Consider the following 55,306-nt stretch of genomic DNA (forward strand, 5'->3'; position numbering starts at 1 on the left):
TCGCCGCGGCCGGTCCAGGTGACCTTCTGCACATACAGATTCCGGCCCATCACCGTGCCGCCGTCCACGCCCGGGTCCTCGACCAGCGCGTAGTGGTAACGCATCACGTTGTCATGGGTGTCGCGGACCTCCCGCAAACCCCACTCCGCGATATCGCCCGCGTCGTCGGCCAGCGTCGCGCCCGCGCCGCCATACAAGAAATGTGTGCCGGACTTGTCCACCACCTCCCACGAATAGGTCTTCGGGTCCGTGCCGTGCCGCACAATCCGCGCGAAACCACCCTCCACCCGGGTGTGGAACACCCGCTCCCCAACCCGCGGCACCGCCGGGCCACGATTCGCCACCGGCGTCAACTCCTGACCGTTCAACAAATACGACTCGGTCTCGGTCGCGGCGTCATACCGCGGCACACCCCAGCGCGTATCCACACTGATCACCGGCCAGCCAACACCCCAGCCCACACCCGTCCAACCATCCCCACCCGACGACGAATACGCCACCCCCACCGACGGCTGCAACCCACCCCGGCCCCCAGGCACCACGACCGGATAACTCACCCCGGCATCACCCGACGACGAACCACCCCCACCCGACGCCACACCCACCCCAGCGGTCGGCGTACCCGCCGTCACACCCTTCAACTGATTCGGATCAAACGACACACCACCCGGACCTTCCGGCGCAGACACCGAACCACCACCAGATGCAGCTGCCGCAGTCGCCAACCGCGGCACACCTGCCGCGCGCTGCACTACACGCCCCGACAAGCCCACCGACGCCGCCCCCGCACGCGCCGGCACTCCCACCAAGACCGCCAACACCACACCCAGCACGAGAAGACGCAAACGCAACAACCGCCTGAACCAATCAACCCCAGAACGCGAAGACACCCGAGCCTCGCCAAACCCGAACAAACCGAAACCACGCATCACGCTGCCTCCGCCAAACAGAAGAAGATAGGGACAACACCACACGGCGGGCACACCGCGTGGGCACATCGACACGGCCCGACACACCGGGCCACGCACTACCTTCAGCTACGGCCCCGCAACCGACCTGAACACAAACTGAAACCACCCGCAGGCAGGGGCAGAGCAAGTGCGCCGCCGATCCATCGGATGGCAGGCCGGGACGTGATGCAACGCGAACACCCTCGAGTTGCACCGGCTGGTGGGCCGGGACAGTGCAGGCTGGACGGGTGAGGCGCGGGTCCTCGGGTGAGCCTTTGGGTCACGTGGCCGAAGGGCGGATCCCCTGGAACGAGCAGTTGATGGGCGGCCCCGCGTGTTTGCTTTGGGTTATCGGGACGGTAACCGGGCGGCGTATTATCCGCCCGTGACGTTGCGACGCGGGGAGTTGGCGACGGCCGCGCGGACGTTGGTGGACGTGCTCGAGGACACGGCCACCCGGTACGCCGACGAGCCGGCGCTCGACGACGGCAGTGTCAGCCTGAGCTATCGCGAACTGCTGGTGCAGACCACCAAGTTCGCAGGCCGGCTGACCGCCGCGGGGATCGGTCCGGGCGACAAGGTCGGGATCCGGATCTCGTCCGGTCACAACGACCTGTACATCGCGATTCTCGGCACCCTGCAGGCCGGTGCCGCGTACGTGCCGGTCGACGCCGACGACCCGGACGAGCGCGCCGAACTGGTCTTCGGCGAGGCCGACGTCGCGGCCACGGTCGGCGACGACCTCGAGCTCACCCTGACCCGTCCGCAGCCCGAGCCGATCGACCCCGAGGCGGCCAACGGCGCCTTCGACTACCCGTACTCCGCACGGATGGATGCGTCGAGTACGACCGACCCCAAGGGCACCGGCCCGGAGCCGACCGACGACGCGTGGGTGATCTTCACCTCGGGCTCGACCGGCGTACCGAAGGGTGTCGCGGTCACGCACCGTTCGGCGGCCGCGTTCGTGGACGCCGAGGCCCGGCTCTTCCTGCAGAACGAGCCGATCGGACCGGACGACCGGGTGCTCGCCGGACTGTCCGTCGCGTTCGACGCGTCCTGCGAGGAGATGTGGCTGGCCTGGCGGCACGGTGCCTGTCTCGTCCCGGCGCCCCGCAGTCTGGTCCGCACCGGTATGGACCTCGGCCCCTGGTTGGTTGCCCAAGGCATCACTATTGTCTCGACCGTGCCGACGCTGGCCGCGCTGTGGCCGGCCGACGCGCTGGACCAGGTCCGGCTGCTGATCTTCGGCGGCGAAGCCTGCCCGCCCGAACTCGCCGAGCGGCTCGCGGTCGAAGGCCGCGAGGTCTGGAACACGTACGGCCCGACCGAGGCCACCGTGGTCGCGTGTGCCGCACAGCTGACCGGCGAGGGCCCGGTCCGGATCGGCCTCCCGCTGGACGGCTGGGACCTCGCCGTAGTAGATGCCGCAGGCAACGAAGTCGCCGACGGCGAGATCGGTGAGCTGATCATCGGCGGCGTCGGCCTGGCGCGGTACCTGGATCCGGTGAAGGACGCGGAGAAGTTCGCGCCGATGCCGACGCTCGGCTGGGAACGCGCGTACCGCAGCGGCGACCTGGTGCGCTCCGACCCGCTCGGCCTGCTGTTCCAGGGCCGCGCCGACGAGCAGGTCAAGCTCGGTGGCCGGCGGATCGAGCTCGGCGAGGTGGATGCCGCGTTGCAGGCGCTGCCGGGTGTCAGCGGCGCCGCGGCCGCCGTCCGGAACAGCGCCGCGGGAAACCAGCTCCTCGTCGGGTACGTCGTACCGGACGACCCCGAGGCGTTCGACAACGCGAAGGCGACCGAGCGGCTACGGGAGGCCCTGCCCGCCGCGCTCGTACCGTTGCTCGCGATCGTGGACACGCTGCCGACCCGGACGTCCGGCAAGGTCGACCGGAACGCGCTGCCGTGGCCGCTGCCCGGGATGGACAGCGACGGCCCGGCCGCGGAGCTCAGCGGTACGGCGGGCTGGCTGTCCGAGCGCTGGACGCGGGTCCTCGGCGCGAAGGTCACCAGCGCCGACAACGACTTCTTCCTGCACGGCGGCGGCAGCCTGGCCGCGGCGCAGCTGGTATCGGCACTGCGGGAGAAGTACCCCGAGGTCACGGTCGGCGACATCTACGAGTACCCGCGGCTCGGCGCGCTGGCCGAGCGGCTCGACGACTTCAAGCCCGCGGAGCAGGAACCCGTCGAGTTGCGCGAGATCCGGCCGACGCCGCGAGGCACGCAACTGCTCCAGACCGCGTTGACGCTGATCCTGCAGACGGTCGTCGGCGTCCGCTGGCTGGTCTACCTGTTCACGCTGAACAACCTGCTCGCGGCACTGATCGAGCCGCTGCCATGGGCGCGGACCGTGTCCTGGTGGTGGATCCTGGCCGGCTGGCTGATCCTGATCAGCCCGGCGGGCCGGATGAGCATTGCTGTCGTCGGCGCTCGCATCCTCTTGAGAGGCCTCAAACCCGGTACGTATCCGCGCGGCGGCAACGTGCACGTCCGGCTGTGGGCGGCCGAGAACCTCGCCGACGCCGCCGGTGCCGCGAACCTCGCGGGCGCGCCGTGGATCACGTACTACGCCCGAGCGCTCGGTGCGAAGATCGGCCGCGGCGTCGACCTGCACACCCTGCCGCCGATCACCGGCATGCTGACGATGGGCCGCGGCGCCTCGATCGAGCCCGAGGTCGACCTGGCCGGCTACTGGACCGACGGCGACCAGCTGCACGTCGGCCGGGTGTCGGTCGCCGCCGACGCGGTGGTCGGCTCCCGCAGTACCTTGCTTCCCGGTGCCGACATCGGCCGGAGCGCCGAAATCATGGCCGGTTCGGCCGTGTCCGGCAAGGTCCCCGACAACGAGCGCTGGTCGGGTTCGCCCGCGGCCCGGATCGGCCGCGCGCGGCACCCGTGGCCGGATCACCGTCCGAACCGCGCGCCGTGGTGGGTCGCGGCGTACGGCGCCCAGTCCGCGCTGATGTCGCTGATCCCGGTCGCCGGCGCGGCGGCCGCGTTCGCCGTCCTCGGCCATGCCCTGCGCGGCACCGACACCCTGGGCGACGCGGCACTGCATGCGCTCGGCGCGGTCCCCCTGATGACGCTGGTCGGTTTCGCGACGATCGCGGTGCTCACGCTGATCGGCGTCCGGCTGCTCGGCATCGGCATCAAGCCCGGTCACTACCCGGTCCGCAGCCGGATCGGCTGGCAGGTCTGGGCCACCGAGCGGCTGCTGGACTCAGCCCGCACTCTGCTCTTCCCGCTGTACGCGAGCCTGCTGACGCCGTGGTGGCTGCGCGCGCTCGGCGCCAAGATCGGCCGCGACGTCGAGGCGTCGACGGTGTTGCTGCTGCCGAAGATGACCACGGTCGGTGAGGGCGCGTTCCTCGCCGACGACACGATGATCGCCTCGTACGAACTCGGCGGCGGCTGGCTGCACGTGGCCGGCGCCAAGGTCGGCAAGCGTGCCTTCCTCGGCAACTCGGGTATGACGGCGCCCGGCCGCAGTGTTCCGAAGAACGGCCTGGTCGCGGTGCTGTCCGCGGCGCCGAAGAAGTCCAAGGCCGGTACGTCCTGGCTCGGCTCGCCTCCGGTGAAGCTCCGGCGCCAGGCCGTTTCGGGCGACCAGAGCCGTACGTACAACCCGCCGTACAAGCTGAAGGTCGCTCGCGCGCTGGTCGAGCTGTGCCGGTTCGTGCCGATGATGTGCACGGTGCTGATCGCGCTCGGCGTGCTGTTCGGGCTGCAGGCGCTGGACATCTGGCTCGGCCCGTGGCTCGCGGTCCTGCTGTCCGGTGCGGTGATCCTGGCCGCCGGCGCGGTCGCGGGCGGAATGGCGACCGTCGCGAAGTGGCTGATCGTCGGCCGGACCCGCGCGGTCGAGTACCCGCTGTGGAGCTCGTTCGTATGGCGCAACGAGGTCGTCGACAGCTTCGTCGAACTCGTCGCCGCGCCGTGGTTCGCGAACGCCGCCGCCGGTACGCCGGTGCTGAACCTCTGGTTGCGGTCACTCGGAGCGAAGATCGGCAAGGGCGTCTGGTGCGAGACGTACTGGTTGCCGGAGGCGGATCTGATCACCCTGGGCGACGGCGCCACGGTGAATCGCGGTTGTGTGCTGCAGACGCACCTTTTTCATGATCGAGTTCTCTCCATGAACACAGTCACCTTCGGGCCCGGGGCAACACTCGGGCCGCATGGCATCGTCCTTCCGGCCGCCGGTCTAGGAGCAGGCGCTACCATCGGCCCGGTGTCTCTCGTCATGCGTGGTGAAGGTGTTCCAGCCGGTACGCGCTGGGCGGGGAACCCGATCGCTCCTTGGCAGGGCTGATGGTTGACCCTTATGTCCCGAGCCATGGAAGCACCGATTACAAGGTCGAGTCGTACGAGCTCGACCTCGACTACCGGGTCAACAGCAACCGGCTGACCGGCAAGGCGACCATCACCGCGTTCGCGACGCAGGCGCTGTCCCGGTTCAGCCTCGACCTGTCCGGGCTGCGCGTGTCGAAGGTCGCGGTGAACGGCCGCCGCCCGCAGCGGTACGCGCACCGGGCCGGCAAGCTGCACATCACGCCGCCGACGGTGATCCCGGACGGCGCCGAGTTCACCGTCGACGTCCAGTACAACGGCAACCCGAAACCCGAGGACAGCCCGTGGGGCGAGCTCGGCTGGGAAGAGCTGACCGAGGGCGTGATCGTCGCCAGCCAGCCGAGCGGCGCGGCGACCTGGTTCCCGTGCAACGACCACCCCGGCGACAAGGCGCACTACCGGATCTCGATCACCACCGACTCGCCGTACCAGGTGGTCGCGAACGGACGGCTCGTGTCGCGGCGGGTCAAGGCCAGCCGTACGACCTGGGTGTTCGACCAGGCCGCGCCGATGGCGACGTACCTCGCGACCGTGCAGATCGGGCGGTACGACGAGGTGGACCTGGCGGCCGCTCCGGTCACGATCCGGGGTGTGTTGCCGGGTGGGCAGATCCGCGAGTTCCGGTACGACTTCGGGCGGCAGCAGGACATGATGAAGCTGTTCTGCCGGCAGTTCGGGCCGTACCCGTTCGGCGGGTACACGGTCGTCGTGACCGACGACCCGCTGGAGATCCCGCTGGAGGCGCAGGGCATCTCGGTGTTCGGCAGCAACCACGTCGACGGGCGGCGCGGCGCGGAGCGGCTGGTCGCGCACGAGCTCGCGCATCAGTGGTTCGGGAACAGCCTGACCCCGTCTTCGTGGCAACACATTTGGCTCAACGAGGGCTTTGCCTGTTACGCCGAGTGGCTGTGGTCGGAGGAGTCGCGCGGGCTGACCGCCGATCAGCAGGTCGCGAAGGCCCATACCCGACTGAAAGGCCTGCCGCAGGACCTGATGCTGTCGGATCCGGGTCCGGAGCTGATGTTCGACGACCGGCTCTACAAGCGCGGCGCGATCACCTTGCACGTACTGCGCAAGCACCTGGGCGACGAGGCGTTCTTCGAGCTGCTCCGGACGTGGACGAAGGAGCACCGCCACGGGTCGGTGACCACGGCGGAGTTCATCGCGCTGGCCATGCGGTTCAGCCCGGACGAGGAGGCGCTGCGGCACCTGTTCGCGGGTTGGCTGGACTCGTACGAACTACCGCCACTGCCACGACGGCATCGATAAAGGTGGGCTGATGAAGTACGTGCCGCTGGAGTTCTTCGGTGGGGTGTCGTTGATCATCCTGGTCAGCGTCATCGCCGGGCGGCACCTGCGGCGGCCCGGTTCGCCGCACGGACCGACCTGGCGGTACATCCTGCTGGGGCTGATGCTCTTCGTCACCGCCGGCGCGTTGAACGCGCTGCCCCCGCACAACGTGGTCCTGGCGGCGCTGGTGATGATCATGGGCGTGGCGTTCTTCGCCATCGGCGTCGCGACGATGGGCGGTGGCAACTTCAGCTTCTACGGCGCCGCGGCCTGCGGGATGGCCGCCGTACCGTTCCTGATGCTGCCGACGCCGATCGGGCTGCACCTCGTCGGCAAGACGATCAACTGCCGGGTCCGCGGCTGGGACGGGTTCTCGGTCACGGACTTCACCGCGGACTGCCCGGACGGCCACAGCTACGACTTCCACAAGCACGGTCTGCACGACTTCCCAGGCGGGAACGTAGAGGTCGTCGTCGACCCGCACGGAATCCTGCAACCCCAGTACGTCGGCGAGGAGAGCCTCACAAAAGATCTCGTCGGCGGCGGCCTCGCTCTGTTCGGTGCGGCAGCCATCGTCGGCGCCGCGGCGTACAACCGGAAGCGCCTGCACGGTGAAGTCCCCCATGTCGTCAAACCGCCCTACTCTTCAGGTCCCTAGGCAGCGCGCCTCATTCCCAGGCTTCAGGGTCATTCCAGGCCGATGGCCTAGGTTCCGCACCGAACCCGGAAGACAGACTCGTGATCAGGCAGGAAATATGTTCAAAGGTGCGGCACTACGGCGGTTCACACGCAGAGGCGTGATCGGAGGCGCGATCGTCACGGCATGCCTTGCGGGGCTGGCAGTTGCGCCGGCTCAGGCGATCACAGACATGAGCGTGACTCTGCGAATGAGCACCACGACCGACGCCTACGGCAACCCGCGCGTCGCCGCGATCTACACCGCCGACCTTCCGACCGACAGCGGTTGGGGGTACCTCTACAACGGCGGATCAATCACCGTGAATTGCTACGGCGACGATGGCTCCACAAGGTCGTTGTTGTTCAGCACCGTTCACACCATGAATACCGCACAGAACCTTTGGGCGGACGACGCCAACATCCATCTCTCGGGCTTTAAGGACGCGCCGAAGGGCGGGCTCTTCAACGAGGATCTGGATGGCACCGACGAGATCTACTGCACCTTGACGTGGCGCGACGGTGACGGCGGCACGATCTCGCGAAAGACGCTTGAACGCACTGGGGACTTCTAGGCCGACCGCGCCACCTCGGCTGCTGCCTTGACGAAGCGTTCGGTGAGTGGCGTACGGGTGGCCCACGCGGCGCCGGTCCACCAGGTCGCCGCGCGGCCGGGGAGTGGGACGAGGCGGATCTCCGGCGGTGCGATCCGTTCGGCGGTCTGCGGTACGACGGCCGGCCCGGCGCCCGCGGCCGTCAGCGCGAGTACGGTCTGCAGATCCCCGGCTTCCTGAAGTACTTGCGGATGGCAACCAAGCTCGGCGTACAGGCTGTTGATCTGCGCGGTCAGCCCCGGCCCACGCGCCGGCGTCAACCGCACCAGCGGCCGGGCGTCGATCCAGCTGACGAGATCGCGCGGCAGCGTCTGATCGGCCGGTACGGCGAGGGTCAGCCGGTCGCGCCGCAGCCGGAGATGCTCCAGCCCGGCCGGCGCCGGCAACCGGACGAACCCGATCTGCAGACTCCCCGCCAGCAGCCGCTCGCACTGGACCGCCGACGGCAGGTCCTCCAGCGAGATCGTCACTCCCGGCCACCGGGACCGGAAGAGCGCCACCGCCCGCGGCGCCAACTCGATCCCGGACAGGCCGAACCCGATCGCGAGCGATCCCTCGGCACCGGACGCGACCTGCGCGGCCCGCCGTTCGAACGCCTCCGACCGCTCCAGCAACTCCAGAGCGTCAGCAAGCAACAGCTCACCCGCCGGGGTCAGCCGGGCGCCGTGCCGGCCGCGGGTGAACAGCACCGCACCGACCCGGCGCTCGAGAACCTGGATCTGTTTGGTCAGCGCCGGCTGGCTGGTCGACAGCTCCGCCGCCGCGGCACCGAAGTTCCGCAGCCTGGCCACTGTGACGAACGCCCGGAGCAGACGGAGATCCATAACAACAGGATATGGAATCTGGACAAACAGTCATTGGACGTCATGGATGCTCGGGCGTTTCGATGGGGGTATGACGTCCTTTCGCGCAGCGGTTGTCCAGTTCGAACCGGTTCCCGACGACACCTCGGCCAATCTCGCCGCGGTCGAGCGGCTGGCTCGAGACGCGGCTCGTGGTGGCGCGAGGTTGGTCGTGTTCCCGGAGATGTGCCTGCTCGGGTACTGGCATCTGCGGCGGCAGACCGCGACGCGACTGCATGAGTTGGCCGAGCCTGCCGACGGCCCGCTGGTCAGCCGGGTCGTTGCGCTGGCCGCCGAGCTCGGCGTGGGACTCGGGGTCGGGTTCCTGGAAGTTGCCGACGGCGTGTTGTTCAACGCGTACGCCGTGTGCCTGCCGGACGGGCGGGTCCACGTACACCGGAAGCTGCATGCCTTCGAACACGAGGCGATCGCGAGCGGATCGGCTCACACGGTCTTCGACACGCCGTGGGGGTTCCGGGCCGGGGTGCTGATCTGCTGGGACAACAACCTGGTCGAGAACGTCCGGATCACGGCGTTGCTCGGTGCAACGGTACTGATCGCACCGCATCAGACCGGCGGGACGAACTCCCGCAGCCCGTACGGGATGAAGCCGATCCCGCTGTCCGTTTGGGAGCACCGCCGGACCGACCCGGCCGCCGTCGAGGCCGCCTTCAACGGTCCCAGTGGCCGCGAGTGGCTGCTCCGCTGGCTGCCGTCGCGGGCCCATGACAACGGATTGTTCGTGCTGTTCAGCAACGGAGTCGGCCGGGATGACGACGAGGTCCGCACCGGCAACAGCATGATCCTCGACCCGTACGGCCGGATCGTCTCGGAAACCCCCGTCGCGGCCGAGGCAGTCGTGCTCGGCGAGCTGGATCTGTCTCTCGTCCCGCTCTCCACCGGGCGCCGGTGGCTCCGGGGACGGCGGCCCGAGCTCTACAACCTGCTGACCGAGCGAACAGGCAACGAGCTGAACCCGCGAGAGGCTCGCTTCTCGACGGAGCCCGTCAGTAGATGAGGGCTGTGGCTAGGGCTGTGATGCCTTCGGAGCGGCCGGGGAAGCCTAGGCCGTCGGTGGTTGCGGCGCTGACCGATACGTCGGCGTCGCAGGCGGCCGACAGCACCTTTTCGGCCTCTTCGCGGCGGGTGCCGATCCGCGGGCGGTTGCAGACGACCTGCACCGCGACGTTGCCGATCTCGAACCCGGCGGCGCGCACCCGACGGGCCGCTTCCGCCACCAGCACGACACCCGCGGCGCCCGCCCACTCGGGCTCGGACGTCCCGAAGTTCGACCCGAGGTCACCCAGCTTCGCGGCAGTGAGCAACGCCGTACAGATCGCGTGCGCCGCAGCGTCACCGTCCGAGTGCCCCGACAACCCAGCCGGCTCGTCCGGCCAGTGCAGACCGGCCAGCCACATCGGGCGGCCTTCCTCCAGCGGGTGTACGTCGATCCCGTTGCCGACGCGTGGGAGTTTCACGACGTCCGCCTCTCCGCGAGCAGTGCCTCGGCCAGCAGCAGGTCCAGCGGCCGCGTCACCTTGAACGCGTCCGGAGACCCCTCGACCGTCCGTACTGTCACACCAAGACGCTCGCACATCATCGCGTCATCGGTCACGCCGGCATCCGCGCCCGCGGCATGCGCGCGCCGCAGCACCTCGGGATCGAACCCCTGCGGCGTCTGTACGGCGACCAGCGTCGACCGGTCGGGCGTGTCGACCACCTCGCCCCCGGGTCCGACCACCTTGATCGTGTCCGTCACCGGCACCACCGGCACGACGGCGTCGGCGCCGGACCGCACCGCCGCGACCACCCGCTCGATCACGTCGACCGGTACGAACGCGCGTGCGGCGTCGTGGACGAGGATGCAGTCGATGCCGTCCACGGGCAGCACGTCCAAGGCCGCCCGTACCGAATCCGGCCGCTCGGCGCCGCCCGCGACCACGATCAGCCGGGCGTCACCGACGTACGGCTCGAGCTCCTTGCCGACGGCATCCTCCGCGCCCGCCGGTACGGCGACCACGAAGCAGACGAGGTCGGCGGCGGTCGCTGCCTTCAGGCCACGCACCGCGTGGACCAGCAGCGAATCGCCACCGACCTCTCGAAATGCCTTCGGTGTCTCTCCACCAAGCCGCAGCCCCAGCCCGGCCGCGGGAATCACGACCGCGCTACTCATCGGAACTGTGTTAGGAGGCGAGGACCTCGTCGAGGATGGCTTCCGCCTTGTCCTCGTTGGTGTGCTCGGCCAGCGCCAGCTCGGAGACGAGGATCTGGCGAGCCTTCGCCAGCATCCGCTTCTCACCGGCGGACAGACCGCGGTCACGTTCGCGGCGCCACAGGTCGCGGACGACCTCTGCCACCTTCAGCACGTCACCGGAGTGCAGCTTCTCCAGGTTCGCCTTGTAACGACGCGACCAGTTGGTCGGCTCCTCCGTGTGCGGTGCACGCAGCACGTCGAAGACGCGCTCCAGGCCGGCCTGATCCACGACGTCACGCACGCCGACGAGATCGAGGTTGCACGCGGGGACCCGGACGACCAGGTCGTTCTGAGCGACGATCCTCAAGACCAGATAGGTCTTGTCCTCACCTTTGATCTGACGGGTCTCGATGTCCTCGATGACGGCCGCTCCGTGATTGGGGTAAACAACCGTCTCGCCGACTGTGAAAGTCATGTGTGAAGTGCCCCTTTCCAAGATCCATACTACCACGTGGCGCATGGTCCGGTTCGGGCGTTTGCGCTGGTCAGGGGCCACTTCCCGCCTTGACAAACGATCTGCGGCGTGCCTCGTGCGCGCGTATACCGTTGCCTCCCGCACCACCTGGCCACTCCATTATGGGCATCCCGGCATCAAGGGTCGCGGATGCGAGGGCTACGCTTTGGGGCGCCGGAGGCCGCTGCCTGACGGCACCGCAGTTGTCGCAACCAGGTCGCAACCAGCTTGCACGAGAGGGATTCCAGTGCCGATCAGCTTGTCCTCGCGGATCGCCCGGCGCACCGCGCTGGCGGGTGCCGCCGCCACTCTCAGTATCGCGCTGGCGGCATGCAGCGCGAGCTTCTCCGCGCCGACCCTGCAGCCGTACCAGGCCGCCGAGGGGACGAACGTGGAGAGCGGTCAGCTCAAGCTCCGCAACTTCCTGGTGCTCGCCGACGCGGACGGCAAGGGTGAGCTGCACGGCGTGATCGTGAACGACAGCGACACCGCGGACACCCTGGTCAAGATCGCCCAGGCCGACGCCAGCACGTCCGACGGCCAGGCCGGCAGCGACCAGCCGCAGCCGGGCCAGGTCCAGTTCACCGGGCTGACCGACCCGATCGACCTGGCGCCGCACACCGCCCTGCTACTGCCGGGCTCCAGCACCGGCGGCGCCGAGGCCGCGACCCCGTCGCCCAGCTCGTCCGCGGGACCGACCGAGACGCCGTCGGCCCCGACTCCGGGCGCCGAGGACGGCGGCCCGGCGATCACCGTGACCGGCGCGAAGCCCGGTCAGATGGTCAACGTCACGGTCACCTTCGGCACCGCGGCCCCGGTCTCGGCGTACGTCCCGGTCCTCACCGACGACCACTACTCGCCGACCCCGGTCCCGGCGCAGTAGTCAGTTCTTGCTGGCGGAGGCTGCCTTCGACAGGCCCGGGAGGACCTTGTCCAGCACCCACGGGACGCTCAGTACGCTGACCGCGCTCATGCCGGAGATCACCTGCTGGTCCTGCAGCGGGTACGCGCCTCCGCTCTTGACCGCCTTCAGCGACGAGTAGACCGGGTCGGCCAGGAACTTCTGCGTCCCGATGCCGTCGACGTACGCGATCAGTACGTCGGCGTCGACGTCCGCGACCTTCTCCTTGCTGACCGCCAGCGAGAAGTCCTTCTTCGTGTTGGTCTTCTCCAGCGCCTCGACCCCCGGCGAGTTCTTGAAGCCCATCTCGTTCAGGATCTGCACGCGCGGGTCGCCCGGCATGTAGACGTAGTTCTCGGCGCCGAACGAGCCGACCGTGATGGTCTTGCCCTTGAACTCGGGGTGTTCGGCAGCGACCTGCTTGATCTTGTCCTGGATGCCGGTGATCAGCTTCTCCGCGTCGGCCTTCTTGCCGAGCGCCTCGCCGACCAGCAGCGTCTGGTCCTGCCAGGTCGTCTGCCACGGCGCCCCCGGGTACGCCACGGTCGGCGCGATGTCGCTCAGGGTCTTGTACGTCGCCGCGTCGAACCCTTCGTACGGCGCCAGGATCACGTCCGGCTTCAGCGCCGCGATCTTCTCGAACGGGTACTTGTCCCCGGTGTCGAGCAGGGTCGTCTTGGACTTGTCGAACTTGTCGGCGTCCCACGCGGTGACGCCGTCGGCGGTCGGGCCGTACGTGACCTTCGGCATCCCGACCGGGGTCTCGCCGAGCGCGTAGACCACGTCCTGGGCGTTCCAGCCGAGCGTGACGATCCGCTCCGGCTTCTTGGTGATGGTCGTCTCGCCGAACGTGTTCTTCAGCGTGACCGGGAACCCGGACGAGGCGGTACCGGCCGATGTGTCGGCTGTCTTGTCGTCGCCGCTGCCGCACGCGGCCAGCGAGGTCGTGGCGAGCAGCACAGTGGTGACTGCGCTGACGACCTTGGTACGGGACCAGGACATGAGTAACTCTCCTTAGCTGTGCCTCAACTAAGGAGAGCCTAAGCTAACCTCGCAGGCTGTCGCGACCCGCGAGGGTGTGACTCAGGACTCGAACTTGTACCCCAGGCCACGCACGGTGACCAGGTGCTGCGGGTTCGACGGGTCCTTCTCGAGCTTCGAGCGCAGCCGCTTGACGTGCACGTCCAGGGTCTTGGTGTCGCCCACGTAGTCGGCGCCCCAGATCCGGTCGATCAGCTGCCCGCGGGTGAGCACCCGCCCGGTGTTCCGCAGCAGCATCTCGAGCAGCTCGAACTCCTTCAGCGGCAGCCGGATCTCGGTACCGCCGACCGTCACCACGTGCCGCTCGACGTCCATCCGTACCGGCCCTGCCTCGAGGGTGTCCGGCAGCAGCTCGACGTCCTGGCCACGACGCAGTACGGCGCGCACGCGGGCGAGCAGCTCGCGCGGGCTGTACGGCTTGGTGACGTAGTCGTCCGCGCCCAGCTCGAGCCCGACGACCTTGTCGACCTCGGTGTCCTTGGCGCTGACGATGATCACCGGGACGTTGCCCCGGCTGCGCAGCGCCCGGCAGACCTCGGTGCCGGACAGGCCCGGCAGCATCAGGTCGAGCAGGACGATGTCCGCACCGGCGCGGTCGTACTCGTCCAGCGCGTCCGGTCCGGTCTCCGCGACGGCGACCTCGAACCCCTCCTTGCGCAGCACGTACGACAGCGCGTCGCTGTAGCTCTCTTCGTCTTCGACGACCAGCACTCGGGTCACGAAGCTGTCTCCTTTGCGATCTGACCTGACGGGGTAGGCGTCAGGGGAACGGCCGCCTCCTCCTGGCTGGGGGAGTCGGTCTGGCCCGGCGCGGGTTCGAACCGCAGCGGGAGTCTCACGGTGAAGGTGGAGCCCTGGCCCTCGACGCTCCAGACCCGTACGTCGCCACCGTGGATGGAGGCGATGTGCTTGACGATCGAGAGGCCGAGACCGGTACCGCCGGTCTCCCGGCTGCGGGCCCGGTCGACCCGGTAGAAGCGTTCGAAGATCCGCTCCAGGTCGCTGCTCGGGATGCCCACGCCCTGGTCGGACACGGTCACCTCGACCAGGTCGCCGATCGGGTGCGCGGCGACCGCGACCCGGGTGCCGTCCGGGCTGTAGTTGATCGCGTTCTCGACCAGGTTGCCGATCGCCATCGCGAGCTGGTCCTCGCTGCCCAGCACCTCGAGCTCGGGTTCGGTCTTCACCACGATCTTGATGTCGCGGTCCTCGGCGTCGATCCGGCAGCGGTCCACCGCGGTCTCGATGATCGAGTTGATGTCCACCGGGCCCGGGTTCTCCAGCGGGTCGTCGCCCTGCAGCCGGGACAGCTCGATGATCTCCTTGACCAGCCGGCTCAGCCGGGACGCCTCGATCCGCATCCGGTCCGAGAACCGCTGCACGGCCTCCGGGTCGTCGGACGCCTCCGAGACCGCGTCGGCGAGCAGGATCAGCGCGCCGACCGGGGTCTTCAGCTCGTGGCTGACGTTGACGGTGAAGTCCCGCCGGATCGCTTCCAGACGGCGCTCCCGGGTCCGGTCCTCGACCAGTACCAGGACGAGCTGGCTGCCCAGCGGCGCCACCCGCGCACTGACGTACTGCGTGGCGCCGAGCCGGCCGCGGACGATCTCCAGGTCCTGCTGGCGGATCTCCCCGTCCCGGCGGACCTGGCGGACCATGTGCAGGATGTCGTCCACCACGAGCCTCTCGCCGCGGACGATGCCGAGCACGTGCGCCGGAGCGCTGGCCTGCAGGACCTGGTCCTCCGGGCCCATCACGACCGCACTCGAACGCAGTACGGACAGCACGGTGGCGACACCGGACGGTACGGCGGGCTCCGGGGACTCCGGGATCTTGCGCTGGGCCCGCTCCGACAGCATCATCGCACCGAGCGAAAGCAGGGCCAGGGCCGCGCCGATGACGCCGCCCAGCACCGCAGCCAGCGTGGGGTCCACGGCAACGATGCTACGCGGGCAACCAGCAGGGAAAGACCGAATGAGCACCGGATGACCGGGACACGACTCAACTGTTCATCAGGCGTTCACCACTCGTCGCCGTCCGGCAACCTCGACGGCATACGGTCACCGGTGGGCGGGTACCGTGCGGGTGCCCCACCGTGGCACCGGACACCACAGATCGGATTCGAACACCATGCGTGACAGTTACCACGAGCAGCTCGACGACATCCTCGCCGAGCTGGAGCGGATGACGCGGACGGTGTCCACCGCCGTACGGCGGTCCACCTCGGCCCTGCTGGAGGCCGACATCCGCAAGGCCGAAGAGGTCATCGCGGCCGACATCCAGCTCGACGCCGCCGGTGAGGGCGTCGAGGAGAAGGTCTTCGAGCTGATGGCCCGCCAGTCGCCGGTCGCCAACGAGCTGCGGATGCTGGTCGCCGCGCTGCGGATGGTCGCCGACCTGGAGCGGATGGGCGACCTGGCCGCGCACGTCTCGAAGATCGCCCGGATGCGCTACCCGGCGCCCGCGATCCCGAACGAACTGCACGACGTCATCGAGGCGATGGGCGCCGTGGCCGGCAAGATGGTCGACGCGGCCGGCGACGTGATCTCGACCCGCGACGTCGAGGCGGCCGGCAAGCTCGAGGCCACCGACGACGAGATGGACAAGCTCCGCTCCAACCAGTTCCGGCTGATGATGGACGCCGACTGGCCGCACGGCGTCGAGGTCGCCGTCGACATGGCTCTCCTCAGCCGCTACTACGAACGCATCTCCGACCACGCGGTCGCAATGGCCCGCCGAGTCGTCTACCTCGTCACCGGCGAACTCCCCGTAGCCATCGGCGGCACCGCCGCCGGCTCCGGCGCCGGCGCCTCCACCCCCAACCCCAACGGCAACTGACCTTCCCGCAAAGGAGCCCCCGGCAAGTAGTTGCCGGGGGCTCCTTTCTGTTTCGGCTACCGGGACACGCCGCGAAAAGGACGCGCCTTCGGCGCGCCTGTATTTTCTTGCCGGCTTCGCCGGCGCACGTTGCCCGCCGACGTGGAGCCGTGGGATTGATCGAGGCGCGGGGGTCCCGGTTGCGGCGTGGCTCGGCAGCGAGGTTCCTGTCTGCTAGTCTGATGTAGTACGTAATACATTGCGGGATACGAAATACGTTGGGAATCATGGCGACAATCACCCTCCGGGTCGACGACCCGGTGCGCGAGCAGCTCCAGGCCATGGCCGAGGGGAGAGGGGTCAGTGTCAGTGACCTCGTGCGGTCACTGATCGACGGGCTGTTCGATCGGGACGATCGGGCAGAGCCGCGTCGCACCGTCGTACCCGAGAGCATGACCGCGGTCGACCGCAAGCAGCTCGCGCTGCTGCACAAGATCCTCGCACGGCTCGTCGAGGAGAAGATCGATGACGATCGGCTTGGCGACGACGGAAACACTTCTTACCAGCTCGATCGTGCCCAGGCGCTCGAGGAGGGCTGGACCACGGAGTATGACCTGGAGTTCTACGTCATGCAGCCGGAGCTGTCCCGCCGCGAATGCGGGCTGGTGATGGATCTCCTGGACATGTTCCGGATCCTGAAGGTCAGCGTCGCAAAGGTCGCGGCCGAGTTGTCCGAAGACGAACTCCTGATGCTGGAGTTCGACGGCTTCGACGGGAACGACAACGTCGAGGGGCGGCTCCTCGACTACGCCCGGTGGCTCGTGTCCGACAAGGAACGGTGGCAGGAGCAGGCCGAAGTCTTCTCGCGGGAAAACGACGCAGGCAACTCCCACTCGCCCCGGCTCAGGGCGTACCGGCGGATGCTCGAGGCCTACGAGCCGATCTGGAACAGCGTCGTTCACCGCCGAGGGCGGCGTACAGACTATCTGCTCACCGTCGACGAACTTCGGCAGATCGCCGCCGCTGCAATCCATCCCAGCAACCGGACCGGAAGGTAGCCAGCATGCGCGTCGGGGTCTACATCGACGGGTTCAATCTCTACTACGGTGGCAAGTTCCTCGTCGGCGGCGGTGGCCTGCCCGGGTGGCGCTGGCTCGACCTTCGCGGGCTGGCGGCCAACGTCATCGCCGCCAACTCGGGCTGGGCGCCGGCCACCTCGCTGCGCGTCGTCTACTGCACCGCCAGGATCCGGGCCGACGCGAACAACCCGAGCGCGGCCGGCCCCCGCGAGCAAGACATCTACCTCCGAGCCCTGGCCGCGTCGGGATCTGCCGACGAGATCGCGTACGGCACCTACGTCAGCCGCGTCACGACCGCACCGCTGGCCACCGCGGGTCGCCGCGGGAGGCCCGTGCTCGCCCGTCCTGGTTGGCCCGTGATGATCAAGGACGGCACGTGCTCCACGGACATCCCCGATGCAACCTTCATGGTCTCGGTGGCCCGCAGAGAGGAGAAGGGCAGCGACGTCAACGTCGCCGCGCACCTGCTCCTGGACGTCCTCCAGCAGAACGTCGACGCCGCCGTCGTCATCAGCAACGACAGCGATCTGGAGTTCCCCATCCGTCAAGCTCGCGATCGCGTGCCGGTCGGCACGGTCAACCCGACGAAGAACTACACCGCCGGCGCACTCAACGGCGCGCCGAGTGAGGGTGTCGGCGGACACTGGTGGTACCAGCTGACGCCCGCCGACCTCTTCGGCTCCCAACTGCCCGCCACGATAGGGAGGCTCGAGAAGCCCGCTCCGTGGTGACCACACACGGCCGCAGCTTCATAGCGACCCGGGCAAAGGTAAACCCGTCCCACGAAGGAGACGGGCGGTATAGGAAGAGTCTAGACAGGCCGAAGCCGCGCTAGCAAACCAACACACTTCCATTTCTGTGTCCCGAGGGGAGTACGGCGGCGGCCAGTTCTGCCTCACGCGCCCCGGCGAAGCCGGCAAGACCAGCCCGCCGAGGGCGTGATCTTCTCACCCGAAACCAGCGGTTCGCCGGGACCTGGCCCGGCAGTACCTGACGCGCACCCGGCGAAGCCGGCAACAAGACAGCCGCGCCGAAGGCGTGTCCTTTCGGCGCGGGTTCGGGGCTGGATCAGCGGCCCTGGTTTTTGACGGCTTCGATGGATTCTTTGGCGGCGGTGGGGTCTAGGTATTCGCCGCCGGGGGTGAGTGGCTTGAAGTTGTCGTCGAGTTCGTAGTAGAGGGGGATGCCGGTCGGGATGTTCAGGCCGACGACCGTCTTCTCGTCGAGGTTGTCGAGGTGTTTGACGAGGGCGCGGAGGCTGTTGCCGTGGGCCGTCACCAGTACGGTCTTCTGAGCGCGGAGGTCGGGGACGATCGCGTCGTACCAGTACGGGAGCATCCGCTCGACGACGTCCTTGAGGCACTCGGTCGCGGGCAGCAGCTCGGGCGGCAGGCCGGCGTAGCGCGGGTCGCCTGCCTGGTCGTACTCGGAGCCGCGTTCGATCGCCGGCGGCGGGGTGTCGTACGAGCGGCGGAACAGCATGAACTGCTCCTCGCCGAGCTCTTCCAGGGTCTGCTTCTTGTCCTTGCCCTGCAGGCCGCCGTAGTGGCGTTCGTTCAGCCGCCAGGAGCGCCGTACGTCGATCCACTGGCGGTCGGCGACCTCGAGGGCGATGTTCGCGGTCCGGATCGCGCGGCGCAGCACCGAGGTGTGCAGTACGTCGGGCAGCAGGTCACGGTCGCGGAGCAGCTCCCCACCGCGCTGCGCCTCCTCGACGCCCTGCGCGTTCAGGTCGACGTCGACCCAGCCGGTGAAGAGGTTCTTGGCGTTCCAGTCGCTGTGGCCGTGGCGGAGCAGGATCAGGCGATAGGTCATACCCGAAGACTACCGAGGCTCCAGCCAGCCCTTGAAAGCGTCCAGGTTTCGAGTCGACTCACCCCGCGAAACCCGCCAGTCGTACTCGCGCCGGATCGACGTGGCGAACCCGAGTTCGAGGATCGTGTTGAACGACGAGTCGGCGTACTCCAGCACCGCCCCGAGCAGCCGGTCCACCTCACTGGGCGTGATCGCGTGCAGCGGTACGCGTCCGTCCAGGTGGATGTCGCCGAGATGGTCGACGGCGAACGCGACGCCGTACATCTTCAGGTTCCGCTCCAGCAGCCACCGGTAGACGGCGGCGTGGTTCTCGTCCGGATGCCGCGCCACGAACGCGTGTACGTGGACCGCCTGCGGCCCGACCGACAGCTGCACGGTCGTCTTGAGCTTCCGCTCCCCGGGCAGATCAGCCGCGAAAACTCCCGGCTGGTCCTCGGTGAACGACAGCTCGTTCTCGGTCAGTACCTGGCGGATCACGTCCGCCGCAGAAACTCTCACCCGGCTACCTCCGCGGCGATCTCGGCCGCCATCGTCTGCGCGGCGGTCCGGTACGCCGCCAGCGTCCTGCGCGCGGTCAGTTCCCAGCCGAACCCCTGGGCGTGCGAGACCGCCGCGTGGCTCATGCTCTCGCGGACGGCCGGATCCGTCGCGATCCGCGCCAGCGCGTCGGCGAAGTCGTCCACGCCGTGCCCGTGGACGAGGTACCCGGTCCGCCCGTCGACCACCGCCGTACTCAGGCCACCCACCGCCGCCGCGACCACCGGCGTACCGCATGCCTGGGCTTCCAGCGCGACCAGCCCGAAGGACTCGGAGTACGACGGTACGCACACGACCGACGCCGCCCGGTACCAGGTGGCCAGCCGCGCGCGCTCCATCGGCTTCACGAACCGGGTCACGTCCTCGATCCCCAGCGCCCGCGCCAGCTCCGCATGCGACTCCGGGTGCTCCATCCCGTTCCCGGACGGCCCGCCGATGATCGCCACGACCAGCCGCGAACGCAGCCCTGGGTCGCGCGAAATCATCCGCGCCGCCGCCCGGATCAGCAGATCGGGAGCCTTCAGCGGCTGCAGCCGCCCGACGAACGCCAGTACGACGGCATCCGCCGGCAACCCGACGGCCTGCCGCGCCGCGGCCTGCGAACCGGGGTGGAACAGGTCCAGGTCCACACCCGGGTTGACCACACCCACCTTCGCCGGCTGAGCGCCGTACAACGAGATCAGCTCGCGCGCCTCGTCGTCGGTGTTCGCGAGCAGCCGGTCCGCGGCCTCGACGACCTGCTCCTCGCCGAGCAACCGCGCGGGCGGTTCGGGTACGTCGTCCTCGGCCAGGCTGGCGTTCTTCACCTTGGCCATCGTGTGCATGGTGTGAACCAGTGGGACCGCCCAACGATCGCGGGCGAGCAGGCCGACCTGGCCGGACAACCAGTAGTGCGAGTGGATCACGTCGTACCAGCCGGGCTCGTGGATCGCCTCGGCGCGCAACACCGCGCGGGCGAACGTACACAGCTGGGCGGGCAGCTCGTTCTTGGTCAGACCCTCGTACGGGCCGGCGGCAACGTTGCGGACCGTCACACCGGGCTCCAGCTCGACCCGGGCGGGCAGCGCCGACGCGGTCGCGCGGGTGAACACGTCGACCTCGATCCCCAGCCCGGCGAGCTGTTTCGACAGCTCCACGACGTACACGTTCATGCCGCCGGCGTCCCCGGTGCCCGGCTGGTCGAGCGGCGATGTGTGCAGGCTGATCATCGCGACCCGCCGGATCTGCGAGAGCGGGGTTTCGGTCACCTGGTCAGGGTATCTCCGGGGCCTCCGCCGGGAATCGGGAGTTCTCCCTAGCCGGGGCCTGCCAGCTCGCGAGCAGCCGCAGGTTCTGCTCGGACGCCGAGCCTGGCTCCACGGTGTACGTGACGAGCAACTGGTCGGCGTCTCCGGGCAACTGGAGGGTCTCGTAGTCCACGGCGATGTCCCCGACCACCGGGTGGTGCAGCAGCTTCGCGCCGAACGTCTTGTCCTTCACGTCGTGCCGGGCCCAGTACTCGCGGAACTCCGGGCTGTGGATCGACAACTCCCCCACCAGCTCGGTCAGCTCCGGGTCGTCCGGGTAGCGGCCGGCGTACAACCGCAGGTAGTCGACGCTCTCCGCCGCGACCGCCTCCCAGTCCGGGTAGAAGTCGCGCATCGCCGGGTCGAGGAACACCATCCGCGGTACGTTCCGCTGCTGCTGACCGAACCCGTTGAGCGCCGCGGCCAGCTCGTTCCAGGCCAGCACGTCCATCCGGTAGCCGAGGACGAACGCCGGTACGTCCGTCATCGAGTCGAGCAGCCGTTGGACGCCGGGCCGGACCCGTTGGGTCGTACGGCGGCGCTTCCGGCGTACAGGTTTCGCCAGTACGGCCAGGTGTTTGCGCTCGTCGTCGGTGAGCTTGAGGACGTCGGCGACCGCGTCGAGGATCTCCTGCGAGACATTGTCGGTACGGCCCTGCTCGAGGCGTACATAGTAGTCGGCGCTGACACCCGCGGCCTGGGCGAGCTCCTCGCGGCGCAGGCCGGGGACGCGGCGGCGCCCGCCGTACACCTTGATACCGAGCTCCTCGGGTTGTACCCGCGCCCGGCGCGACTTGAGGAACTCGCTCAGCTCCGCACGACGATCCATGCCCTCCAGTATCCAGACCGGCCGGATCGCCAACCTGGTCCTGCCAGGACCAGGCTCAGCAGACACCTGGGTAAGCCGTCGCGACCACCTCAGGATCGGTGCCATGACCAACTTGAGCATTCGCAACGCAGTAGTCACCGGCGCCGCCAGCGGGATCGGCGCCGCGATCGCGACCCAACTGGCCGCGGCCGGCGCCTCGGTCGGGCTGGTCGCCCGGCGGCAGGACCGCCTCGACGACCTGGCCGGCAAGCTCGGCGACCGTACGTTCGGTGTCGGCATCGACGTCACGCGGCAGCAGTCCGTGGACGCCGGTGTGGCGAAGATCCACGAGCGGCTCGAGACCGTCGACCTGGTGGTGAACGCGGCCGGCGTGATGCTGGCGGCGCCGATCGCCGACGGACGGCTGGACGACTGGACCCGGATGATCGACACCAACGTGACCGGCGTACTGCGGCTGATCCACGCGTTCACGCCCGACCTGATCAAGGCGGCCGGCGAGGGACGGACTGCCGACCTGGTGAACATCTCCTCCATCGGCGCGCACGCGATCTTCCCCGGGTACGCCGTGTACGGCGCGACGAAGGCCGCGCTCACCCAGTTGTCGGCGGCGCTCCGCGCAGACCTGTCGCCGTACGACGTCCGCGTCACGAACGTCGAGCCTGGACTGACCGACACCGAACTCGCCGGCCACCTGGACGACGCCGGGCAGCAGTTGATCGCGTCGATGAACGAGCAGATCGGCCCGTTGCACGCCGACGACATCGCCGACGTGGTCACGTTCGCGGTCAGCCGCCGGCGGGAGCTGAACCTTCGTCAGATCATTGCGCTGCCGACCCGGCAAGCCTGACGCCGGCGAGATACACGTTCGTTGGGTTGGCCAACACCGTGATGTCCGCGGTCGGATCCCCCGGTACGACGAGCAGGTCCGCGTCCGCGCCGGGACGGATCCGGCCCTTCGGCACCCGCAGCGCGTCCGCGGCCGCCGACGTACCCGCGATCAACGCCGCGGTCGCGGGGATCCCGGCCTCGACGTACTCGGCGAGCGTCGCGGGCAGCAGCCCGTGCGGTTTCGCCGGGCCGATCCCACCGTCCGAACCGGCGACGATCCGGACGCCGCCGTCGTACAGCCGGCGTACCGCTTGCTGGAGCGCGGCCTCGGTCAGCCCCGCCTTCGCGACCATCTTCAGGATGTGCGGCGGTACGACGATCGAACGGTCCGAGCCGAGCGTCCCGCACACGACAACACCTACGAGCCGTGCGACCAGCTCGTCGTCGATGACCACGCCGTCCGGGGTCAGGCACGTGCAGTGCTCGATCCCGTCGACGCCGGCGTCGATCGCCTGACGTACGGCAGACGCCGCGTGTGCGTGCGCCGTGATCGGAAGACCGACTGCGTGTGCCTCGTCCGTCGCCGCGGCTAGTTCCGCCGGGCTGAACTGCGGGCTCATCGTGTCGGAGCCCGCGGTCATCGCCCCGCCGCTGGCCATGATCTTGATGACATCGGCGCCGTTCGCGGCCCGTTCCCGGACCGCGGCGCGGATCTCGTCGATGCCGGAAACCTCGCCGCCGAAGCCGCGACAGTGGCCGCCGACGCTGGTGAGCGGCGCGCCTGAGGCGACCACCGTCGGAAGCCCGGAGGGAGCCTGCGGGCGCCACTTCAGGACGGCGTCGTACGGGTCGCCGAGATCCCGGACCGTGGTGACGCCCGCGGCGAGATGCACCCGGAGCGACTGCTCGATCGTCGCTGCCAACGCACGCCGGGTGGCCGCGAGCCCGGCGGTCTGCGCAGCAATCCGCAAGTTCGCCAGCCGGTCCAGGGCGCCGGGCCCGGCATCGGCCGTGAGATGAACATGACCATCCACCAGCCCAGGAAGAATCGTGCACCCCACGAACTCCCGCACCTCCACCCCCACCGGCACCCCACCAACTGTCGGCACCCCACCACCCGCTGGCCGCCCACCACCCGCCGACGCATCCCCGCCCGCCCCACCGGCCGGCAGCCCACCACCCGCTGGCCGCCCACCACCCGCCGACGCATCCCGGTCCACCCCACCCGCCGGCAGCCCACCACCCGCCGACGCGTCCCGGCCCGCCCCGCCCGCCGGCAGCCCACTGCCCCCGGACGCGTCCCCGCCCGCCGCACCCTCCCGCACCAGAGCGACGATCTTGCCGTTGTCCACCAGTACCAGGTTCTCGTCGACGATCCGTTCACCGTCGAAGATTCGCTCCGCCCGCAACGCGATCATGTCCCGCAGTCTCCCCCAAGGTGGGTCTAACTCCACCCCGGTTGGCGGATTCGCACCACTGCGGTCACGCCCGTCCGCCGAAACCATTGAGCCATGCGTACAGCCCTCGAAGCAGTCAAGTCCTGGCATCGCCCGTTGATGCTGATGGTGCTCGTCATGGCCGGCCTGGTCCTGACCTCCGGCGTCGGCCAACTGGTCGACCACCGCGAGATCCTCAACGAGTCCGTCTGGCTCAAGCCGTTCAAGTTCGGCATCTCGTTCGTCCTGTACGGCGGGACGCTCGCCTGGCTGCTTTCCAAGCTCCGCAAGGCGAAACGCTTCGGCTGGTGGACCGGGACCGTCTTCGCGATCACCGGGCTGGTCGACGTCGGCTTCATCGCCGTACAGGCCGCACGCGGTACGTTCAGCCACTTCAACGCGAACACCGACACGTTCAACCAGGTCGGGCAGCAGGTGTTCATGTCCGGCGTACTCGGGCTGTTCGGCGCGAGCCTCGTGGTCGCGATCATGCTGCTGTTCCAGAAGGTCGGCGACGCACCGCTGAACCGCGCGATCCGGGTCGGCCTCGGGCTCGCAGTGGCCGGGATGGCGATCGCGTTCTACCTGGTCGGGGCGAACGGGCACCGTACGGAGGTCACCGACGCGTACGGCCATCCGGTGACGCTGGCCGGCAGCCACGGGATCGGCGTCGAGGCGGGCGGTCCGGGGATGCCGTTGACGCACTGGAGCACCGTCGGCGGCGACCTGCGGATCCCGCACTTCGTCGGCCTGCACGCGATCCACTTCCTGCTGCTCGTCCTGCTCGCGCTGCACCTCCTCGGCCGCCGGACGACCTGGCTGCGGCCGGAGCGGGTACGGGCGCGGCTCGTCGGCTTGGCTGCGTTCGCGTACGCCGGTGTGATGACGACCGTTGCGGTGCAAGCGTTCCGTGGCCAGTCGCTGATCCACCCGGACGGACAAACCCTCGGAATGTTCGGTGGGTTCATGGCCGTGAGCCTGGTCGCACTGGCCGCGGTCGTCGCGGCCGCCCGACGGCCGGTGAGACGGCCCGTCGAGCCGGCGAAGGCGTTTGAGAAGCTTGGGGTATGACTCGTCCTCTTGCGGTGGTGACCGGTGCTAGCAGTGGGATCGGGGCCGCGTCGGCGCGGTACCTCGCCCGGGAGGGCTTCGAGGTGATCTGCGCCGCGCGGCGGCTGGACCGGATCGAGGCACTGGCCAAGGAGATCGACGGCCGCGCGGTGCAGTGCGACGTGACGTCCGCGGAGGACGTCGCCGCGCTGACCGCGGCCGTCGGCGGCGAACTGCAGGTACTGGTGAACAACGCCGGCGGTGCGTTCGGGCTCGAACCGGTGGCCGAGGCGGACCTGGACGCCTGGCGGCGGATGTTCGAGGTGAATGTGATCGCGGTCGCCGCGGTCACGAAATCGTTGCTCCCGGCCCTTATCGCCGGTCGCGGCACGATCATCGTGATGGGGTCCACAGCCGGCCAGGTCGCGTACGAGGGTGGTGGCGGGTACGTCGCCGCGAAGCACGGTGCGAAGGCCGTGGTGGACACGCTCCGCCTGGAGCTGTACGACCAGCCGGTCCGAGTCACCGAGATCGCCCCGGGCATGGTCCAGAGCGAGGGATTCGCGCTGACCCGCTTCAACGGCGACCAGTCCAAGGCCGACGCCGTGTACGCCGGCGTCCGCGAGCCGCTTACGTCCGACGACGTCGCCGACATCGTCGCCTGGATCGCCACCCGCCCCGCCCACGTGAACATCGACCGCATCACAGTCCGCCCCCGAGCCCAGGCCGCCCAACACAAGGTCCACCGCGAGCAGTAGATCCAGCCTCAGTACAGCTGACAGGTGCTGCACCACATCCGGTGAAAGCTGACAGGTGCTGCGCCGCCCCGGCCGGGAAGAGCTGACAGGTGCGGCGCCGACTCACTCGGGAAGAGCTGACAGGTGCTGCACCACCTCAGGTGAGAAAGCTGACAAGTGCTGCGCCGCCCCGGTCGGGAAGAGCTGACAAGTGCGGCGCCGAAACCGGGTCGGGAAGAGCTGACAGGTGCTGTGCCGCATCAGTCGGGACGTGCTGACGGATGCAACAGACCATGAGGTGATGGCGGCTGCAGGTCCTCCCGCGAGCGCGACACGGACTCTCCGCCCAGGCACTACAGCTGCCCTTCAGGCGGGTCCCCACTTGTCAGCTCTTCCGGCCTCAGTGCGCCGGTACCTGGCAGCTCTTCACACTCGACGCTGAACAGCGCCTGCGAGCTCTTCAGCTTCATGCAGCACACCACCTGTCAGCTTTTTACCCGATGCGCCGCAGTGAGCGGGCTCACCACCGGCCTGCTTGCAATTGCAAGCAGGTTGCTAGCACACTGGGTACATGGCCAAGTTGAGTGATCGGGCGGCTGGGGCGGTGGGCTCCCTCGGGGAGTACCTCGCCGAGCAGCGGCGGCACGCGCAGTTGTCGCTGCGGCAGTTGTCCGATCTGGCCGGAGTGTCGAACCCGTACCTCAGCCAGATCGAGCGCGGCCTGCGGAAACCGTCGGCCGAAGTGCTGCAGCAGCTCGCGAAGGCGTTGCGGATCTCCGCGGAGACCCTGTACGTACGGGCCGGCATTCTCGATCCGGACGAGAGCCAGGAGGGCAAGCAGCCCTCCGGTGTGGTCGACGCCGTCCTGCTCGACCCGGCGTTGAACGAGCGGCAGAAGCGTGTGCTGCTGGACGTGTACGCGTCGTTCGTCCGCGAGAACACCCCACCTGCTGACTGAGACGAAACCCCGAGGAGCAGCCTGATGGCTACCCGTACGCCCGTTACCCCGTTCTACGCGATCGCCGGCGCCGGCGACCTCGCGGTCGAGAAGGTCCGCGCCGTCGGCGTCGACGTGACCGCGCGGTTCGCCAAGCTCGACCAGAAGACCCTGCAGACCGAGCTCACCAAGGCACAGTCCGAGCTCGCCAAGGCCCAGGCCGAACTGACCAAGCGCTTCGAGGCGATCGTCGCCGACGCCCGGACCGCCCCGGCGAAGCTCCGTGAGCTGCCGAAGACCGCGCAGGCCGGTCTGACCGTCGTCCTCGGACAGGCCGAGGAGACGTACGAGGACCTGGCCGGCCGCGGCAAGGACCTGGTCGAGCGGATCCGCCACCAGCAGGCCACCGAGGACCTGGAGACCGCCGCCAAGACGACGGTGAGCAAGGCCAAGGCGACCCGCACCACGGTCAAGAAGACCGCGCAGACCGCGTCCCGCAACGTGAAGGCGACCGCGACCAGCGCCCGCAAGACCGCGAAGGCCGCCGCCAAGGCTGCCGAGTCCGCGGCCGACAAGGTCGGCGACTGAATCACAACTGAGTGTGACGATTCACCCACTTCGCGGTGAATCCTGACGCCGGGCGGTCCGCAGCTGCTGCTGAGCAGAGGTGGGCCGCCCGGCTGTCGGTTAGGCTCGTAGCATGAGCATCTGGCAAAGCCTGATCCCCGGATTCGCAGATCCGCTGTCGGTGATCTGGTGGGTCCTGATGGCCATCAAGCTGGTCGCCCTCGCCGACGCGCTGGTCCGGCCACGGGCCGTGTTCATCGCCGCCGACAAGCTGACCAAGCCCGGCTGGGTGCTGATCCTGGCCGTGTTCGCGCTGAGCCAGGTGTTCCAGGGCTGGTTGAGCTTCTTCGGCCTGATCGGCATCGTCGCGTCGGCCGTCTACCTGGTCGACGCCCGCCCGGCCCTGCGCGCCGCCACCGGCCGCGGCCGCGGCGGCTGGGGCGCCCTCCGCCGCCGCCGAGGCCCCCGCCCCCTCTGAGTGCTCCAACAGCTGACAGCTCTTCCGAAGTTAGGTCAGCTGGGAAACAAGGGTCGCCGTGGCGACAGTTTGTTTCCCAGCCACCTCACCGAACCGGGCAGGACGACCCGCAAGCGCCGCCGCAGTTGGTCGCCGTCGACAGGCCCCCCGGCGCAGCACCTAGCCGCTGTTCTCGGTGCGTCTGGTGATTACGAGCGGTAGACGATTACCTTGTCGCCGACGTGGACTTCGTCGAAGAGGATTTTGATTTTGGCGAGGTCTCGGACGTTCACGCAGCCGTGGGATGCGCCGTTGTAGCCGCGGGCGGCGAAGTCCGACGAGTAGTGCACCGCCTGGCCGCCGCTGAAGAACATCGCGTACGGCATCTTCGAGTCGTACAGCTTCGAGACATGGTTGCGGCTCTTCCAGCCCACCGTGAAGCTGCCCTCGCGGGTCGCAGTCTTCACCGCGCCGAACCGTACGTCCATCTGCATCTTCACGACGCCGTCGACGACGTACCGCAGCTTGCGGGTCGTCTTGTCGATGCACAGCGCCACACCGGTCGCGCAGCGCGGGTCGAGCTTCTTGCCGTCGACCACCGGCGCCGGCGGGTACAGCTCGGTCTGCGTCGGCTCGTGGGTCACCTTGACCAGCTGGTCCAGCGTGTTCTGGTCGACGTACCCGAGCGGGGGAATGCCCTTCGACTTCTGGAACTTCTTCACCGCGGACCGGGTCATGGTCCCGAAGTTGTCGTCCTGGTAGCGCTTCTCGAGCAACTTCAGCTGCACGAGCCGCGCCTCGACCTTGCGGACGCTCGCACCGCTGGAACCGTTCTTGTACAGGGCCTTGGGGTAGATCGGCAGCTCACCACTGATCTCGAACGGCGTCGCGCGCACGTCGGCGGTGGTCGCGTTCGCCGGCGATCCGGCACTCAGCAGTGCCGCAATCGCAGCACCGGCAGCTATCGTCGAGACGAACTTCCGAACCAACAGCCCGCGCATCGGACCCCCTTTGATCCTCAGGGTAGCGGAGGAACCGTTCATGGAAATCGTTCTGAGCACCGCCGACATCACTACGGTACCCACGGACGCGATCGTGAACGCGGCCCATCACGCACTCCGCGGCGGTGGTGGCGTGGACGGGGCGATCCATCGGGCCGGTGGTCCCGAGATCCTCGACGAGCTCGTCGAGCGGTACCCGAACGGCACTCCGACCGGTACGGCGGTGTGGACGACCGCGGGCGCGCTGCCGGCGTCGTACGTGATCCACGTCGTCGGGCCGAACTACACCGCGGGCCAGCGGGATCCGGCGCTGCTCGAGTCCTGCTACCGCAACGCCTTGCGGATCGCGGACGAACTCGGTTGCGCCACGATGACGTTCCCCGCGGTGTCGGCCGGGATCTACGGATGGCCGGCGCAGTCCGCGGCTGACATCGCCGTACAAACCCTCCGCCGGACGCCGACGAAGGTGCTCAAGGCAACGTTCTGTCTGGTGGAGCCCAGGCTGTACAAGGCGTTCCGGAACGCGACAGCGGCCGGGGAGTAGCTCCCCGGCCGCTGTGCTGGTGTGTCAGCTCACTTCTTGTAGACGACGACCTTGTCGCCGACGTGCACGCGGGCGAACATCCACGCGATCTTCTTCTTGTCGCGAACGTTCACGCAGCCGTGCGACGCGCCGTTGTAGCCGCGGGCGCGGAAGTCGGACGAGTAGTGCACCGCCTGGCCGCCGCTGAAGAACATCGCGTACGGCATCTTCGAGTGGTACAGCGTGGACACGTGGTTCTTGTCCTTGCGGTAGACCTTGAAGACGCCGTTCCGCGTCGGGGTCTTCACCGCACCGAACCGGACGTCCACGACCTGGATCGGCTTGCCGTTCACCAGGTAGACCAGCTTCCGGGTGGCCTTGTTGATGCACAGCACCCGGCCCTTCGTCATACAACGGCTGTCCAGCCGGTACTTCGCCATCGTGGCGCGGGTCGACGCCGCGGTGGTCATCGCTGCGGTGGGCACCTGGCCCGACGGCGGCAGCGCGGTGACCGAGTTCTGCGCCGACTTCACGATCTGGGGCGCCGCGTCGGCCGTGGTGGCCGCAGACAGTGCCCCGACACCCACGAACGCGGCGGCCGTCAGAGTCGCGCCGAGCTTACGCAGAATGCTCATGATTCCCTTGTCCTTCCCCCAAAGAGTGCTTCCACAAGACAGACGTCGCTGCCTCACGTCTGGTTGGTAACAAATCAAAACTTTCTTTCCCCCGGCCGACCCCACCATCGGCCGAGGAATGGTGTATCACACCCGGATGGACCTCTGCCGCATCCCGTGACCGACCGTTTCCGGTTCGTGTCCTGGGCGTCTCAGCTCTTGGTCTTGCGGCCCAGCTTGGCGCGCTCGATCTGGGTCAGCGCGACCTTCCGCATCCGGATCGCGTCCGGCGTCACCTCGACGCACTCGTCCTCGCGGCAGAACTCCAGCGACTGCTCCAGCGACAGCTTCCGGGCCGGGACGAGCTTCTCGAACTCGTCCGCCGTCGACGACCGGACGTTGGTCATCTTCTTTTCCTTGGTGATGTTGACGTCCATGTCGTCCGACCGCGAGTTCTCGCCGACGATCATGCCCTCGTACACCTCGGTGGTCGGCTCGACGAACAGCGTGCCGCGCTCCTGCAGGTTGATCATCGCGTACGACGTGGCCGCGCCGGCCCGGTCCGCGACCAGCGAACCGCTCGGGCGCGTGCGCAGCTCGCCGAACCACGGCTCGTACCCCTCGAACACGTGGTGCGCGATCCCGGTACCCCGGGTGTCGGTGAGGAACTCGGTCCGGAAGCCGATCAGTCCGCGGGCCGGGACCAGGAACTCCATCCGCACCCAGCCGGTGCCGTGGTTGGTCATCTGCTCCATCCGGCCCTTGCGGACCGCGAGCAGCTGCGTGACGGTGCCCAGGTACTCCTCGGGGCAGTCGATGGTCAGCCGCTCGACCGGCTCGTGCCGCTTGCCGTCGATCTCCCGGGTGACCACCTGCGGCTTGCCGACGGTCAATTCGTAGCCCTCGCGGCGCATCTGTTCGACCAGGATCGCCAGCGCCAGCTCGCCACGGCCCTGCACCTCCCACGCGTCCGGACGCTCGGTCGGCAGCACCTTGATCGACACGTTGCCGACCAACTCCTTGTCGAGCCGGTCCTTGACCAGGCGGGCGGTCACCTTGGTGCCCTTCTGGCGGCCGGCCAGCGGGGACGTGTTGGTACCGATCGTCATCGAGATGGCCGGCTCGTCCACGGTGATCAGCGGCAGCGGCTTCGGGTTCTCGGCGTCGGCGAGGGTGTCGCCGATCATGATCTCCGGGATGCCCGCGATCGCGACGATGTCACCCGGGCCGGCCGAGTCACCCGGCACCCGCTCGAGCGCCTCCGTGACCAGCAGCTCGGTGATCTTCACCCGCTCGATCGAGCCGTCGTGCTTGCACCACGCGACCTGCGAGCCCTTCTTCAGCGTGCCTTCGTGCACGCGGACCAGCGCGAGCCGGCCGAGGAACGGCGAGGCGTCCAGGTTCGTCACGTGCGCCTGCAGCGGCGCGTCCTCGACGTACTCCGGAGCCGGCACGTTCGCCAGGATCGTCTCGAACAGCGGCTCGAGGTCCTCGGAGTCCGGCAGGCCGCCGTCGGCCGGCTGGTTCAGCGAGGCGCGGCCGGCCCGGGCCGACGCGTACACCACCGGGAAGTCCAGCGCGCTCTGGTCGGCGTCGTGGTCGAGCAGGTCCAGGAACAGCTCGTACGTCTCGTCGACGACCTCGGCGATCCGGGCGTCGGTACGGTCCACCTTGTTCACCACGAGGATCACCGGCATCTTGCGGGCCAGCGCCTTGCGGAGCACGAACCGGGTCTGCGGCAGCGGCCCCTCGGAGGCGTCCACCAGCAGCACGATCGCGTCCACCATCGACAGCCCGCGCTCGACCTCACCACCGAAGTCGGCGTGGCCGGGGGTGTCGATGATGTTGATCGTCACCTGCTCGCCGTTGGCCATCTTGTGCCGGACGGCGGTGTTCTTGGCGAGGATCGTGATGCCCTTCTCACGTTCCAGGTCGCCGGAGTCCATCGCCCGCTCGTCCACGTGCTGGTGCGCACCGAAGGCGCCGGACTGCCACAGCATCGCGTCCACGAGGGTGGTCTTCCCGTGGTCGACGTGGGCCACGATCGCGACGTTGCGCAGGTCGTTACGGACAGGCATGAAGGAGCGCTCCAAAGTCATCGGAAGTGTTAGGCGGTGGCTACGGCTGGTTTCACGTGCCACTCGACACAGGGCGCAGCCCCTACATCCTACCTGTCACGGTTCGTGTCCGGAAAACGGGACGGTTCAGGCGAGGAGTGCGGACGGGCGGATCGAGCCGACCTGGACACCGCCGCCCAGGACCGGTAGCGCGATGTGCTTCTCGATCACGGGCTCGTCGACACCGAGCCGGCGCAGGGTCGCGGCCATCACGACCTGGCGGGCCCGCTTGACGCCGTCGCCGTCCTCGATCTTCATCGCGATCCCGCGGCCGTCCGCGAGCCCGGCGGCGTACACACCCTCCGCGCCGACCTTGCAGAACAGGCCGGGAACGCCACGGATCAGCTCGGCCTCGTCCCGCTTGCTCCCGCTCGCGTACTCCGGGAACTCGCGGAACGCCTTCGCGACCTGGCCCTCGTACGTGTCCGGAGCCGCGGCGGCGAACAACCCGAAGGACCGCGCCAGCCCGGCCAGGCTGAGCGCGAAGATCGGTGCGCCGCAGCCGTCGACCGCGACGTACGACACCTTCTCGCCGGCCGAGTCCTCGATCGCGGTGCGGATCTCCCGCTGCAGCGGGTGGTTCGGCGAACGGTAGTCGTCGCTGCCCCACTGCGCGTGCGGGTCGTTCTCGGTCGCCGGGTCGTGGATCGGCCAGCCGTTCAGCGTGCTGGTCAGGATCTTCGCGGCGTGCTTGCCCGAACAGTTCATCGCGACGCGCTCCGGCGTCCGTCCGGCCCGGATCCAGGCGTCCCAGTCCGTCTCGTCCACCGGGTACGCCGGCGGCGTCCGCAACGCCGACTCGTCGAGACCGGCCTTCGCGAGGATCGCGTGGACGCCGTCCAGGTGGAACTGCTCGCCCGAATGCGACGCGCCGGACAGGGCGAGCAGCTCGTCGACCAGCGGGAGGCCGTTGCGGAGCATGCCCAGGGACTGCATGGGCTTGTTGGACGAGCGGGGGAACATCGGCTCGGCCGTGACGCCGACGGACCAGGCGACGGTCCCGTCGGGGTTGGTCACCACGACGGAGCCGCGGTGGTGGCCTTCGACGAAGTCGCTGCGGACGACGTCAGCCAGGATCACAGGTTCGGTCACGGCTGAACAGTACAGGTGCAAAACACCCGGTTGCCAATGATCCGGAGCACATCCGCCCGCCCGCAGCGGGTCACGGTTCGGCTTTTCGCCCGGCCAGGTCTTGTCAGGGGTTATCCCAATGGTTAGTTTAACCGCCACCCAAATCCTCAGGGTTGAACAGAAACCCTCAGGACCCAACATGCTGAAGGGTCACGCGATGACGATGGACACACGGCTGGGACGACGTGGATTTCTCGGACTGGGACTGGCGGCCGGCGTCATCACGCTGACGGCCTGCGGAGCGGACAACAAGAGCGCCACGGCGTCGGGCGATGCGGAAGCCGCCGACCTGGTGATGACGGTGTGGGGCGGCGAGAACGACAAGACGACGTACCAGAAGCGGATCGACCTGGTCACGCAGAAGTACCCGAAGCTGAAGATCACCCTGCAGCTGATCCCGAACGACGGGTACGCGCAGAAGGTGCAGACGATGATCGCCGGCGGCAAGGGGCCGGACATCATGCAGGTCGCCGAGAGCGTCAACGTGTACTCCAGCAAGAACCAGCTCCAGCCGCTGGACGACCTGGCGAGCAAGGCCGGCCTCGACCTGGAGAAGCGGTTCGGCTCGATCGGCAAGCTGTACTCGTACCAGGACAAGGTCTACGCGATCCCGGACCGCTCCGGCGCGATGATCGTCTTCTACAACAAGGCGCTGTTCACGGCGAAGGGCATCAAGGCCCCGAGCGCGGACTGGACCTGGGACGACGCGCTCAGCGCGTTCAAGGAGCTGACGATCCCGGGCAAGCAGTGGGGTTACGCGGGCTCCGGCTGGTGGGCGCAGTGGTGGAGCTTCGTGTACCAGAACGGCGGGAAGATCATCGACGACAGCGGCAAGCCCGCGGTCGCCACCGACGAGGTGATCGAGGCGCTGCAGTGGGCCGGCGACCTGGTCTTCAAGCACGGCGTGGTCCCGACCCAGAAGGACTACGCGAACATGGGCGCCGACGTCGGCGGCGACCAGGCGTTCGCGAACGGCAAGGTCGCGGTGAACACCACCGGCTTCTGGGGCATCGGCGGCCTGACCAAGTCGAAGATCGAGTGGGACATCGCGCCGCTGTGGAAGGGCAAGCAGCAGGCGGTGACCGCGTTCGGCAGTGGCCTGGCCATCTCCCGGACGGCGAAGAACCCGGCCGCTGCCTTCAAGGCGATCGACTTCCTCACCTCACCGGACGCGCAGCAGCAGATCATCGCGACCGGGCAGGACGTGCCGGCCAACCTCGACGTACAGAAGAGCGACGCGTTCCTGAAGCCGTCCTGGATGACCAAGCCGGTCGACATGAACGTGTTCGGCGAGTCCAGCGGCTTCGTCTACCGGGCGCCGTTCATCCCGCAGTGGAACGAGATGCAGAAGGCGTTCGACGACGGGCTGGCCGACTTCTGGCTCGGCAAGCAGGACGCCCGGACCGCCTTGACCGCGATCCAGAAGCAGCTCGAGTCCATCGTCAAGCCCGCCTGATGTCGAGGCTGCGTAGACGCGAGGCGCTCTGGTTCTACCTGTTCGCATCACCGTGGATCATCGGCTTCCTGGTCTTCCTGCTCGGGCCGATGATCGCGTCGATCTACATCTCGCTGACCGACTGGGACTCTTTCACGCCGCCGAAGTGGGTCGGGCTGCAGAACTACACCCGGCTGCTCACCGACGATCCGGTGTTCTGGAAGGCGTTGTGGAACACGTTCTACTACGCGGCGATCTCGGTACCGCTCGGACTGGTGATCGGGCTGTGGCTGGCGAACCTGCTGAACAAGCAGGTTCGCGTCCGCAAGGTGTTCCGGACGCTGATCTACCTGCCGACGCTGGTACCGCTGGTCGCCACCGCGATGATCTTCAAGATGGTGCTCGCGCCGTCCGGACCGCTGAACGACGTACTCAACGTGTTCGGGATCCCCGGACCGTCGTGGTTGCTCGAGGCGGTCTGGGTGAAGCCGGCGCTGATCCTGCTGTCCGTCTGGGGTGCCGGCGGCGCGACCGTACTGTTGCTCGCGGCGATGAAAGGCATCCCGCGGGAGCTGTACGAGGCGGCCGAGGTGGACGGCGCCTCCCGGATCCGGCAGTTCTGGAGCATCACGGTTCCGCAGCTCACCCCGATCATCTTCTTCAACCTGATCATGGGGCTGATCGGCGCGTTCCAGGTGTTCTCCCAGGTCTACATCCTGACCAAGGGCGGCCCGAACAACGCCAGCCAGACGATGGTGCCGCTGCTGTTCGACCAGGCGTTCTCCTTCTACAAGATGGGTTACGCCTCGGCGATCTCGTGGCTGCTGTTCCTGGTCATCCTGGGCTTCACGCTGCTCGCCTTCCGTACCGCCCGCCGCTGGGTGTTCTACGAAACCGAGGTGAAGTGATGCGGGCCTTCCGTGCGACGCCGTTCAGCTACGCGACGCTGATCCTGGTGTCCGCCGTACTGTGCGTACCGCTGGTGTTCGTGGTGTCGATCGCGTTGTCCAGCGACCAGACGGTGAACGCGAACACCTTCACGATCCTGCCGCGCGAGTTCCACTGGGAGAACTTCACCCGGGTGTTCAGCACCGAGCTGCCGATGCAGCGGTTCCTGCTGAACTCGGTGATCATCTCGGCCGGAGCGGTACTGGGCCAGGTGCTGTCCAGCGGCCTCGTCGGGTACGCGTTCGCCCGACTGCGCGCGCCGGGCAAGAACGCCCTGTTCATCGTGGTGATCGCGACCATGATGATCCCGTCCCAGATCACGATGATCCCGCAGTTCATCCTGTTCAAGGACCTCGGCTGGGTGAACACGTACCTGCCGCTGATCGTGCCGAACTTCTTCTCGAACGCGTTCAACGTGTTCCTGGTCCGGCAGTTCGTGTCCCGGCTGCCGAGCGAGATCGACGAGGCCGCGATGGTGGACGGCCTGGGCTTCTTCGGCATCTACCGGCGGATCATGCTGCCGATGCTCGCGCCGGTACTGATCGCGATCGGGATCTTCACGCTGACCGCGACCTGGGGCGACTTCATGGGTCCGCTGATCTACCTGAACGACGAGTCGAAGATGCCGTTGGCGCTGGGCGTGCAGTACATCACCAGTACGTCGCAAGCGCTGCAGGCGCCACCGTGGAACCTGGTCATGGTCGGGTCGATCCTGCTCACGCTGCCGATGATCCTGGTGTACTACCTGGGTCAGCGGTACCTGTACGAGATGGACATCAGCGGCGGAAGCGCAGGCGTCAAGTGACAGTGTCTTTGGATGCACGTGGCATCACGATCGACGGCACGCCGCAGGTCGTGCTGTGCGCGTCGTTGTTCTACTTCCGGTTGCCGCGCGAGCAGTGGCGGGAGCGCCTCGAGCAGGTACGGCGGTCCGGCTACACCTGCGTGGACGTGTACGTGCCGTGGAACTTCCACGAGCTCTCCCCCGGCCGCTGGTCGTTCGAGGGCCGGCGGGACGTCGCCGCGTTCCTCGATCTCGCGTACGAGGTGGGGCTGCACGTGATCGCCCGGCCGGGACCGTACATCTGCTCGGAGTGGGACGGGGGCGCACTGCCCGCGTGGCTCGGGCTGGACCCGTCCCTGCGAGTGCGGCAGAACGAGCCGCGCTTCCTCGCGGCGGTGACGGCGTGGTTCGACCAGGTGCTGCCGATCCTCGCCGCCCGACGGCACGGTGCGGGCGGTGCGGTGATCATGGTCCAGCTCGAGAACGAACTGGACTTCTTCGACTGCACCGAACGGCCTGGATACCTTGCGGCGTTGCGTGAACAAGCAGTTGCCCACGGCATCGACGTATCGCTGATCGCCTGCTCCGGGCAAGGCGACCTGTTCGGCGCCACCGGCGACGTGGACGGCGTCGTACCGGCGTGCAACTTCTACCCGGACGACGACTCGCCGTTCGTCGAGGAGGAGGTACGGCGGTACGCGCAACTGCTCGCGGACCGCGGACTCCCACTGCTCGTCACCGAGACGAACCGGCGGCACCGGACGCTCCGGCGGCTGCTCGCCAGCGGCGCCTCGCTGATCGCGCCGTACCTGCAGTCCTCGGGCTGGAACTTCGGCTACACCCCGTCCTGCGGGAACTGGGGACACCCGGGCAACTTCATGAGCCACGGCTACGACTTCGGCGGCTACGTGTCGTCGATGGGTGTGGAGCGGCCGGAGTACGCCGAGGCGCAGGTGCTGTCGTGGGTCGTACTGGCCCTCGGACCACGGTTGGCGGCGGCGACCGTCGGCGCGCCGATCGACGTGGTCACGGACTTCCCGACGAGTTCGTCGCACTCGGTGCTCGACCTGGACGGCGGCGGGCGGTTGGTCGCCGTACCGAATCTCGGTCGGGAGGACGGGCGGGCGATCGTCGAGGGTGTATCGGTCGCGGTGGCGGCGGACTCGTGTCCGCTGATGCTGCTCGACCTGCCGCTCGGCGAGACCATGCTCCGGCTCGCGTCGGCCGATCTGATGGACTCCCGGCAGGGGTTGCTGTTCTGCTCGTCCGTACCCGTGACCGTTGTCATCGGCAACAGTACGGAGGAGGTCCCGGTCGGGTCGTCGCGGATCGTCGAAGGCGTCGTGGTCACCGTGGAACCACCACCGGAGGTTGACGAACCGGACGCCTCAGGCGTCCTGGATGCGAAGGTACGGCGTCGTACGTCGGCAGCGCCGTCGACGCCGGCCGGCACGCACGAGGAACCACCGGCGCTGGAGGCGCTCGGCGTGTACCGCGGACGAGGTACGTACGCGACGACTACCGAGCTCATGGACGAACTGCTCGTCGTGGGCGCGTCCGACATCGTGAACCTATCGATCGGCGGCCGTGTCCACACGCTGGCCGGCTTCGGCGCGACGCAGCGTCTCGACGTCCGCGGGCTCGACGGTGTCCTCGAGGCCACGGTCGAGATCTGGGGGCACGCGAACTTCGACGACGTACGGCTGCCGTCCCTGCGCCTCGGTGCGCTGCGCGGCCTCGGCTCGGTGTGGAACGTCGTCGCGACGCGCGACATCTCCGCGCTCTGGACGGTCGACGGTCATTGGGCCGGCGCCCCGGCTCCGCTCCGCAACCTGACCGGCTGGAGCAGCACGCGGATCGGTACGCCGATCACGTACACGCGCCGGGTCGACACCGAAGGGCCGACCGCCCTGCACCTGGAAGGTGTGCACGCCCCGGTCGCTGTGACTGTAGACGGTGAGCCACGGACCGTTCACGTCGAGGATCCTTGGCTGCTGCTGCCGGCCGGGACCAAGGAGATCTCGGTGACGCTGCCGCACGACCCGAGCGCGGGCGGTCTCCGCGCCGAACTGCTCACGCTGAGTCCGGTTCTCGGCTGGACCTGTTCCGTCCAGGACGACGAACTACTGGCGGCCTTCGCGCTGCGCCGCGAACAGGGCACCGAGCTCCAGCTGCCGCTGACGCTCCGACCGGGCGAGGAGGTCTGGCTCGACCTGGAGCTTCCATCGTTGGAGAATGGTTTGCTGGTCCGGCCGGACGGTGCCCAGGTCCGGGTCACCGGCTGGGCGTCCGGGGAGTGCCTCGGCCGGGTGTGGCTCGGTGACCGGCCGGCGTTCTCCGGCGGCGATCCGGACGTACTGTGGATCCCGCCGGGGTGGTCCGGGCTGACGCTGCTCGTCCAGGGCGTCGACGGACCGGGTACACCGGAGCTTCGGGCAGTCAGGATCGAGAGCACCTAGGGGAGAACCGTGCCGCGGCAGACATCTCGCGACCTGCGCAACGAAAGCCGGTTCGAGGTGCTGCACGCGCTGTTCACCCTGGGGCCCTCGACCCGGCAGGAGATCGCCAGGCACACCGGGCTCAGTCCGGCCACCGTCGCCACCCTCGTCACGCAGTTCCTGTCCGAGGGTGTGCTGCGGATCGCGACCGTCGAACAGAACACCGTCGGCCGCCCGTACGAGCGACTCACGATCGATCCGGGCCGGGGCCGGATCCTCGGCATCGACGTCGCCGAGACGTACGTCGACGCGACCGTGTACGACGTGACGTTGCAGCCGCTCGGCCAGAGCCAGGTGATGCTCGACGAGCACCAGAACGGCCAGACGTACGTCGTCGACGGCATCGTCCGCGCGATCGACGCGGCGACCGCCGACGGCGGCATCGTCCGGAAGCAGATCACCGGCGTCGGCGTGAGCATGCCCGGGCAGGTCCGGCCGGACGCCGGCGTCTCGGTGTTCGCGCCGAACTGGGACTGGCACGACGTCACGATCGAGGCCCTGCTCGCCGAACAACTCGGCCTGCCGGTGTACGTCGACAACCCGCTGAAGGCCATTGCACTGTCGGAGCTGTGGTTCGGCGTCGGCCGGACCGCGAAGAGCATGGCTGTGGTCAACCTCGGCACCGGCGTCGGCGCCGGCATCGTGATCGACCGGGCGTTGCTGCGCGGCGAGACAAACAACGCGGGCGAGTGGGGCCACACCCTGCTGCAGCTCGACGGCCGGCTGTGCCGGTGCGGCCGGCGCGGCTGCGTCGAGGCGTACCTGGGCGTCTGCGGCCTGCAGACAACGCTCGCCGAGATCGACCCGGATCATGCGGCGCTCCGGGAGGCACAGCAGCCCGGGTTCGTCGCCGCGGTCGCCGAGGGGCTGTCCCACGGCGACAGTGCGCTGTCCGAGCTCGCCCGCCGTACGTCGCACTACCTGGCCGCGGCGCTGGGTGATCTGGTGAACCTGTTGAACATCTCGCAGATCACCCTCACCGGCTGGACGACGGCGGCGTTGAGCGAGTGGCTGATCCCGGCCGTCCGGTCCGAACTCCCGGACCACGTCCTGCCAGGCTCGCTGCCCGACCTCACGGTCGAGGCCTCGCAGGTGCCCGGCAATCCGGTCGCGCTCGGGATGGCCGCCTTCAGCCTCGAACAGTTCCTCGGCACCCTCGGCCTGGCCAGCAAGGCGTCGCTCCCCGCCATTGGCCGCAGGCTGCGCTCGCCGGTCTGATTCCTACAAGCGCGAGCGGACGTGCAGGCCGACCTCGGGGTCGACCAGGACTTCCTGGGTCGCCGTCACGGTCGGCTGATCCGCGGCCACGATCTCCAGCGCGGCTGCGGGGTCGACGCTGCGCTTCACCACCGCAAGCGCGATCGGCCCCAACTCGTGGTGCCGAGCGGCCGAACCGATGAACCCCACCTGCTTCTCCCCCGCCTGCACGGCATCACCGTGCACGGGCAGGCGATCCACCGAACCGTCCAGGTGCAGCAGTACCAGCCGCCGCGGCGGCCGCCCGAGGTTGTGCACCCGCGCGACGGTTTCCTGACCGCGGTAGCAGCCCTTGTTCAGGTGTACGCCGACGCCGAGCCAGCCCAGCTCGTTCGGGATCGCCCGCTCGTCGGTGTCCAGCCCGAACCGCGGCTGCCCCGCCTCGATCCGCAGCGCCTCGTACGCCCAAACCCCCGCCGCCGGCCCCTCGAGGTTCGCCAACTCGCCCCGCGGCAGAAACACCTCGTGCCCACCCAGCGAATCCGCACCACTCCGACTCAGGTACTTCTCATCCGCAGTCCCAGGCCGCCAGATGATCGCGTACTCGTCGCTGACATCCGCAATCTCGACACGCGACATGAACACCATCTTCTGCAGCCATTCGACGAGCGCGGCCGCCGCACCAGGCTCGGTGTGCAACCAGAACGTCTCCCCATCGTCCACGCCGTACATCACGTGCTCCACGTGACCGGTCGGCGACAACAGCAGCGCGGTGGTCGATGTACCCGGCTTGAGCCCCTCGAAGTACTGCGTGGTCAACGCGTGCAACCACGTCAGCCGGTCCGGTCCGGTGATCGTGACCACGTCGCGGTGCGACAGGTCGACGAACGCCGCGCCGGCGACCAGTGCGCGCTGTTCGCGCAGGTCCGAGCCGTAGTGCGCGGCGACACCGGCGTCGAGTCCGTCGGCCTCGACCGCGCCGGGCCGGTCCAGCAGGGGGCTGCGGTTGCGTGACATGTCACCAGAGTACGTCGTTCGGCGTACACCGAAGGACTCCCACCGTGGGATGTGGACAGACCCCTGCTACGACCAGTCTGGAAGGACAACTTCGGAGGGAGCAGAGCGATGAGCAACAGGCGATTCCGGTTCGGCGTGGTGGGCAGCCCGCGGACCGGTGACGAGTGGACCAAGACCGTGCGCCGGGCCGCCGACCTCGGGTACTCGACCGTGCTGATGCCGGACGGGCTGCAGCTGCCGTCGCCGTTCCCGTCGCTGGCGATGGCGGCCGCGGTCGCGGACATCCGGGTCGGTACGTTCGTCGCGGCGGCCCCGCTGCGTACGCCGCGAGCGGCCGCGTGGGAGGCGCACACGCTGACCGTACTGACCGACGGGCGGTTCGAGTTCGGGATCGGTACCGGGCGGCCGGTCGCGGAGCAGCAGACCGCGGAGCTCGGGCTGCCGTGGGGTTCGGCGAAGGAGCGTCGCGACCAGGTCCGGCAGACTCTGGACCTGTTGCGGGAGCTCGACGGTGAGCGCCGTACGCCGGTCATGCTGGCCGCCGGTGGTCCGCGAGCGCTTGCACTCGCGGCGGCGCGGGCGGACATCGTCTCGCTGGCGAAGGACGCGATGACGCCGCGCGCCGAGGTCGTTCAGCTGGTCCGGGACCTGCGCGAGCTGGCCGGCTCGCGGGCCGACGAGATCGAGCTCGCGATGAACCTGTTCGCGGCCGGTACGCGGGAGCTGCCGCCGTGGACGAAGCAGGCGGCCGGCGTCGACCCCGAGGTGCTCGAGGCGAGCGACTCGCTGATGATGCTGCGCGGTACGCCGACGGAGATGGCCGACGAGCTGCAGCGCCGCCGGGACGAGTTCGGCGCGTCGTACATCTCGGTCAACTCGACGTACCTCGAGGACCTGGCCCCAGTCGTCGAGCTGCTGAACGGGAAGTAGCGGACGTCCAGGCCATCACAATGTGAACCTGCGCGGCGATCCCCGCCCAGAGCGTCGCCCGAGCGGCGATTGGGATGGCCTGGAGGTCCGCACACAGCACTGCCCGCCGGGCTGTGGCTCCGGCGGGCAGTGCCTGAGGGGTGGGACAGATGGTCTATGCGTCGGCCGTGCGGGCCGCGACGGGGGCCGGGGCCTCGCCGCCGTGCGTGTCGCCGGCGGCGAAGGCGACCTCGTCGAACGGGTCGTTGCCGGCGAAGACCTGCTTGGCCTGCTCCTTGTCGAACTCGCCGACCCAGTGGCCGACCAGGAGCGTCGCGACCGCGTTGCCGGCGAAGTTCGTCAGCGCCCGCGCCTCGGACATGAACCGGTCGATGCCGACGATCAGGCCGACGCCGTCGACCAGCTCGGGCCGGTGCGACTGCAACCCGCCGGCCAGCGTGGCCAGGCCCGCACCGGTGACACCGGCAGCACCCTTCGACGCGACGATCATGAACAGCAGCAGCGAGATCTGCTGCCCGATCGAGAACGGCTGGTCCATCGCCTCCGCGATGAACAACGACGCCATCGTCAGGTAGATCGCGGTGCCGTCCAGGTTGAACGAGTACCCGGTCGGCACGGTGATACCGACGACGGACTTGTCGACGCCGAGATGTTCCATCTTCCCGATCAACCGCGGCAGCGCCGTCTCCGACGACGAGCTCGACACGATCAGCAGGAACTCGCGACCGAGGTAGCGCAGCAACTGGAAGATCGACAGCCCGGTGACGACCCGCAGGATCGTGCCCAGCACGACGACCACGAACAGCAGGCACGTGATGTAGAACGCGAGCATGATCTTCAGCAGGCTGACCAGGGCGGTCGAGCCGGCCGCACCGACGACCGCCGCGATCGCACCGAACGCACCGATCGGCGCCGTCCACATGATCATCGACAGGATCTTGAACACCAGCCGCTGGATGTGACCGATGCCGACCAGCACCGGCTGGCCCTTGGAGCCCATCGCCTGCAGCGCGAAGCCCACGAGCAGCGCGACCAGTACGGTCTGCAGCACCTGTCCTTCGGTCAGCGACGACAGCAGCGACTTCGGGATGATGCCGAGGATGAAGTCGGTCGTACTGGTGTGCGCGCCGGCCGCCTGGGCCTGGCCCGCCTTGCGCAGCTTGTCGGTCAGGTCGAGCCCGGAACCGGGCTGGACGATGTTGCCGACCACCAGACCGATGGCCAGCGCGACCGTCGACATCACCAGGAAGTAGACGAGCGCGAGACCGCCGACCTTGCCGACGCTGGCGGCCTGCCGGACGGAGCCGATGCCGAGTACCAGCGTGCAGAAGATGATCGGGCTGATCAGCATCTTGATCAGGTTCACGAAGCCGGTGCCGAGCGGTTTCAGCTCGACCGCGAAATCCGGGAACAGGAACCCGACACCGATGCCGAGCAGTACGGCGACGATGACGGCGATGTAGAGGAAATGGGTCCGGTCGTTGCGGACCGGGGTCGGGCGGGGTTCGGTCGGGCTCGACATGGTGGGACTCCTGTATCGGCCTGGCGGAGGGGTTGTGGGTAACTGTGACGTGACGCACAGGAGAAGCGCGCATTTCGTTCATATCGTTCGCTAGGCACAGTTGGGGGCAAACTGATCCGCATGAAACGTCGGCCGTGGGAGTTGCGCCGCCAGGTCCTCTGGTTGCAGACCGTCACGGTCACAGTACTCATCGCGATGGTCTGGCTGGTGATGATCAGTCGCTCCCGCGCCCAGGCGTTGCGGGACCAGAGCGCCAGCGGCATCCCCGCGCCCGGCTGGTGGGAGCTGGCCCGGCTCGACCTTCGCTCGATGCTGGGGATCGCCAGCCTGATGCTGGGCGTCGCGATCGCCGGCAACGCGCTCGTCACCTGGCGGGTCCGGCGCGCCACCCGCGGGATGGGTACGCAGTCGCTGGCGCGGATGCTCGACTTCTACGAAGGCGTCCTGCATGCCGCCCGCGAAGGCCTGATCCTGCTCGACCTCGACGGCCGCGTACAGCTCGCGAACGACGAGGCGCTCACGCTGCTCGGGCTTCGCGTCGTCACACCTGGTACGCCGTTGGAGGAGCTGCACCTCGGCGCACCGCTGGCCGAACTGCTCGCGACCGGGCGGACGGCGTACGACGAACTGCACCTCGGCGCGCAGGGCGTCGTCGTCGTGAACCAGCAGCCGTCCGGGCGCGGGCGGATCGTCACCCTGCGGGACCACACCCAGTTGCAGCGGCTGCTCGGCGAACTGGACGCCGTACGGAGTCTGGCGGAATCGCTGCAGGCACAGAATCATGAGGCCTCGAACCGGCTGCACACCGTGGTCAGCCTGATCGAGATCGGCAAGCCGGAACGGGCCCGGGAGTTCGCGGTGTCGGAACTGCAGTTCGCGCAGGCGATGACGGACCGCGTCGTCGGCACCGTCGGCGACCCGGTGCTCGCATCGTTGCTGTTGGCAAAGTTGTCGCAAGCCCAGGAGCGTGGCGTCGTGCTGACCCTCGACCTGGGGCACGAGACGCTGAACACCCGGCTGCCCGCGCAGGACGTGGTGACCGTGGTCGGAAACCTGCTGGACAACGCGATCGAGGCCGCGCGCGGCGGACCGGCGCCGCGCAAGGTGGAGCTCCGCGCGGCCACGACCGCCGACGCGGTGGACCTGGTGGTGACGAACACCGGCGCCGAACTCGGGTCGGTCGAACTGGCGCACATGTTCGAGCGCGGCTGGACGACGAAGGCCGAGCCGGGACACGGACTCGGGCTCGTACTGGTGCGCAGTACGGTCGAACGATGGCAGGGTTCGCTCATGGTCGATCCCGATTCCGAACTGGACGAGGTCCCCGCGCTCTCGGTGCGCGTACGGCTGCCGCGGGCGGTGGGCGCGAGTGCCTGACCTGCGCGTACTGGTCGTCGAGGACGACCCGGTCGCCGCGGAGGCCCACCGTACGTACGTCGACCGGCTGCCCGGCTTCACCTGCGTCGGCGTCGCGGGTACGGCAGGACGCGCGCTGCAGGTACTCGCCCGCGGCGACCTCGACCTGGTGCTGCTCGACATGCACCTGCCCGACGGGCACGGGCTCGACGTCGTCCGGCGGATGCGTGCTCTCGGCAACCAAACGGACGTGGTCGCGGTGACGTCCGCGCGCGAGGTCGCGGCGGTACAAGCGGCGGCGCGGATCGGCGTGGTGCAGTACGTGCTGAAACCGTTCGCGTTCGAGACGTTGCGGGACCGGCTGACGGCCTACGCACGGCAACGGCGGGCCGCCTCGCTCGGGGAGGTCGTCGCGGACCAGGACGAGGTCGACCGGTTGTTGCATCCGGCAACCGTCTCATCGGTGCCGAAGGGGCTCGCGGGCGGCGTACTGGATCGCGTCGTCCAGTTGCTCGCGAACCGGGAGGGCTGGACCGCGGAAGAGGTCGCGACCTCGCTCGGCACGTCCCGGATCACCGCCCGGCGCTACCTCGAACACCTCGCCGACCAAGGACAGGCCTTGCGCACCCAGCGCTACGACGGCCGCAGCGGCCGCCCGAAGGTCGAGTACTCCTGGGTAGCCGAGAGCTAGAAGACAACTCGCCCACCAGCGGGAGTGTGAACACCATCCGGTGCCGTTGCACAGGTTATTGCCTGTGCGGAGGCCCCACTTCCTGTTCACAAGGTCGACGCTGGGTCGGCCCGAGAGGGGTTAGGAGCGGACCAGCGTTGCCCAGAGGTGGGGCTGGAGCGACTGGCCCTGGGCGGCCATGTCGTACGCCCAGAGGAGCTCGCCGTTGACCAGGCCGTACAGCCGGTGGCCGGCGGTGACCTCCTTCGCGGAGGTGGTCCGCGCGACGACATCGGTCTGGAGCTCGATCTTCGCGCCGTCGATGTCGCCGTACCAGATCTCGGCGATCCCGGTCGGGTGCGCCAGGATCACCTCGAGCTTGTTGTCCGGCTGCGGCCGCCAGAAGCCGGTCTCGACCGCGAGCGGGCGCTCCTTGGTGCCGTCCTCGCCGACCACGAACGTCTGGCTGACGTAGTGCAGGTACGGCTTGCCGTTGTGGGTGAAGTCGATCTGCTGCCCGAACTCGAACTTCTCGATCGTCGGGTAGTCACCGTGCCCGCGGCCCTCCCAGCGCCCCAGCAACCACGCGAGCGGCACCAGGTCCGGGTGCAGGTCCTGCGGGATCTCGAACGCCATCGGATCACTCAGCCCGCGTTGCGGCCGCGGTACAGCCGGTAGACGACGAACGCCGAGAACCAGCCCATGAACACACAGACCAGAACCAGCAACGTGGTGAAGACGACATGCAACACGCTCGCCAGTCTAGAGGATCCCCACCGCCCCTTCCGGCATCCACCGCGTGACATCCCGCACTGCACGACCGGCTACCTTGACCGCATGTCCCGCACGCTGGTGATCAAACTGACCGCAGGCGCCGACGAACCCGAGCGCGCCAACCAGGCCTTCACCGTCGCGGCGTCCGCGATCGCCGCCGGCGCACCGGTCTCCCTCTGGTTGACCGGCGACGCGGTGTGGTTCGCCGTACCGGGCCGGGCCGAGTCCTTCGAACTGCCCCACGCGGCACCGCTCGCCGACCTACTCACCGCGGTCCTCGAAGGCGGCCAGCTGACGGTCTGCACCCAATGCGCCAAACGCCGCAACCTCACCGAGCCCGACCTCCGCCCCGGCACCCGCATAGCCGGCGCCCCCACCTTCACCGAAGAAATCCTCACCCCCACCGCCCAGGCAATCGTCTACTGACCCCACAGCCCAGCACCCCGCCGGCCCAATCCCCCAACCCCCACCCCGGCACCACCAGAGCAGCCACCACCCGGACCAGCAGCCGCCGCCGGGACCGGCGATCGGTGCCGGGGGCGGGCGGGCTGCTGTTGGTTACCTGCCTCGCTCGGCGCCGTCGTTGCCGCGTTCGGGGCCGCGGGAGCCTTGGTTGCGGCTGCGGTCCGCGAAGTCACGTTCGCCGGCCGACGCTCCGCTGTTCGCGAGCTCGCCTCCGTCGTACCCGGGTGCTTCCGAGGCCGACGGTCGGCCCGCGTTCACCTGGTGCTGTTGCTGACCGATCTCGGCGTCGGACATCTCGGTCTGCGCCCGGCCTGGAGGGTTCTTGGCTCGATTTTCGGCGTTACCCGCGCGCAGTTCGTCGAGCACCGGCTTCTCCTGCGCGTCCCGAGCCGCGACCTGCTCGGCCCGCTGCGCATCCTGCCCGCCCGGCCCGCCCTGCTCGCCTTGCTCCATGCTCTGCTGCTCGGCCCGGTTGGCCTCTGCTGCGTCGCCGGCCGTTGGGAACGCGGGCTGGTCGGCCGTCTGTTCCGGCTGCTGCCCCTGGATCCGCTGACCCGGCTGATCCGTGTCTGCAACCAACCTGTCGCCGTCCCGAACGCCGGCGTGGACGCCGTCCTGATTGACCACGAACGTCCGGTTGTCGCCGGAGATGTCGCCGATATTGATCGCTTCGCGGTCCGAGCCCGCGGCGTCTCGGCCGGCGCTCTGCATGTCCATGCCGGGGCTGTCTTGGTCAGCGCCCGACTGATAGCTGACGCTGACGCTCTGCCCCTCCGGTACCCGGTACACCGTGTTCGGGTCGGAGTTGCTGGCGTCGATGTGGTTGCCGTCGCGCTCGGTGTCCCAGTCGACGACGTTCTGCTGGCCGTTGTCGAGCCCGCCCTGCCCGACCGCGATGACGTTCCCGCCCTGCTGCGGCGACTGACCGTCCTGCTGCTGCCCGGCCTCCGCCGCGACCCCCCGCTCAGCCGACTCCGCCTCCAGTTGGCTGTCCGCCGCCTGCGAAGGCTCCACCCCCGCGTTCTCCACCTCGGCTTGCTGGTCCGGGTTGATCGCCGGGTCGGCGGCCTGACCCCGCTCGGCGTCGTTCGTCGTGGCGGCGTCAACACCCTGCTCGTTGGCAACCTCGGCCTGCTGCTCGTTCGCGGCCTCAGACTGCTGCTGGTTGGCCGCCTCGGACTGCTGCTCGTTCGCCGCCTCGGCCTGCTGCTCGTTGGCGGCCGCGGTTTGTTGCTGGTTGTCGGCGTCGCCTGCCTCGTTCTGCCTGTCCAGCTCTTCGTCGGCGGCTTCGGCGACGACCGCCGCACCGGCTGCGGCGCCGACTGCGGTGCCTGTGTCGACGCCGGGCTCACCGTTCTCCTGGGCCTGACGTTCCTTGTCCTGCTGCTCCTTGCGCTGCGCGTCCGCCTCGGCCTGTTGCTGCTGCCGGTGCTCGGCGGCGTCGTCCTTGCCGTTCCCGTCCCGGTCGTGGTCGTTCTCGAGGTCCTCCGCGGTCCGCTCGGATTCTTCGACGTTGTCGTCGATGCCGTCCCGGTCGAGGTCCGTCCGGTTCTGGACCCGGTCGTCGATCCCGTCCCGATCCCGGTCGTTGTTCAGGTTCTGGTCGTTCTGGCGCTGGCGGTCGTCGGCCTGCTGCTGGAGGCTCTGGATCCGCGCGTCCCTGGCGTTGACGTCAGCCTGCAGCGCGTCGCGCTGCTCGGCCAGCCGGGCGGCCAGCTCGGCGTCCTGGGTGCGTTCCGGCCCGGTCTGCTGCTGACGCTGGGCGAAGACGTTCGGGTCCCACTGGCCCTGCCTGGCATAGTGCTCCATCATCATCCGCATGCGCTGCTGACGGTTGAGCCGCTGCCGGAACCGGTGCACCAGCCCGCGCGCGAGGCTCAGCACCCGCTGGAGCGCCGTCGAAGTGCTCTGGACGACCTCGTCGACATGGTGGTCGCCGGTTTGCATCGACATCAGGCCACCTCGCTGGCATAGACGGAATACCCGAAGCCGGCGGTGTTGTCGTCGGCGCCGGGCTGGGATGCGTACAGATGGAACTCGGCGCCCGGCCGGAGCCAGACCGCCAGGTGCCGGCGGCGGCCGCGCCACTCGGGCGGGATCCGCACGTCGTCACCGGGACCGACGTACACCGGCGGTCCCCAGAACCGGCGGGCGAGCTCGAGCTGCTCGGGCCAGTGGTCGTCGAGACCTTCCTCGGCCTGCGGACGCTCGGACGGGCCGATCTCGTACGCCGACCAGCCCGATCGCGGGCTCTCCGGGAGCACGGCGTCCGGCAGCACCAGCATCACGGTCTCCCGCGGCGTGACCAGACCCCAGGTGTACCGGTCCGGGTCGATGTTGCCAGGCGCCCACGGGCGCCAGCCGGTGGCAGCGGTGACGCGGTCGACCAGGGCGCGGATCGCGTCCGTGCCGGTCGCCGGCGGACCCCAGAGCCGTCGCCAGTCGGCGACCTCGGCCAGGTCCGCCATCGCGCGCTCGTCGTCGTCGGACGGCCGCTCCTGCGTCTTCACGCCGCCACTCTCCCTTCGTCAAGTTTGCTCAGAGTATGCCCCGATCGGTACCACCCGCCCCGGTACAGACGCAGACCTGTGGATAACTGGTTCCGCAGCCACCGTTCGCGAGCAGTAATCGCCGCACGCCGTTCACACGCCCGCAGCTGAGTTGTAGTGGAAGCATGAAGCTTCCGGCACCACCTACGTTCCGGTCGCCGTTGCACCATCCGCGGGTCGCGACGGTGCTCGGACGGTGGCTCGGCACCACCGTGGTCGTCTGTTTCCTGACCGGTCTCTACAGCCACTTCCTGCAGGACACCCCGAGCTGGCTGCCCGTCCCGAGCCGTCCGGCGAACCTGTACCGCGTCACCCAGGGCCTGCACGTGATCAGCGGGACCGTCGCCGTACCGCTGCTGCTCGCCAAGCTCTGGACCGTCTACCCGAAGCTCTTCGCGAAGCCGAACCTGAAGGCCGTCGGCCAGTTGATCGAGCGACTGTCGATCCTCGTGCTGGTCTCGTCGATGGCGCTCGAACTCTTCATCGGCTTCGTCAACACCCTGCAGTGGTACCCGTGGCCGTTCCCGTTCCGGCAGACGCACCACGCGCTCGCGTGGATCATCGTCGGCGCGCTGCTGGTCCACCTCGCCGTCAAGCTCCCGCTGATCCGGGCCAACTGGCGTCGTGCGCGCGAACCCGTACCGGAATCGCTCCCGCCCGAGGTCACCGGCCTGACCCGGCGCGGCCTGTTCCGTACCGTCGCCGGCGCGGCCGCGCTCGTCGGCGTCACGACGGCCGGGCAATCGGTGACACCGCTCGGATCCGTTGCCGTACTGGCGCCGCGGAAACCGGGGATCGGCCCGCAGGGACTGCCGGTGAACCGTACGGCCGAAGCGGCCGGCGTCACCGGGATCGACGCGGACTGGCGCTTCACGATCATGGGCCCCCGGCAACTGTCCTACACGCTCGACGAACTGCGGGCGCTGCCGCAGAGCCGGTCGGCGTTGCCGATCGCCTGTGTCGAGGGGTGGAGTCAGGGGGCTCGGTGGGAGGGCGTACGGATGCGGGATCTGCTCTCGCTGTGTGGAGCGCCGGCCGGGTCGCGGGTGCGGGTGGTGTCGATGGAGAAAGGCGGGTTCTATGCGACCAGTGAGTTGCCGGAGGAGTTCGCTTCGGATCCGCTGACGCTGCTCGCGCTTCGGCTGAACGGGTCCGAGCTCGCGCTCGACCACGGGTTTCCGGCGCGGATCATCGCGCCCAACCGCCCGGGGGTTCTGCAGACCAAGTGGGTTCACCGGCTGGAGGTCATCGCGTGAGGATTCGAATCTCTCTGGTGGTCGTCGGTGTGCTGATGGCCTCGTGGGGTGGTTGGGAGTTGTTGCGGTCAGTCGATCTACACGGGTTGGTGCGGCTGCCGTTGTGGCTGGGTGGGGCGGTGGTGGTGGACGACTTCGTGCTGGCGCCGCTGACCATCGGGGTCGGGTGGGTGGTGGCACGGTGGTCACACCGGCCGGGTGCGCATCGGACGGTCGGTGTGGTGCGCGCGACACTGGTCGCAGCCGGAGTGACCAGCCTGATTGCGTTGCCGTTGCTGTGGCGGCAGGGCACCGGCGTCAATCCGACGGTGCTGCCGCGCGACTACCTGCGGGACTGGTTATTGCTGGAGGCAACGATCGTGCTGGTCGGTGCCGTCGGCTACTTCACGTTCAGCAGGGTACGGGCCTCGTCCGGGGACATCGGCGGGCGCTGAGCCAGCGTCGCAAGCGCGGCGGCCCGCTCGACGAGCTCGGCGTTGTGCGTGACCGGTACGCCCTTCGCCAACGTCAGCGTGTCCTCCATGCCGACCCGGAGGTTGCCGCCCTTCGACAAGGCAGCCAGTGCGACCGTCAGCGACGTACGGCCGATGCCCGTGGCGGACCAGGACGTCACCGCGTCGGGCAGAGCGTTGACCGCTGCAACAAGCGCGTCCGCCGTACCGGGCATGCCGCCGGGTACGCCCATCACGAGGTCGCAGTGCACGCGTCCGCCGTACGGCAGGCCGTACTTGTCGAGCAGCCGGTGCAGCGCAGCGACATGACCGAGGTCGAACAGCTCGAACTCCGGAACGACCTCGCGCTCCTGCGTCAGCTGGAAGAGCTGCGTCACGAACGGCCACGGGTTCATGAACACGTCGTCGCCGAAGTTGACCGTACCCATGGTCAACGAGCAGGAGTCGGGCGCGGCGTCGAGCACCCGGAGCCGGTTCTCGTACGGATCGGTGACAGCACCGCCGGTCGAGAGTTGCACGATGAGCGCGGTGCTGGAGCGGACGGCGGCGACCGTCTCGGTCAGCCGGCCGAGATCCAGGGTCGGCCTGTGCTCGCCGTCACGGATGTGGATGTGGATCATCGCCGCGCCGGCGGCCTCGCAGCGCTTGGCGGTCTCGACCAGCTCGTCGAGCGTGGTCGGCAACGCCGGGCAGTCCGCCTTCGCGGTCTCGGCACCGGTGGGAGCAACAGTGATCAGAGTCGACGCCATGGACGAATCCTGCCAGATCGGGTTCTGAAACGGATATTTGCCTGCCTACGGGTCCGATGACCGGACGATCTCCTGCACGAGAAGATGTCCCCATGAGAGCCGTAGTACAGCGAGTCAGTCAGGCGTCGGTCACCGTGGACGGTGAGGTGGTCGGGGCGATCGACGGACCCGGGCTGGTGATCCTGCTCGGCGTCACCCATGACGACACCGTCGAGAAGGCGGCCGCGCTGGCCGCGAAGATCTGGACCCTGCGCATCCTCGAGGGCGAACGCTCGGCCGCGGACGAGCAGGCGCCGATCCTCGCGATCAGCCAGTTCACGCTGTATGCAGACACCCGGAAGGGACGGCGCCCGTCCTGGAGCGCCGCGGCGCCGGGTCCCGTCTCGGAGCCGCTGTACGACGCCTTCTGCACAGCGCTGCAGGACCTCGGCGCCAAGGTGGAACGTGGGATCTTCGGTGCTGACATGGCCGTTGCCCTCGTCAACGACGGCCCGGTGACTCTGATCCTCGACGCATAACGGCACCGGCCCCCGGATCCGTCAGGGATCCGGGGGCCGGTGCTCTGGGTCGGTGAGGTTCGACTCAGACGTGTTTCAGATGGTGTCGGCTGTGATCAGCTGACGACGCCGGCGGCCGAGTGGCCGACGACAACCTTGGTGTTCAGGCTGTAGACGTCGATGACCAGCGCGTTCACCGAGATGTAGCGCTTCTGCCGCATGACCTGGTTGAAGGTCAGGCGAGCGATGCCCGGGATGTCCAGGGTCTTGTTCTCGCCGGTCGGGACGGCGTAGGTCTTGCCGCCGACACTGATCGAAGCGATGGTCGAGGAGGAGCTCACGCCCGCCTTGTTGTCCTTCGTCTTCCACGCCGACGCGGAGGACTCGATCGCGCCGATGGACAGGCTGCCCACCTTCACGCCCGCGACGTGCGAGGTGAAGTTGATGTAGGACTTGTCCGTGCCGATGGCGCCGTTCTTGGTGGTGTACACGCCACCGACGTAGGCGACCTTCGGGATGTTCAGCTCGCCGACCGCGACCCGGACCGTCTTGCCCTGCGTGCCCTGGCAGGTGGTCTGGAGCGAGGTGGCGTCGGAGACGACCAGCTTGTCGGCCGTGGCCTTGGTGCCGTAGGCGTCACCGATGACCAGCGCGGTGGCCGGCTTCGAGATCTCCGCGCGGGTCTTCAGCACCGCGACGTCGACGCCCTGCGGGATGTACTGGTTCTTCACCGTCGCGTGCAGCACGACCGCCTGCGCGTACGAGTAGATGCCGGAAGCGGTCTTCACGCCGCCGACACGGTTCAGCACGATGTAACCGAGACCCGGGACGGCGATCTTGGTGTTGGGCTTCGGGTTCAGCAGCGACGGCACCGCGATCGCGCCGATCCGCACGCCCGCGAAGGTGGTGCTGCCGGTGTAGGACAGCGTGCCCTTCGAGTACTTCGACGTGGTGGTGGTCTTCACGCCGGTCAGCGTCAGCAGGTTCCCGACCTTGACGTCGGCCGCCGTCGCGGTGCTGGTGACACCGGTGCCGCTCGCGTTGTTGAACGCGTGCGTGTCGGTCTTCACCGAGCGTGCGATGGCCTGCTGGTTCACGTTCGCCGTGGCCAGGTCGTTCTTGTCGTGCTTGGTGGCGTCCGTGGTGCAACCGAACTTGCTGATCACCTGCGGGCCACTGTTCGCCAGCCCGGATTCGACGTCGGTGCCGTACGAGTAACCGCTGTAGCCGAAGACCGGCGAGGCGGACGCGGAACCAGACGTCAGCGCAATCGTAGAAGCCACGCCGACAACCGCCGCAGCGCCGACGGCAGCGAGCTTCTTGTATCCGATGCGGGGTCGCATTGACCCCTCCTCCCTGAGTGATGACGTGACCCGAACTGCGGGTCAGGACACAGACACAACTCGGCCGACTGCGTTAGGTGACGAGCCGACCGCGCTCCGAGATCAAACCGTTACATTGCAGCTTGCCCCGGCGAGATTCAGCCGTTGCCCCGTAACTCCGGTGCGATGTCCGGAAATCCTGTCCCGCAAGGCGTTTCCGGACATGCCAAAGGGCCCGGACGCGCAAGGTCCGGGCCCCTCGGTGCTTACTTCAGGGTGGGCCGCCTGCTGCTGTCGGCGGCACCTTGTGTAACGAACGACTCGTCAGACGGTGACGGCCACTTCCGCAACCTCGCCGTACTGCGCCACGACCTGGCGGTCGACCGGCTGCGCCTTCGGGGCCAGCGTGCGCAGCGTCCAGCTGCCCGGCGCCGCGAAGAACCGGAAGTGCCCGGTCGCCGAGGTCGGGACCTCGGCGGTGAACTCGCCGGTGCTGTCCAGCAGCCGTACGTAGGCGCCGCCGACCGGCTCCTCGCCGCGCAGCACCTGGCCCTGGATGACCGCTTCCTTGTCGACGTCGACGCCCTTGAGGTCGAGGCCGCCCTGCTTAGCTCCGCACATGTGTCACGCCTTTCCGGGCTCGTCGCCGAGGGCAACGGGTACGCCGACCAGCGAACCCCACTCGGTCCAGGAACCGTCGTAGTTCTTCACGTTCTCCTGGCCGAGGATCTCGTGCAGCACGAACCAGGTGTGCGCCGAGCGCTCGCCGATCCGGCAGTACGCGATCGTGTCCTTGCCGAAGTCCACCCCGGCGTCGGCGTAGAGCTGCTTGAGCTCGTCGTCGGCGCGGAAGGTGCCGTCGTCGTTGGCCGCCTTGCTCCACGGGATGTTCGCCGCGGTCGGGATGTGGCCCGCGCGCTGCGCCTGCTCCTGCGGGAGGTGCGCCGGGGCGAGCAGCCGGCCGGCGTACTCGTCCGGGCTCCGTACGTCCACCAGGTTCTTCACGCCGATGGCCTCGTTGACCTCGTCGCGGAACGCACGGATGTCGAGGTTCGGGGCCTTCGCGGCGTACTCGGTGGCGTCGCGCTTGACGACCTCGTCGGTCAGCTCGCGGCTGTCGAGCTCCCAACGCTTGCGGCCGCCGTCGAGCAGCCGGACGTCACCGTGGCCGTAGAGCTTGAAGTACCAGTACGCGTACGCCGCGAACCAGTTGTTGTTGCCGCCGTACAGCACGACGGTGTCCTCGTTCTTCACGCCCCGCTCCGACAGCAGCGCGCTGAACTGCTCCTGGTTGACGAAGTCGCGGCGGACCGCGTCCTGCAGGTCGTCCTTCCAGTCCAGCTTGATCGCACCGGCGATGTGGCCGGCGTCGTACGCCGAGACGTCTTCGTCGACCTCGATCAGGACAACGCCGTCGTCGTTCTTGTGCTCCTCGACCCAGTCGGCCGAGACGAGCGCGGATTCCCTGCTCATGTGGTGCTGCCTCTCAGTTGGTAGCGGTGGATGGCGTACGAATGCGGTGGATCAGTAGATAGGCCTCGCAGCCGAGGCAGAGCCCGACGGCCGCGTTCACGAACGCGGCGACCAGGGCGAATCCGGTCGCGACAACTCCCAGCACGGTCGCACCGGTCAGGTAACCGGCCAGACCTGCGACCGCGAAGACCAGACCGACCAGCTGGGCGAACCGCGGCGGGGCCGCGTCCTCCAGTTCCTTCGGCTTGCCCAGCCGGGGCCGCACCAGCCGCTTGAACAGCCA

The 55,306-nt window shown here is 68.6% G+C and carries 55 protein-coding genes (1 of these 55 cut by a window edge); 28 read left to right on the plus strand and 27 right to left on the minus strand.

Going from position 1 to position 55,306, the window contains the following annotated elements:
- A partial coding sequence (locus tag ACFYRU_RS38285) for a SpvB/TcaC N-terminal domain-containing protein (RefSeq protein ID WP_387668539.1) occupies positions 1 to 929 on the minus strand: 929 nt, incomplete at its 3' end.
- A 406-nt stretch (positions 930 to 1,335) separates the two neighbouring features.
- On the opposite strand from ACFYRU_RS38285, the gene ACFYRU_RS38290 reads away from it, so the two are divergent.
- From ACFYRU_RS38290 to ACFYRU_RS38305, 4 genes are all read left to right on the plus strand, one after another.
- On the plus strand, positions 1,336 to 5,259 hold the full coding sequence (locus ACFYRU_RS38290; RefSeq protein WP_387668542.1) for a Pls/PosA family non-ribosomal peptide synthetase: 3,924 nt from the start codon (positions 1,336 to 1,338) through the stop codon (positions 5,257 to 5,259).
- The gene (locus tag ACFYRU_RS38295) at positions 5,259 to 6,566 is read left to right on the plus strand and encodes a M1 family metallopeptidase (protein WP_387668544.1); all 1,308 of its coding nucleotides are present in this window, start codon (positions 5,259 to 5,261) and stop codon (positions 6,564 to 6,566) included. Before ACFYRU_RS38290 ends, ACFYRU_RS38295 begins: the two co-directional genes overlap by 1 nt.
- A gap of 10 nt (positions 6,567 to 6,576) precedes the next feature.
- Positions 6,577 to 7,245 (plus strand): hypothetical protein, encoded by a 669-nt coding sequence (locus ACFYRU_RS38300; protein ID WP_387668546.1) that lies wholly within the window; start codon positions 6,577 to 6,579, stop codon positions 7,243 to 7,245.
- A gap of 97 nt (positions 7,246 to 7,342) precedes the next feature.
- Complete coding sequence (locus ACFYRU_RS38305) at positions 7,343 to 7,837, plus strand: hypothetical protein (RefSeq protein ID WP_387668549.1); 495 nt, start codon at positions 7,343 to 7,345, stop codon at positions 7,835 to 7,837.
- Here the strand turns inward: ACFYRU_RS38305 and ACFYRU_RS38310 are convergent.
- On the minus strand, positions 7,834 to 8,700 hold the full coding sequence (locus ACFYRU_RS38310; RefSeq protein ID WP_387668551.1) for a LysR family transcriptional regulator: 867 nt from the start codon (positions 8,698 to 8,700) through the stop codon (positions 7,834 to 7,836). The two genes, ACFYRU_RS38305 and ACFYRU_RS38310, sit on opposite strands and share 4 nt — an antisense overlap.
- Positions 8,701 to 8,770: 70 nt before the next feature.
- Between ACFYRU_RS38310 and ACFYRU_RS38315 the strand changes: the two genes are divergently transcribed.
- The gene (locus ACFYRU_RS38315; protein WP_387668554.1) at positions 8,771 to 9,736 is read left to right on the plus strand and encodes a nitrilase family protein; all 966 of its coding nucleotides are present in this window, start codon (positions 8,771 to 8,773) and stop codon (positions 9,734 to 9,736) included.
- On the opposite strand, the gene ACFYRU_RS38320 is transcribed toward ACFYRU_RS38315, so the two are convergent.
- From ACFYRU_RS38320 to ACFYRU_RS38330, 3 genes are read right to left on the minus strand one after another with little or no spacing between them, the layout of a single operon-like run.
- Positions 9,726 to 10,136: a 2-C-methyl-D-erythritol 2,4-cyclodiphosphate synthase gene (locus ACFYRU_RS38320; protein ID WP_387668903.1), complete on the minus strand. Its 411-nt coding sequence runs from the start codon at positions 10,134 to 10,136 to the stop codon at positions 9,726 to 9,728. The genes ACFYRU_RS38315 and ACFYRU_RS38320 overlap by 11 nt on opposite strands.
- A 56-nt stretch (positions 10,137 to 10,192) precedes the next feature.
- Positions 10,193 to 10,891, minus strand: coding sequence for a 2-C-methyl-D-erythritol 4-phosphate cytidylyltransferase (gene ispD / locus ACFYRU_RS38325; protein ID WP_387668556.1), 699 nt, complete (start codon positions 10,889 to 10,891; stop codon positions 10,193 to 10,195).
- Positions 10,892 to 10,901: 10 nt separating this feature from the next.
- A complete protein-coding gene (locus ACFYRU_RS38330) occupies positions 10,902 to 11,387 on the minus strand; it encodes a CarD family transcriptional regulator (protein WP_130446326.1) in 486 nt (161 codons plus the stop codon).
- A 286-nt stretch (positions 11,388 to 11,673) separates the two neighbouring features.
- Here ACFYRU_RS38330 and ACFYRU_RS38335 point away from each other — a divergent pair, with 286 nt between their 5' ends.
- On the plus strand, positions 11,674 to 12,309 hold the full coding sequence (locus ACFYRU_RS38335) for a hypothetical protein (RefSeq protein WP_387668559.1): 636 nt from the start codon (positions 11,674 to 11,676) through the stop codon (positions 12,307 to 12,309).
- Here the strand turns inward: ACFYRU_RS38335 and ACFYRU_RS38340 are convergent, their stop codons facing one another.
- The 3 genes from ACFYRU_RS38340 to ACFYRU_RS38350 form a co-directional block, all read right to left on the minus strand.
- Complete coding sequence (locus tag ACFYRU_RS38340) at positions 12,310 to 13,329, minus strand: iron-siderophore ABC transporter substrate-binding protein (protein ID WP_387668562.1); 1,020 nt, start codon at positions 13,327 to 13,329, stop codon at positions 12,310 to 12,312.
- Positions 13,330 to 13,410: 81 nt separating this feature from the next.
- On the minus strand, positions 13,411 to 14,088 hold the full coding sequence (locus ACFYRU_RS38345) for a response regulator transcription factor (protein WP_141858161.1): 678 nt from the start codon (positions 14,086 to 14,088) through the stop codon (positions 13,411 to 13,413).
- Positions 14,085 to 15,302, minus strand: a complete 1,218-nt coding sequence (locus ACFYRU_RS38350) for a sensor histidine kinase (protein ID WP_387668564.1) — start codon at positions 15,300 to 15,302, stop codon at positions 14,085 to 14,087. Before ACFYRU_RS38350 ends, ACFYRU_RS38345 begins: the two co-directional genes overlap by 4 nt.
- 196 nt (positions 15,303 to 15,498) lie before the next feature.
- Here ACFYRU_RS38350 and phoU point away from each other — a divergent pair, with 196 nt between their 5' ends.
- The 3 genes from phoU to ACFYRU_RS38365 all read left to right on the plus strand — a co-directional run bounded on the left by phoU (position 15,499) and on the right by ACFYRU_RS38365 (position 17,995).
- Positions 15,499 to 16,206, plus strand: a complete 708-nt coding sequence (phoU, locus tag ACFYRU_RS38355) for a phosphate signaling complex protein PhoU (RefSeq protein WP_387668566.1) — start codon at positions 15,499 to 15,501, stop codon at positions 16,204 to 16,206.
- A 266-nt stretch (positions 16,207 to 16,472) separates the two neighbouring features.
- Positions 16,473 to 17,243, plus strand: coding sequence for a YfbU family protein (locus ACFYRU_RS38360; RefSeq protein ID WP_387668569.1), 771 nt, complete (start codon positions 16,473 to 16,475; stop codon positions 17,241 to 17,243).
- Between the two features lie 5 nt (positions 17,244 to 17,248).
- Entirely contained in the window at positions 17,249 to 17,995 is a 747-nt protein-coding gene (locus ACFYRU_RS38365) for a hypothetical protein (RefSeq protein WP_387668571.1), read from the plus strand.
- Between the two features lie 337 nt (positions 17,996 to 18,332).
- Here the strand turns inward: ACFYRU_RS38365 and ACFYRU_RS38370 are convergent, their stop codons facing one another.
- Genes ACFYRU_RS38370 through ACFYRU_RS38385 form a run of 4 tightly spaced genes read right to left on the minus strand, consistent with a single transcriptional unit; the run spans position 18,333 to position 21,731 of the window.
- Entirely contained in the window at positions 18,333 to 19,079 is a 747-nt protein-coding gene (locus tag ACFYRU_RS38370) for a phosphoglyceromutase (protein ID WP_387668573.1), read from the minus strand.
- 9 nt (positions 19,080 to 19,088) lie between these two features.
- On the minus strand, positions 19,089 to 19,577 hold the full coding sequence (locus tag ACFYRU_RS38375; RefSeq protein ID WP_387668575.1) for a YbjN domain-containing protein: 489 nt from the start codon (positions 19,575 to 19,577) through the stop codon (positions 19,089 to 19,091).
- Positions 19,574 to 20,824, minus strand: coding sequence for a D-inositol-3-phosphate glycosyltransferase (mshA, locus tag ACFYRU_RS38380; RefSeq protein WP_387668905.1), 1,251 nt, complete (start codon positions 20,822 to 20,824; stop codon positions 19,574 to 19,576). Before mshA ends, ACFYRU_RS38375 begins: the two co-directional genes overlap by 4 nt.
- Before the next feature lie 43 nt (positions 20,825 to 20,867).
- A complete protein-coding gene (locus tag ACFYRU_RS38385) occupies positions 20,868 to 21,731 on the minus strand; it encodes a helix-turn-helix transcriptional regulator (protein WP_387668577.1) in 864 nt (287 codons plus the stop codon).
- 103 nt (positions 21,732 to 21,834) lie between these two features.
- On the opposite strand from ACFYRU_RS38385, the gene ACFYRU_RS38390 reads away from it, so the two are divergent.
- Complete coding sequence (locus ACFYRU_RS38390; RefSeq protein WP_387668579.1) at positions 21,835 to 22,578, plus strand: SDR family oxidoreductase; 744 nt, start codon at positions 21,835 to 21,837, stop codon at positions 22,576 to 22,578.
- On the opposite strand, the gene ACFYRU_RS38395 is transcribed toward ACFYRU_RS38390, so the two are convergent.
- Positions 22,550 to 23,977 carry an amidohydrolase family protein gene (locus tag ACFYRU_RS38395; protein WP_387668582.1) on the minus strand — a complete coding sequence of 476 codons (1,428 nt, stop codon included), beginning with the start codon at positions 23,975 to 23,977 and terminating at the stop codon, positions 22,550 to 22,552. The two genes, ACFYRU_RS38390 and ACFYRU_RS38395, sit on opposite strands and share 29 nt — an antisense overlap.
- A 93-nt stretch (positions 23,978 to 24,070) precedes the next feature.
- Between ACFYRU_RS38395 and ACFYRU_RS38400 the strand changes: the two genes are divergently transcribed.
- The 5 genes from ACFYRU_RS38400 to ACFYRU_RS38420 all read left to right on the plus strand — a co-directional run bounded on the left by ACFYRU_RS38400 (position 24,071) and on the right by ACFYRU_RS38420 (position 27,764).
- Positions 24,071 to 25,066, plus strand: coding sequence for a hypothetical protein (locus tag ACFYRU_RS38400; RefSeq protein ID WP_387668584.1), 996 nt, complete (start codon positions 24,071 to 24,073; stop codon positions 25,064 to 25,066).
- Positions 25,063 to 25,803: an SDR family NAD(P)-dependent oxidoreductase gene (locus ACFYRU_RS38405; protein ID WP_387668587.1), complete on the plus strand. Its 741-nt coding sequence runs from the start codon at positions 25,063 to 25,065 to the stop codon at positions 25,801 to 25,803. The genes ACFYRU_RS38400 and ACFYRU_RS38405 overlap by 4 nt, the downstream gene beginning before the upstream one ends.
- A 550-nt stretch (positions 25,804 to 26,353) precedes the next feature.
- Complete coding sequence (locus ACFYRU_RS38410) at positions 26,354 to 26,740, plus strand: helix-turn-helix domain-containing protein (protein ID WP_387668589.1); 387 nt, start codon at positions 26,354 to 26,356, stop codon at positions 26,738 to 26,740.
- Between the two features lie 24 nt (positions 26,741 to 26,764).
- Positions 26,765 to 27,307, plus strand: coding sequence for a hypothetical protein (locus ACFYRU_RS38415; RefSeq protein ID WP_387668592.1), 543 nt, complete (start codon positions 26,765 to 26,767; stop codon positions 27,305 to 27,307).
- 112 nt (positions 27,308 to 27,419) lie between these two features.
- The gene (locus ACFYRU_RS38420; RefSeq protein WP_387668594.1) at positions 27,420 to 27,764 is read left to right on the plus strand and encodes a DUF2516 family protein; all 345 of its coding nucleotides are present in this window, start codon (positions 27,420 to 27,422) and stop codon (positions 27,762 to 27,764) included.
- A 188-nt stretch (positions 27,765 to 27,952) separates the two neighbouring features.
- On the opposite strand, the gene ACFYRU_RS38425 is transcribed toward ACFYRU_RS38420, so the two are convergent.
- Positions 27,953 to 28,744 carry a L,D-transpeptidase family protein gene (locus tag ACFYRU_RS38425; protein WP_387668596.1) on the minus strand — a complete coding sequence of 264 codons (792 nt, stop codon included), beginning with the start codon at positions 28,742 to 28,744 and terminating at the stop codon, positions 27,953 to 27,955.
- A gap of 40 nt (positions 28,745 to 28,784) precedes the next feature.
- Here ACFYRU_RS38425 and ACFYRU_RS38430 point away from each other — a divergent pair, with 40 nt between their 5' ends.
- A complete protein-coding gene (locus ACFYRU_RS38430; protein WP_387668598.1) occupies positions 28,785 to 29,288 on the plus strand; it encodes an O-acetyl-ADP-ribose deacetylase in 504 nt (167 codons plus the stop codon).
- Positions 29,289 to 29,317: 29 nt separating this feature from the next.
- Here the strand turns inward: ACFYRU_RS38430 and ACFYRU_RS38435 are convergent, their stop codons facing one another.
- The 3 genes from ACFYRU_RS38435 to ACFYRU_RS38445 all read right to left on the minus strand — a co-directional run bounded on the left by ACFYRU_RS38435 (position 29,318) and on the right by ACFYRU_RS38445 (position 33,090).
- Complete coding sequence (locus tag ACFYRU_RS38435) at positions 29,318 to 29,902, minus strand: L,D-transpeptidase (RefSeq protein WP_387668601.1); 585 nt, start codon at positions 29,900 to 29,902, stop codon at positions 29,318 to 29,320.
- Between the two features lie 191 nt (positions 29,903 to 30,093).
- The gene (typA, locus tag ACFYRU_RS38440) at positions 30,094 to 31,959 is read right to left on the minus strand and encodes a translational GTPase TypA (RefSeq protein ID WP_387668603.1); all 1,866 of its coding nucleotides are present in this window, start codon (positions 31,957 to 31,959) and stop codon (positions 30,094 to 30,096) included.
- 126 nt (positions 31,960 to 32,085) lie between these two features.
- Positions 32,086 to 33,090, minus strand: coding sequence for an asparaginase (locus ACFYRU_RS38445; protein ID WP_387668606.1), 1,005 nt, complete (start codon positions 33,088 to 33,090; stop codon positions 32,086 to 32,088).
- Positions 33,091 to 33,286: 196 nt separating this feature from the next.
- On the opposite strand from ACFYRU_RS38445, the gene ACFYRU_RS38450 reads away from it, so the two are divergent.
- From ACFYRU_RS38450 to ACFYRU_RS38470, 5 genes are read left to right on the plus strand one after another with little or no spacing between them, the layout of a single operon-like run.
- Positions 33,287 to 34,585 (plus strand): ABC transporter substrate-binding protein, encoded by a 1,299-nt coding sequence (locus tag ACFYRU_RS38450; protein WP_387668608.1) that lies wholly within the window; start codon positions 33,287 to 33,289, stop codon positions 34,583 to 34,585.
- Entirely contained in the window at positions 34,585 to 35,472 is an 888-nt protein-coding gene (locus ACFYRU_RS38455) for a carbohydrate ABC transporter permease (protein WP_387668610.1), read from the plus strand. Before ACFYRU_RS38450 ends, ACFYRU_RS38455 begins: the two co-directional genes overlap by 1 nt.
- Positions 35,472 to 36,317, plus strand: coding sequence for a carbohydrate ABC transporter permease (locus ACFYRU_RS38460; protein ID WP_387668613.1), 846 nt, complete (start codon positions 35,472 to 35,474; stop codon positions 36,315 to 36,317). The genes ACFYRU_RS38455 and ACFYRU_RS38460 overlap by 1 nt, the downstream gene beginning before the upstream one ends.
- Complete coding sequence (locus ACFYRU_RS38465) at positions 36,314 to 38,755, plus strand: beta-galactosidase (RefSeq protein ID WP_387668615.1); 2,442 nt, start codon at positions 36,314 to 36,316, stop codon at positions 38,753 to 38,755. Before ACFYRU_RS38460 ends, ACFYRU_RS38465 begins: the two co-directional genes overlap by 4 nt.
- A 9-nt stretch (positions 38,756 to 38,764) precedes the next feature.
- Positions 38,765 to 40,012, plus strand: a complete 1,248-nt coding sequence (locus ACFYRU_RS38470) for an ROK family protein (protein WP_387668618.1) — start codon at positions 38,765 to 38,767, stop codon at positions 40,010 to 40,012.
- Between the two features lie 3 nt (positions 40,013 to 40,015).
- Here the strand turns inward: ACFYRU_RS38470 and ACFYRU_RS38475 are convergent, their stop codons facing one another.
- Entirely contained in the window at positions 40,016 to 41,008 is a 993-nt protein-coding gene (locus ACFYRU_RS38475) for a YgfZ/GcvT domain-containing protein (RefSeq protein WP_387668621.1), read from the minus strand.
- Positions 41,009 to 41,116: 108 nt separating this feature from the next.
- On the opposite strand from ACFYRU_RS38475, the gene ACFYRU_RS38480 reads away from it, so the two are divergent.
- Positions 41,117 to 41,938 (plus strand): LLM class flavin-dependent oxidoreductase, encoded by an 822-nt coding sequence (locus ACFYRU_RS38480; RefSeq protein WP_387668624.1) that lies wholly within the window; start codon positions 41,117 to 41,119, stop codon positions 41,936 to 41,938.
- 154 nt (positions 41,939 to 42,092) lie between these two features.
- Here ACFYRU_RS38480 and ACFYRU_RS38485 read toward each other — a convergent pair whose 3' ends face one another.
- On the minus strand, positions 42,093 to 43,460 hold the full coding sequence (locus ACFYRU_RS38485) for a cation:dicarboxylate symporter family transporter (protein WP_387668627.1): 1,368 nt from the start codon (positions 43,458 to 43,460) through the stop codon (positions 42,093 to 42,095).
- A gap of 120 nt (positions 43,461 to 43,580) precedes the next feature.
- Between ACFYRU_RS38485 and ACFYRU_RS38490 the strand changes: the two genes are divergently transcribed.
- Together ACFYRU_RS38490 and ACFYRU_RS38495 are read left to right on the plus strand one after the other, a co-directional pair.
- Complete coding sequence (locus ACFYRU_RS38490; RefSeq protein WP_387668629.1) at positions 43,581 to 44,837, plus strand: sensor histidine kinase; 1,257 nt, start codon at positions 43,581 to 43,583, stop codon at positions 44,835 to 44,837.
- Positions 44,830 to 45,507, plus strand: coding sequence for a response regulator (locus tag ACFYRU_RS38495; RefSeq protein ID WP_387668632.1), 678 nt, complete (start codon positions 44,830 to 44,832; stop codon positions 45,505 to 45,507). The genes ACFYRU_RS38490 and ACFYRU_RS38495 overlap by 8 nt, the downstream gene beginning before the upstream one ends.
- 120 nt (positions 45,508 to 45,627) lie before the next feature.
- On the opposite strand, the gene ACFYRU_RS38500 is transcribed toward ACFYRU_RS38495, so the two are convergent.
- Positions 45,628 to 46,122, minus strand: coding sequence for an FABP family protein (locus ACFYRU_RS38500; protein ID WP_387668635.1), 495 nt, complete (start codon positions 46,120 to 46,122; stop codon positions 45,628 to 45,630).
- Positions 46,123 to 46,323: 201 nt separating this feature from the next.
- On the opposite strand from ACFYRU_RS38500, the gene ACFYRU_RS38505 reads away from it, so the two are divergent.
- Positions 46,324 to 46,686, plus strand: coding sequence for a DsrE family protein (locus ACFYRU_RS38505; RefSeq protein ID WP_387668638.1), 363 nt, complete (start codon positions 46,324 to 46,326; stop codon positions 46,684 to 46,686).
- 132 nt (positions 46,687 to 46,818) lie between these two features.
- On the opposite strand, the gene ACFYRU_RS38510 is transcribed toward ACFYRU_RS38505, so the two are convergent.
- Positions 46,819 to 48,678, minus strand: a complete 1,860-nt coding sequence (locus ACFYRU_RS38510) for a hypothetical protein (RefSeq protein ID WP_387668641.1) — start codon at positions 48,676 to 48,678, stop codon at positions 46,819 to 46,821.
- Entirely contained in the window at positions 48,678 to 49,235 is a 558-nt protein-coding gene (locus ACFYRU_RS38515) for a hypothetical protein (RefSeq protein ID WP_387668643.1), read from the minus strand. The genes ACFYRU_RS38510 and ACFYRU_RS38515 overlap by 1 nt, the downstream gene beginning before the upstream one ends.
- A gap of 164 nt (positions 49,236 to 49,399) precedes the next feature.
- Here ACFYRU_RS38515 and ACFYRU_RS38520 point away from each other — a divergent pair, with 164 nt between their 5' ends.
- Together ACFYRU_RS38520 and ACFYRU_RS38525 are read left to right on the plus strand one after the other, a co-directional pair.
- Positions 49,400 to 50,530: a molybdopterin-dependent oxidoreductase gene (locus tag ACFYRU_RS38520; protein ID WP_387668645.1), complete on the plus strand. Its 1,131-nt coding sequence runs from the start codon at positions 49,400 to 49,402 to the stop codon at positions 50,528 to 50,530.
- A complete protein-coding gene (locus ACFYRU_RS38525; RefSeq protein ID WP_387668647.1) occupies positions 50,527 to 50,964 on the plus strand; it encodes a hypothetical protein in 438 nt (145 codons plus the stop codon). The genes ACFYRU_RS38520 and ACFYRU_RS38525 overlap by 4 nt, the downstream gene beginning before the upstream one ends.
- Here ACFYRU_RS38525 and ACFYRU_RS38530 read toward each other — a convergent pair.
- Positions 50,910 to 51,731, minus strand: a complete 822-nt coding sequence (locus tag ACFYRU_RS38530; RefSeq protein ID WP_387668649.1) for a 3-keto-5-aminohexanoate cleavage protein — start codon at positions 51,729 to 51,731, stop codon at positions 50,910 to 50,912. The two genes, ACFYRU_RS38525 and ACFYRU_RS38530, sit on opposite strands and share 55 nt — an antisense overlap.
- A gap of 92 nt (positions 51,732 to 51,823) precedes the next feature.
- On the opposite strand from ACFYRU_RS38530, the gene dtd reads away from it, so the two are divergent.
- Complete coding sequence (gene dtd / locus ACFYRU_RS38535) at positions 51,824 to 52,249, plus strand: D-aminoacyl-tRNA deacylase (protein WP_387668652.1); 426 nt, start codon at positions 51,824 to 51,826, stop codon at positions 52,247 to 52,249.
- Between the two features lie 95 nt (positions 52,250 to 52,344).
- Here the strand turns inward: dtd and ACFYRU_RS38540 are convergent, their stop codons facing one another.
- The 4 genes from ACFYRU_RS38540 to ACFYRU_RS38555 form a co-directional block, all read right to left on the minus strand.
- A complete protein-coding gene (locus tag ACFYRU_RS38540; RefSeq protein ID WP_387668654.1) occupies positions 52,345 to 53,571 on the minus strand; it encodes a choice-of-anchor P family protein in 1,227 nt (408 codons plus the stop codon).
- A 303-nt stretch (positions 53,572 to 53,874) separates the two neighbouring features.
- A complete protein-coding gene (locus tag ACFYRU_RS38545) occupies positions 53,875 to 54,171 on the minus strand; it encodes a DUF1416 domain-containing protein (RefSeq protein WP_209697529.1) in 297 nt (98 codons plus the stop codon).
- 3 nt (positions 54,172 to 54,174) lie between these two features.
- Positions 54,175 to 55,023 carry a sulfurtransferase gene (locus tag ACFYRU_RS38550; protein ID WP_387668656.1) on the minus strand — a complete coding sequence of 283 codons (849 nt, stop codon included), beginning with the start codon at positions 55,021 to 55,023 and terminating at the stop codon, positions 54,175 to 54,177.
- A gap of 13 nt (positions 55,024 to 55,036) precedes the next feature.
- Positions 55,037 to 55,306, minus strand: the 3' portion of a protein-coding gene (locus ACFYRU_RS38555) for a DUF4395 domain-containing protein (protein ID WP_387668658.1). The gene runs 177 nt beyond the window's last position; the window shows 270 of its 447 coding nt (coding positions 178-447); its start codon lies beyond the right edge, outside the window; it ends in the stop codon at positions 55,037 to 55,039.

It is taken from the genome of Kribbella sp. NPDC004536, assembly GCF_042873835.1.
GTDB lineage: Bacteria > Actinomycetota > Actinomycetes > Propionibacteriales > Kribbellaceae > Kribbella.

Bases quoted from the DNA above. Each gene is read 5' to 3' on its own strand.
- ispD (WP_387668556.1), bottom strand. From the start codon at position 10,891: ATGAGTAGCGCGGTCGTGATTCCCGCGGCCGGGCTGGGGCTGCGGCTT.
- ACFYRU_RS38410 (WP_387668589.1), top strand. From the start codon at position 26,354: ATGGCCAAGTTGAGTGATCGGGCGGCTGGGGCGGTGGGCTCCCTCGGG.
- ACFYRU_RS38320 (WP_387668903.1), bottom strand. From the start codon at position 10,136: ATGTGGCTGGCCGGTCTGCACTGGCCGGACGAGCCGGCTGGGTTGTCG.
- ACFYRU_RS38435 (WP_387668601.1), bottom strand. From the start codon at position 29,902: ATGAGCATTCTGCGTAAGCTCGGCGCGACTCTGACGGCCGCCGCGTTC.
- ACFYRU_RS38415 (WP_387668592.1), top strand. From the start codon at position 26,765: ATGGCTACCCGTACGCCCGTTACCCCGTTCTACGCGATCGCCGGCGCC.
- ACFYRU_RS38450 (WP_387668608.1), top strand. From the start codon at position 33,287: ATGACGATGGACACACGGCTGGGACGACGTGGATTTCTCGGACTGGGA.
- ACFYRU_RS38460 (WP_387668613.1), top strand. From the start codon at position 35,472: ATGCGGGCCTTCCGTGCGACGCCGTTCAGCTACGCGACGCTGATCCTG.
- ACFYRU_RS38455 (WP_387668610.1), top strand. From the start codon at position 34,585: ATGTCGAGGCTGCGTAGACGCGAGGCGCTCTGGTTCTACCTGTTCGCA.
- ACFYRU_RS38360 (WP_387668569.1), top strand. From the start codon at position 16,473: ATGGCGACAATCACCCTCCGGGTCGACGACCCGGTGCGCGAGCAGCTC.
- ACFYRU_RS38315 (WP_387668554.1), top strand. From the start codon at position 8,771: ATGACGTCCTTTCGCGCAGCGGTTGTCCAGTTCGAACCGGTTCCCGAC.
- ACFYRU_RS38430 (WP_387668598.1), top strand. From the start codon at position 28,785: ATGGAAATCGTTCTGAGCACCGCCGACATCACTACGGTACCCACGGAC.
- ACFYRU_RS38485 (WP_387668627.1), bottom strand. From the start codon at position 43,460: ATGTCGAGCCCGACCGAACCCCGCCCGACCCCGGTCCGCAACGACCGG.
- ACFYRU_RS38520 (WP_387668645.1), top strand. From the start codon at position 49,400: ATGAAGCTTCCGGCACCACCTACGTTCCGGTCGCCGTTGCACCATCCG.
- ACFYRU_RS38295 (WP_387668544.1), top strand. From the start codon at position 5,259: ATGGTTGACCCTTATGTCCCGAGCCATGGAAGCACCGATTACAAGGTC.
- ACFYRU_RS38505 (WP_387668638.1), top strand. From the start codon at position 46,324: ATGTCCCGCACGCTGGTGATCAAACTGACCGCAGGCGCCGACGAACCC.
- ACFYRU_RS38365 (WP_387668571.1), top strand. From the start codon at position 17,249: ATGCGCGTCGGGGTCTACATCGACGGGTTCAATCTCTACTACGGTGGC.
- dtd (WP_387668652.1), top strand. From the start codon at position 51,824: ATGAGAGCCGTAGTACAGCGAGTCAGTCAGGCGTCGGTCACCGTGGAC.
- ACFYRU_RS38530 (WP_387668649.1), bottom strand. From the start codon at position 51,731: ATGGCGTCGACTCTGATCACTGTTGCTCCCACCGGTGCCGAGACCGCG.
- ACFYRU_RS38310 (WP_387668551.1), bottom strand. From the start codon at position 8,700: ATGGATCTCCGTCTGCTCCGGGCGTTCGTCACAGTGGCCAGGCTGCGG.
- ACFYRU_RS38385 (WP_387668577.1), bottom strand. From the start codon at position 21,731: ATGGATCGTCGTGCGGAGCTGAGCGAGTTCCTCAAGTCGCGCCGGGCG.
- ACFYRU_RS38500 (WP_387668635.1), bottom strand. From the start codon at position 46,122: ATGGCGTTCGAGATCCCGCAGGACCTGCACCCGGACCTGGTGCCGCTC.
- ACFYRU_RS38540 (WP_387668654.1), bottom strand. From the start codon at position 53,571: ATGCGACCCCGCATCGGATACAAGAAGCTCGCTGCCGTCGGCGCTGCG.
- ACFYRU_RS38305 (WP_387668549.1), top strand. From the start codon at position 7,343: ATGTTCAAAGGTGCGGCACTACGGCGGTTCACACGCAGAGGCGTGATC.
- ACFYRU_RS38400 (WP_387668584.1), top strand. From the start codon at position 24,071: ATGCGTACAGCCCTCGAAGCAGTCAAGTCCTGGCATCGCCCGTTGATG.
- phoU (WP_387668566.1), top strand. From the start codon at position 15,499: ATGCGTGACAGTTACCACGAGCAGCTCGACGACATCCTCGCCGAGCTG.
- ACFYRU_RS38370 (WP_387668573.1), bottom strand. From the start codon at position 19,079: ATGACCTATCGCCTGATCCTGCTCCGCCACGGCCACAGCGACTGGAAC.
- ACFYRU_RS38340 (WP_387668562.1), bottom strand. From the start codon at position 13,329: ATGTCCTGGTCCCGTACCAAGGTCGTCAGCGCAGTCACCACTGTGCTG.
- ACFYRU_RS38490 (WP_387668629.1), top strand. From the start codon at position 43,581: ATGAAACGTCGGCCGTGGGAGTTGCGCCGCCAGGTCCTCTGGTTGCAG.
- ACFYRU_RS38425 (WP_387668596.1), bottom strand. From the start codon at position 28,744: ATGCGCGGGCTGTTGGTTCGGAAGTTCGTCTCGACGATAGCTGCCGGT.
- ACFYRU_RS38475 (WP_387668621.1), bottom strand. From the start codon at position 41,008: ATGTCACGCAACCGCAGCCCCCTGCTGGACCGGCCCGGCGCGGTCGAG.
- ACFYRU_RS38420 (WP_387668594.1), top strand. From the start codon at position 27,420: ATGAGCATCTGGCAAAGCCTGATCCCCGGATTCGCAGATCCGCTGTCG.
- mshA (WP_387668905.1), bottom strand. From the start codon at position 20,824: ATGATCAGCCTGCACACATCGCCGCTCGACCAGCCGGGCACCGGGGAC.
- ACFYRU_RS38405 (WP_387668587.1), top strand. From the start codon at position 25,063: ATGACTCGTCCTCTTGCGGTGGTGACCGGTGCTAGCAGTGGGATCGGG.
- ACFYRU_RS38390 (WP_387668579.1), top strand. From the start codon at position 21,835: ATGACCAACTTGAGCATTCGCAACGCAGTAGTCACCGGCGCCGCCAGC.
- ACFYRU_RS38510 (WP_387668641.1), bottom strand. From the start codon at position 48,678: ATGTCGATGCAAACCGGCGACCACCATGTCGACGAGGTCGTCCAGAGC.
- ACFYRU_RS38330 (WP_130446326.1), bottom strand. From the start codon at position 11,387: ATGACTTTCACAGTCGGCGAGACGGTTGTTTACCCCAATCACGGAGCG.
- ACFYRU_RS38550 (WP_387668656.1), bottom strand. From the start codon at position 55,023: ATGAGCAGGGAATCCGCGCTCGTCTCGGCCGACTGGGTCGAGGAGCAC.
- ACFYRU_RS38300 (WP_387668546.1), top strand. From the start codon at position 6,577: ATGAAGTACGTGCCGCTGGAGTTCTTCGGTGGGGTGTCGTTGATCATC.
- ACFYRU_RS38395 (WP_387668582.1), bottom strand. From the start codon at position 23,977: ATGATCGCGTTGCGGGCGGAGCGAATCTTCGACGGTGAACGGATCGTC.
- typA (WP_387668603.1), bottom strand. From the start codon at position 31,959: ATGCCTGTCCGTAACGACCTGCGCAACGTCGCGATCGTGGCCCACGTC.
- ACFYRU_RS38545 (WP_209697529.1), bottom strand. From the start codon at position 54,171: ATGTGCGGAGCTAAGCAGGGCGGCCTCGACCTCAAGGGCGTCGACGTC.
- ACFYRU_RS38480 (WP_387668624.1), top strand. From the start codon at position 41,117: ATGAGCAACAGGCGATTCCGGTTCGGCGTGGTGGGCAGCCCGCGGACC.